44 protein-coding genes are annotated in these 57,671 nt (G+C 47.2%); 29 read left to right on the top strand and 15 right to left on the bottom strand.

Going from position 1 to position 57,671, the window contains the following annotated elements:
- Positions 1-32: 32 nt before the first annotated feature.
- From QUB44_RS05745 to QUB44_RS05730, 4 genes are all read left to right on the top strand, one after another.
- Positions 33-1,676, top strand: a complete 1,644-nt coding sequence (locus QUB44_RS05745) for an HlyD family efflux transporter periplasmic adaptor subunit (protein ID WP_333364229.1) — start codon at positions 33-35, stop codon at positions 1,674-1,676.
- A 172-nt stretch (positions 1,677-1,848) separates the two neighbouring features.
- A complete protein-coding gene (devC, locus tag QUB44_RS05740; RefSeq protein ID WP_333364227.1) occupies positions 1,849-3,009 on the top strand; it encodes an ABC transporter permease DevC in 1,161 nt (386 codons plus the stop codon).
- 86 nt (positions 3,010-3,095) lie between these two features.
- Complete coding sequence (locus tag QUB44_RS05735; protein WP_333163227.1) at positions 3,096-3,500, top strand: four helix bundle protein; 405 nt, start codon at positions 3,096-3,098, stop codon at positions 3,498-3,500.
- A gap of 89 nt (positions 3,501-3,589) precedes the next feature.
- Positions 3,590-4,312 (top strand): DevA family ABC transporter ATP-binding protein, encoded by a 723-nt coding sequence (locus tag QUB44_RS05730; protein ID WP_333364224.1) that lies wholly within the window; start codon positions 3,590-3,592, stop codon positions 4,310-4,312.
- A 17-nt stretch (positions 4,313-4,329) separates the two neighbouring features.
- Here the strand turns inward: QUB44_RS05730 and QUB44_RS05725 are convergent, their stop codons facing one another.
- A complete protein-coding gene (locus QUB44_RS05725) occupies positions 4,330-5,241 on the bottom strand; it encodes a hypothetical protein (protein WP_333163223.1) in 912 nt (303 codons plus the stop codon).
- A 539-nt stretch (positions 5,242-5,780) separates the two neighbouring features.
- Between QUB44_RS05725 and QUB44_RS05720 the strand changes: the two genes are divergently transcribed.
- Positions 5,781-7,841 (top strand): DNA polymerase III subunit gamma/tau, encoded by a 2,061-nt coding sequence (locus QUB44_RS05720; protein ID WP_333364221.1) that lies wholly within the window; start codon positions 5,781-5,783, stop codon positions 7,839-7,841.
- A gap of 138 nt (positions 7,842-7,979) precedes the next feature.
- Here the strand turns inward: QUB44_RS05720 and clpX are convergent, their stop codons facing one another.
- From clpX to tig, 3 genes are all read right to left on the bottom strand, one after another.
- Positions 7,980-9,323 (bottom strand): ATP-dependent protease ATP-binding subunit ClpX, encoded by a 1,344-nt coding sequence (gene clpX, locus QUB44_RS05715; RefSeq protein WP_333103398.1) that lies wholly within the window; start codon positions 9,321-9,323, stop codon positions 7,980-7,982.
- Between the two features lie 9 nt (positions 9,324-9,332).
- Positions 9,333-10,022: an ATP-dependent Clp endopeptidase proteolytic subunit ClpP gene (gene clpP / locus QUB44_RS05710; RefSeq protein WP_333041644.1), complete on the bottom strand. Its 690-nt coding sequence runs from the start codon at positions 10,020-10,022 to the stop codon at positions 9,333-9,335.
- Between the two features lie 348 nt (positions 10,023-10,370).
- Positions 10,371-11,786: a trigger factor gene (gene tig / locus QUB44_RS05705; protein WP_333364218.1), complete on the bottom strand. Its 1,416-nt coding sequence runs from the start codon at positions 11,784-11,786 to the stop codon at positions 10,371-10,373.
- A gap of 254 nt (positions 11,787-12,040) precedes the next feature.
- Between tig and QUB44_RS05700 the strand changes: the two genes are divergently transcribed.
- The 4 genes from QUB44_RS05700 to QUB44_RS05685 all read left to right on the top strand — a co-directional run bounded on the left by QUB44_RS05700 (position 12,041) and on the right by QUB44_RS05685 (position 16,677).
- The gene (locus tag QUB44_RS05700) at positions 12,041-12,253 is read left to right on the top strand and encodes a hypothetical protein (protein WP_333364216.1); all 213 of its coding nucleotides are present in this window, start codon (positions 12,041-12,043) and stop codon (positions 12,251-12,253) included.
- A gap of 96 nt (positions 12,254-12,349) precedes the next feature.
- Complete coding sequence (locus QUB44_RS05695; protein WP_333364213.1) at positions 12,350-13,393, top strand: aspartate-semialdehyde dehydrogenase; 1,044 nt, start codon at positions 12,350-12,352, stop codon at positions 13,391-13,393.
- A gap of 112 nt (positions 13,394-13,505) precedes the next feature.
- Entirely contained in the window at positions 13,506-14,429 is a 924-nt protein-coding gene (gene dapA, locus QUB44_RS05690) for a 4-hydroxy-tetrahydrodipicolinate synthase (RefSeq protein ID WP_333364211.1), read from the top strand.
- 370 nt (positions 14,430-14,799) lie between these two features.
- On the top strand, positions 14,800-16,677 hold the full coding sequence (locus QUB44_RS05685; RefSeq protein ID WP_333364208.1) for a ribonuclease J: 1,878 nt from the start codon (positions 14,800-14,802) through the stop codon (positions 16,675-16,677).
- 309 nt (positions 16,678-16,986) lie between these two features.
- On the opposite strand, the gene QUB44_RS05680 is transcribed toward QUB44_RS05685, so the two are convergent.
- The 3 genes from QUB44_RS05680 to QUB44_RS05670 all read right to left on the bottom strand — a co-directional run bounded on the left by QUB44_RS05680 (position 16,987) and on the right by QUB44_RS05670 (position 19,393).
- Positions 16,987-17,262 carry a MoaD/ThiS family protein gene (locus QUB44_RS05680; protein WP_194061074.1) on the bottom strand — a complete coding sequence of 92 codons (276 nt, stop codon included), beginning with the start codon at positions 17,260-17,262 and terminating at the stop codon, positions 16,987-16,989.
- 192 nt (positions 17,263-17,454) lie between these two features.
- Positions 17,455-18,753: a threonine synthase gene (gene thrC, locus QUB44_RS05675; protein ID WP_333364205.1), complete on the bottom strand. Its 1,299-nt coding sequence runs from the start codon at positions 18,751-18,753 to the stop codon at positions 17,455-17,457.
- A 379-nt stretch (positions 18,754-19,132) separates the two neighbouring features.
- A complete protein-coding gene (locus QUB44_RS05670) occupies positions 19,133-19,393 on the bottom strand; it encodes a MoaD/ThiS family protein (RefSeq protein ID WP_333364202.1) in 261 nt (86 codons plus the stop codon).
- 493 nt (positions 19,394-19,886) lie between these two features.
- Here QUB44_RS05670 and QUB44_RS05665 point away from each other — a divergent pair, with 493 nt between their 5' ends.
- Positions 19,887-20,174: a hypothetical protein gene (locus QUB44_RS05665; protein ID WP_333163203.1), complete on the top strand. Its 288-nt coding sequence runs from the start codon at positions 19,887-19,889 to the stop codon at positions 20,172-20,174.
- A 424-nt stretch (positions 20,175-20,598) separates the two neighbouring features.
- Here QUB44_RS05665 and QUB44_RS05660 read toward each other — a convergent pair whose 3' ends face one another.
- The 3 genes from QUB44_RS05660 to QUB44_RS05650 all read right to left on the bottom strand — a co-directional run bounded on the left by QUB44_RS05660 (position 20,599) and on the right by QUB44_RS05650 (position 22,834).
- Positions 20,599-20,724 carry a hypothetical protein gene (locus QUB44_RS05660; RefSeq protein WP_333163201.1) on the bottom strand — a complete coding sequence of 42 codons (126 nt, stop codon included), beginning with the start codon at positions 20,722-20,724 and terminating at the stop codon, positions 20,599-20,601.
- Positions 20,714-22,090, bottom strand: coding sequence for a cytochrome P450 (locus tag QUB44_RS05655; protein WP_333163199.1), 1,377 nt, complete (start codon positions 22,088-22,090; stop codon positions 20,714-20,716). Before QUB44_RS05655 ends, QUB44_RS05660 begins: the two co-directional genes overlap by 11 nt.
- Before the next feature lie 138 nt (positions 22,091-22,228).
- Positions 22,229-22,834, bottom strand: coding sequence for a hypothetical protein (locus tag QUB44_RS05650; RefSeq protein ID WP_333364199.1), 606 nt, complete (start codon positions 22,832-22,834; stop codon positions 22,229-22,231).
- A gap of 681 nt (positions 22,835-23,515) precedes the next feature.
- Here QUB44_RS05650 and QUB44_RS05645 point away from each other — a divergent pair.
- The 7 genes from QUB44_RS05645 to QUB44_RS05615 all read left to right on the top strand — a co-directional run bounded on the left by QUB44_RS05645 (position 23,516) and on the right by QUB44_RS05615 (position 29,978).
- Positions 23,516-24,124 carry a COP23 domain-containing protein gene (locus QUB44_RS05645; protein WP_333364196.1) on the top strand — a complete coding sequence of 203 codons (609 nt, stop codon included), beginning with the start codon at positions 23,516-23,518 and terminating at the stop codon, positions 24,122-24,124.
- A gap of 118 nt (positions 24,125-24,242) precedes the next feature.
- Positions 24,243-24,539 carry a hypothetical protein gene (locus QUB44_RS05640; protein ID WP_333364193.1) on the top strand — a complete coding sequence of 99 codons (297 nt, stop codon included), beginning with the start codon at positions 24,243-24,245 and terminating at the stop codon, positions 24,537-24,539.
- An 82-nt stretch (positions 24,540-24,621) separates the two neighbouring features.
- Positions 24,622-24,900, top strand: a complete 279-nt coding sequence (locus QUB44_RS05635) for a hypothetical protein (protein WP_333364191.1) — start codon at positions 24,622-24,624, stop codon at positions 24,898-24,900.
- On the top strand, positions 24,897-26,120 hold the full coding sequence (locus QUB44_RS05630) for a COP23 domain-containing protein (protein ID WP_333364187.1): 1,224 nt from the start codon (positions 24,897-24,899) through the stop codon (positions 26,118-26,120). Before QUB44_RS05635 ends, QUB44_RS05630 begins: the two co-directional genes overlap by 4 nt.
- Before the next feature lie 221 nt (positions 26,121-26,341).
- On the top strand, positions 26,342-28,582 hold the full coding sequence (locus QUB44_RS05625; protein ID WP_333364185.1) for a phosphoketolase: 2,241 nt from the start codon (positions 26,342-26,344) through the stop codon (positions 28,580-28,582).
- Between the two features lie 79 nt (positions 28,583-28,661).
- The gene (locus QUB44_RS05620; RefSeq protein WP_333364182.1) at positions 28,662-29,261 is read left to right on the top strand and encodes a Uma2 family endonuclease; all 600 of its coding nucleotides are present in this window, start codon (positions 28,662-28,664) and stop codon (positions 29,259-29,261) included.
- A 117-nt stretch (positions 29,262-29,378) separates the two neighbouring features.
- Positions 29,379-29,978 (top strand): Uma2 family endonuclease, encoded by a 600-nt coding sequence (locus QUB44_RS05615; protein WP_333364179.1) that lies wholly within the window; start codon positions 29,379-29,381, stop codon positions 29,976-29,978.
- A gap of 544 nt (positions 29,979-30,522) precedes the next feature.
- Here QUB44_RS05615 and QUB44_RS05610 read toward each other — a convergent pair.
- Positions 30,523-31,341 carry a class I SAM-dependent methyltransferase gene (locus QUB44_RS05610; protein ID WP_333364176.1) on the bottom strand — a complete coding sequence of 273 codons (819 nt, stop codon included), beginning with the start codon at positions 31,339-31,341 and terminating at the stop codon, positions 30,523-30,525.
- A 313-nt stretch (positions 31,342-31,654) separates the two neighbouring features.
- On the opposite strand from QUB44_RS05610, the gene QUB44_RS05605 reads away from it, so the two are divergent.
- From QUB44_RS05605 to QUB44_RS05575, 7 genes are all read left to right on the top strand, one after another.
- Positions 31,655-32,326 carry a response regulator transcription factor gene (locus QUB44_RS05605; protein WP_333364173.1) on the top strand — a complete coding sequence of 224 codons (672 nt, stop codon included), beginning with the start codon at positions 31,655-31,657 and terminating at the stop codon, positions 32,324-32,326.
- Between the two features lie 95 nt (positions 32,327-32,421).
- Positions 32,422-34,404: a CHASE2 domain-containing protein gene (locus QUB44_RS05600; protein ID WP_333364171.1), complete on the top strand. Its 1,983-nt coding sequence runs from the start codon at positions 32,422-32,424 to the stop codon at positions 34,402-34,404.
- Between the two features lie 258 nt (positions 34,405-34,662).
- Positions 34,663-35,505, top strand: coding sequence for a DUF928 domain-containing protein (locus tag QUB44_RS05595; RefSeq protein WP_333364168.1), 843 nt, complete (start codon positions 34,663-34,665; stop codon positions 35,503-35,505).
- A 35-nt stretch (positions 35,506-35,540) separates the two neighbouring features.
- Positions 35,541-38,597 (top strand): tetratricopeptide repeat protein, encoded by a 3,057-nt coding sequence (locus QUB44_RS05590; protein ID WP_333364166.1) that lies wholly within the window; start codon positions 35,541-35,543, stop codon positions 38,595-38,597.
- A 619-nt stretch (positions 38,598-39,216) separates the two neighbouring features.
- Positions 39,217-39,747: a hypothetical protein gene (locus QUB44_RS05585; protein WP_333364163.1), complete on the top strand. Its 531-nt coding sequence runs from the start codon at positions 39,217-39,219 to the stop codon at positions 39,745-39,747.
- A gap of 293 nt (positions 39,748-40,040) precedes the next feature.
- Positions 40,041-41,762, top strand: coding sequence for a S8 family serine peptidase (locus tag QUB44_RS05580; RefSeq protein WP_333364160.1), 1,722 nt, complete (start codon positions 40,041-40,043; stop codon positions 41,760-41,762).
- A gap of 318 nt (positions 41,763-42,080) precedes the next feature.
- Complete coding sequence (locus QUB44_RS05575) at positions 42,081-45,140, top strand: CHAT domain-containing tetratricopeptide repeat protein (RefSeq protein WP_333364156.1); 3,060 nt, start codon at positions 42,081-42,083, stop codon at positions 45,138-45,140.
- Between the two features lie 49 nt (positions 45,141-45,189).
- Here the strand turns inward: QUB44_RS05575 and QUB44_RS05570 are convergent, their stop codons facing one another.
- Both QUB44_RS05570 and QUB44_RS05565 read right to left on the bottom strand, forming a co-directional pair.
- Entirely contained in the window at positions 45,190-47,148 is a 1,959-nt protein-coding gene (locus QUB44_RS05570; RefSeq protein ID WP_333364153.1) for a cation:proton antiporter domain-containing protein, read from the bottom strand.
- 682 nt (positions 47,149-47,830) lie between these two features.
- Positions 47,831-49,111 carry a GH25 family lysozyme gene (locus tag QUB44_RS05565; protein WP_333364150.1) on the bottom strand — a complete coding sequence of 427 codons (1,281 nt, stop codon included), beginning with the start codon at positions 49,109-49,111 and terminating at the stop codon, positions 47,831-47,833.
- A gap of 113 nt (positions 49,112-49,224) precedes the next feature.
- On the opposite strand from QUB44_RS05565, the gene QUB44_RS05560 reads away from it, so the two are divergent.
- The 3 genes from QUB44_RS05560 to QUB44_RS05550 all read left to right on the top strand — a co-directional run bounded on the left by QUB44_RS05560 (position 49,225) and on the right by QUB44_RS05550 (position 52,200).
- The gene (locus QUB44_RS05560; protein WP_333364147.1) at positions 49,225-49,719 is read left to right on the top strand and encodes a DUF427 domain-containing protein; all 495 of its coding nucleotides are present in this window, start codon (positions 49,225-49,227) and stop codon (positions 49,717-49,719) included.
- Between the two features lie 399 nt (positions 49,720-50,118).
- Entirely contained in the window at positions 50,119-51,183 is a 1,065-nt protein-coding gene (locus QUB44_RS05555; RefSeq protein WP_333364144.1) for a diguanylate cyclase domain-containing protein, read from the top strand.
- Positions 51,184-51,264: 81 nt separating this feature from the next.
- The gene (locus QUB44_RS05550) at positions 51,265-52,200 is read left to right on the top strand and encodes a hypothetical protein (protein ID WP_333364141.1); all 936 of its coding nucleotides are present in this window, start codon (positions 51,265-51,267) and stop codon (positions 52,198-52,200) included.
- A gap of 118 nt (positions 52,201-52,318) precedes the next feature.
- Here QUB44_RS05550 and QUB44_RS05545 read toward each other — a convergent pair whose 3' ends face one another.
- Entirely contained in the window at positions 52,319-52,558 is a 240-nt protein-coding gene (locus QUB44_RS05545; protein ID WP_333364137.1) for a helix-turn-helix transcriptional regulator, read from the bottom strand.
- 260 nt (positions 52,559-52,818) lie between these two features.
- On the bottom strand, positions 52,819-53,835 hold the full coding sequence (locus tag QUB44_RS05540; RefSeq protein ID WP_333364134.1) for a methyltransferase domain-containing protein: 1,017 nt from the start codon (positions 53,833-53,835) through the stop codon (positions 52,819-52,821).
- A 585-nt stretch (positions 53,836-54,420) separates the two neighbouring features.
- On the opposite strand from QUB44_RS05540, the gene trxB reads away from it, so the two are divergent.
- Positions 54,421-55,791 carry a thioredoxin-disulfide reductase gene (gene trxB, locus QUB44_RS05535; protein ID WP_333364131.1) on the top strand — a complete coding sequence of 457 codons (1,371 nt, stop codon included), beginning with the start codon at positions 54,421-54,423 and terminating at the stop codon, positions 55,789-55,791.
- A 405-nt stretch (positions 55,792-56,196) separates the two neighbouring features.
- Positions 56,197-57,081: an ABC transporter permease gene (locus tag QUB44_RS05530; protein ID WP_333165176.1), complete on the top strand. Its 885-nt coding sequence runs from the start codon at positions 56,197-56,199 to the stop codon at positions 57,079-57,081.
- Positions 57,082-57,671 lie beyond the last annotated feature (590 nt).

Genomic DNA, 57,671 nt, shown 5'->3' with positions numbered 1-57,671 from the left:
ACTTAATTAGGAAATCACCTACTTTATAAGTAATGGGAAAGGAATCACGGGTCAAGGATAAATCATTTTTAAAACCCCCAGGGCGAGGAGTCATCGGTTTAGCGATCGCGGCCACTCTCATTACCACAGGAGTCGGTTTTTGGCAAGTATCTCAAATTAGAAAAGCCGAAGAGTTAAAGGCGGCGGCTGCAACGGCTGCTGCAACTCCCGCCTCCACCCGCACCAGCGTCACAGCTTTGGGTAGGTTGACTCCGCAGGGGGAAGTTATCAAATTGTCGGCCCCTTCGGCGTCGGAGGGAGCAAGAATTGAACTGTTGCAGGTGGAAGAGGGCGATCGAGTCAGTCAAGGACAAATCATAGCAGTTCTCGATACGCGCGATCGGCTCCAAGCAATCCTCCAACAAGCCGACAAAGAAGTCAAAGTCAAACAAGCAGAATTAGCGAAAATTCAAGCAGGCGCAAAAACAGGCGTTGTCGGCGCCGGGAAAGCAGAAGTTGCCAAGTTTGAAGCACAAGTGCAAAGAGAAACCGAAGGCGAAGCAGCCAATGTCGCCCGCTTGGAAGCTCAACTCCGAAGAGAAACCGAAGCCGAACAAGCTAACGTCGCCAAATTCGAGGCCGCGCTGCAAAGAGAAACCGAAGCCGAACAAGCTAATCTTGCTAAATTTGAGGCACAACTCCAAAGAGAAACAGAGGTGCAGCAATCCAAATTGGCTAGGTTAGAAGCTCAATTGCGCGGCGAAATTGCCTCTCAAAACGCTACAGTCGATCGGCTAAAAGCCGAATTAACCAACGCCGAAGCCGAGGAACAACGCAATAAAGAGCTCTCAGAAACAGGCGCAATTTCTGCTTCCGCCTACGACACCAAACGCTTAGCAGTAGAGACGGCTCGCCAGAGAGTCAGAGAAGCTCAAGCTATATTAGAAAAAACTGTGCAAACACTGCAAGAGCAAATAGTCGAAACGAAAGCAACAATCAAACAAACAGTAGAAACTGGCAAGCAGGAAATCAATCAATCGCGAGCCAATCTAAAACGCAAGTTAGAAACAGGCAGGCAGGAAATTAACCAAGCTAGAGCTACCTTAAATCAAAAGATAGAAACCGGTAGAGAACAAATCAATCAAGCCGAAGCAATACTCAAACAAAAAGCAGAAACCGGCCAAGAACAAATCAATCAAGCCAAAGCAAATCTCGACCAAATTGCCGAAGTCCGTCCCGAAGACGTGCAAGCAGCCCAAGCCGCCGTAGAAAGTGCGATCGCCACCAAACAAAAAGCTCAAGTAGACTTAAACTTAAGCTACGTCAAAGCACCCGTATCCGGCGACATCCTCAAAGTTCACAGCCGACAAGGAGAACGTGTCAACACCCAAGACGGCATCGTAGAACTAGGCGGAACCGACCAAATGTACGCCGTAGCAGAAGTTTACGAAACCGACATCGCCAAAGTGCGAAACGGCCAGCGCGCAACAGTCACCAGCCCGGTTTTTGCAGGCACTTTGGAAGGCACTGTCACTCGCATCGGCAAACAAATCGGCAAAAAAGATGTCCTCAATACAGACCCCGCCGCCGACACCGACGCGAGAGTTATCGAAGTAAGAATTCGCCTCAATCCCGAGTCGAGCAAAAAAGTTGCAGCCCTCACAAACTTGCAGGTTGAAGTAAAAATAGACATCTAAATTTTACCTTGACAGAACTTACGCATGGGGACTCAAGCAACCGGGTTTTTAACCGAGATTAAGGGTTTGAATCAAATATAAGGGTAAAAAAACCGCTTCCTCAACACCCGTACTTAAATCCTAAAATTATTCAATCCAAAACCCAAAATCTCAAATCTAAAATCGGAGGATTATGGCCAAAATACCACTAGCTTGGGCACAGTTAACCCGCGAAAAAATGCGCTTAGCCGTCGCACTAGCCGGCATTGGATTTGCCGACTTGCTAATGTTTATGCAGTTCGGATTTAGAGACGCGCTCTTTGAAAGCTCCATCACCTTTCACTCTAAGTTAAAAGGGGATATTTTTATCACCAGCACCCAGTCTACGGCTTTAATAGCCATGAAAAGTTTTCCCCAGCGTCGCTTGTATCAAGCCTTGAGCTTTAACGGCGTTAAATCAATTAGTCCCGTATATTTAGGCTTTGGATTGTGGAAAAACCCCGACCCCAACCAGCGTAATACCCGCCAATTGATGGTAATCGGTTTTGACCCCACTCATCCCATCTTTGATATGCCTGAAATCCAAAATAATTTGGACAAAATCAAAATTTCGGATGTGGTTTTATTTGACCAAGCTTCCCGCCCGGAGTTTGGACCGGTAGCAGAATATTTCAAACAGGGAAAAGTTGTTGAAACTGAAGTTGACAATCGCCGCGTTAGGGTAGATGGTTTATTTACTATAGGGGCCTCTTTCGGTGCCGACGGAAATCTTGTCACCAGCGATTTGAACTTTATGCGGATTTTTTCGACGCGGAGAACAAGAGGTTTAATCGATATAGGTATTGTTCACTTGCAGCCGGGAACAGATGTTAAGGCTGTTGTTGATAAAATGAGGGCAACTTTGCCTAATGATGTGAGAATTTCTTCTAAAGAAGAGTTTGTAGATATTGAAAAAAAATATTGGCAGGAAAGTACCTCAATCGGATTTGTTTTCACTCTCGGCGCGGCAATGGGATTTATCGTTGGGATAGTGATTGTTTATCAAATTCTTTATACTGATGTTACCGATCATTTACCCGAATACGCTACGCTAAAGGCGATGGGATATAAGGATATTTACTTTTTGGGTGTGGTGTTTCAAGAGGCTTTGATTTTGGCAATTCTTGGTTATTTGCCGGGGTTTGGAGTTTCTTTGGTGCTGTACAATTTAGGGAGAAGTGCTACGAGTTTGCCGATGTATATGACTTTGGCGAAAGCTATGACTGTTTTTATTATGACAGTTGTCATGTGTTCTGTGTCGGGGGCGATCGCAGTTAGGAAGTTGCAGGCTGCTGACCCGGCGGATATTTTTTAGAAGGGGAATTGGTAATTGGTAATTGGTAATTGGTAATGGGGAATTGGGAATTGGGGATTGGTAATTGGTAATAGAGGGGTGTAGATATGAGTAGACCGGATTTTGAGGATTTGGATGTTTACAAGTTGGCAGAAAAGCTAGCAAATGAGGTTTGGTTTATCGTCAAAGAATGGGACTTTTTTACAAAAGATACTATGGGCAAGCAACTTGTACGCGCCGCCGATAGTGTTTGCGCTAATATTGCAGAAGGACGGGGCAGGTATAATTATCAAGATAATCGGCGTTTTGTTAAGATTGCCAGAGGTTCTTTGTATGAAACAATCACCTTTTTGAGACTGGCATATGCCAGACAGTTGCTGGTAGATGAACAGGTAAGAAGATTTCAACCAATAATTGATGAATTGTCGCCGAAGCTCAATACTTATCTACACTCAATAGGTGGTAAGAAAGAGAAAATGATTGATGAAATATCTGATATCGATCGCAAATAAAAAAATCTCCTCCTTACCAATGCCCAAAGCCTAATTCCCAATTCCCCATGCCCAATTCCCCATGCCCAATTGCCAACTACAAATTACCTATGAACACTTTACCCGTTGTCTCAATTAAAAATCTCAATCATTCCTTCGGCGAAGGACAACTTCGCAAACAGACATTATTTGATATCAACCTAGACATTTATCCGGGCGAAATCGTGCTGATGACTGGGCCTTCGGGGTCTGGTAAAACAACATTGTTAACCTTGATTGGAGCTTTGCGATCGATCCAAGAAGGTAGTCTTAAAATTCTCGACCAAGAATTGCGGGGAACGGGGAAAAATAAATTAGTTAAAGTCCGCCGCGACATCGGCTATATTTTCCAAGCTCACAATTTGCTCAAATGCTTGACAGCTAGGCAAAATGTGCAAATGTCTTTAGAATTGCACAGTCATCTTTCTCCCCAAGAAACTAATGATAAAATAGAGGAAATGCTGCAAGCTGTAGGCTTGGGAGAAAGAATAGATTATTACCCCGACAGTCTTTCTGGCGGCCAGAAACAAAGAGTTGCGATCGCCCGCGCATTAGTCAGCCAGCCGAAATTAGTATTAGCAGACGAACCCACAGCAGCACTAGACAGTAAATCAGGTCGAGATGTAGTAGAAATTATGCGAGGTTTGGCCAAAGAACAGCACTGTACTATTTTGCTTGTCACCCACGACAACCGCATTTTAGATATAGCCGATCGCATTATTCACATGGAAGACGGCTACCTCGCACAAGATACATCAACAGCGGCTGCCACAGGCGTTCTTTCGGAAAAATAATATTAATCCACCTCAACTTATTTCCGAGAACCGGGACGCTTTCCTCCTACCTTGGCAGGACTTTTGGTTGCACCTTTGGCTGGAGTTTTAGAACTACTTTTGCCACTTTTTTGACCCTTAGCTCCTACTAATTGGCTATCATTGGCATTTGTAGGTCTGCCGGCAGGCGTTCTCGTAGTCCTAAAGGTAACATTCACCCCTTCATTCGACTGTTCTAGCACCAACATCGGCGTCGGCTTGGCTTTTTGATCCCACTCAATATGAACGATGCGACCTTGAATTGTCGGCTGCCAACTGTCGTGGTCGTCTGAAGGACTCAGATAAGTTTCCAAACAGTCAATAATTTGATTAATTGTCGCCGATGTTGCCTGAGTCGGCAGTTTCATCAGCTTAATTTGAATCCGAAACAGCACTCGTTTTTCTATTTTTACCGCCGGATCGCCAGTTTCGTATTCGATATCAAACATCGAATCTACTTGCCTACCGCTGCCGGCATTCCCGTTTTTATCTCCCACTGCACCCTGAGTCGGACGCAGGGCAATACTAATTTTCTCTTTGACTTTTACCTTAATCTGGTTCACAATGGCAAAGTGAAAGACTTCTTCCGCCATTCGCATTCTCAGGTAGTCTAAATTAAAGTCTCGCGAGTGGATAAGGTCGGGATTCTTTTCCATCTTTGACATGGTTTCGAGAGCCATTTTGTATTTTTTCTGGAGTTCTCGATTTCTAAACTCCTCAAATTTGAGCTTTTTGCTCAAATCGTCGAGTTTTAACTTGGTAAAGACCGCTAAACCGATAAGCAATAACAACAGTAATCCCGCCCCTCCTATTAAGAGTTGGTCTGAGGACGGATCTCCGGGTTTAGCCTTTTTAGGTTTGGGAGAGGCTACTGCCAACCTTGGTTCTACAAGGATTATTTGGGTTGACATGGGCTTTTAAAGGGTAAAATTTGACGCTATATTTATACAGGACTCCAGAGTAGAGCTGTTAGTGCAACTGGATCAACCAACATTGACATCATTCCACCATCATCTTGGTACAACTGGATTTCTGCAACTGGAGCACGCACCCTCTAATTAATACTTTATCTTTAACTGCAAGCAGGTTTCCGAAATATCGGAAAATCGCGCGCTGGTACTGGTCAATAGAAATGGTGAATTGTCTGTAATATATTATACCTATACAGCTAAAAAAAATGTTTGTTCGGGGGGCTCCTCTTCGAGAAAAATAAAAAGAAATACACATAAATTAATAGTAACTATGGAAGCGAGCTGCGGAAAACATCAAGCAGAACAGCCGATCGCCCGGACGATCGAGGGGCGGACGTTGGGAGAGTGATATATTCCTACTGTGCGCTCGCGGACGCCTTGCAAGCCCACCGGGCGGCTTGCTGTGAAAGTCGAGCTGTGGTGCGATCGAACAACGTCTCCTTAGCTAAGATTACAGCTAATACCACCAATATTCGATCGTGACCTACGAACCCCTGCACCACAAATATCGCCCTCAGACATTTGCCGAATTAGTCGGTCAAGAGGCGATCGCCCAAACCCTCACCAGCGCCATCCTACAAGAGCGCATAGCACCAGCATATCTATTCACCGGCCCCAGAGGCACCGGTAAAACCTCCAGTGCCAGAATTTTCGCCAAATCCCTCAACTGTATTTCTACGGTTGCCCCCACCCCAACACCCTGCGGCAAATGCAACGTTTGCCAAGAAATTGCCCGAGGTTCGACACTAGATGTCATCGAAATTGACGCCGCCAGCAACACAGGAGTAGATAACATTCGGGATTTAATCGAACGATCTCAATTTTCTCCCGTACAATGCCGCTATAAAGTATATGTAATCGACGAAGTTCATATGCTCAGTACCCAGGCATTTAATGCCTTATTAAAAACCTTAGAAGAACCGCCAGATCGCGTTGTATTCGTCCTCGCCACAACCGACCCACAAAGAGTATTACCAACTATTATTTCTCGGTGCCAAAAGTTTGACTTTCGTCGCATACCCCTCGATGCAATGATTGCTCACTTGCACAAAATTGCCAAATTAGAAAATATCAATATTGCGAGTGATGCAGTACAAATGGTCGCTCAAATCGCCCAAGGAGGTCTGCGGGATGCCGAAAGTTTGCTCGACCAACTAAGTTTATTTCAGGGTGAAGTAACAGTAGAAAAAGTTTGGGATTTAGTCGGCGCCGTCCCCGAAAATGATTTAATGGATTTGCTGCAAGCTATTGATACAGATAACGCTACAGCACTAATAGACATGACCCGCCACCTCATGGATCGCGGCCGGGAACCGCTAATCGTGCTGCAAAGTCTCGCGAGCTTTTACCGAGATTTGCTAATAGCCAAATCGGCCCCGAAACGCTCAGATTTAGTAGCGTTAACATCGGCAACTTGGGAAAAACTGGGGGATTTTGCTCGCAATTGGGATGCGGAGTTGATTTTGGCAGGTCAGAAACATTTGCAAACCCACGAAGTGCAAATTAAAAATACCACTCAGCCACGTTTGTGGCTGGAAGTAACGCTATTGGGATTATTGCCCTCAGCAATTAGAACTCACCAGCAACCAACAAGCGAACCAGCGAAAAATGTTGCTCAAGCACCACAAAATCACCCCCCCCAACCCCCCCTTGCTAAGGGGGGGAGCCAGACATCTAATATTGAACAATCTTCAGTTCCAAATTCGCAAAATCCTCCATCTCAGTCGCAGCCTGTGGCTAATCGAACAGAAAGCACACCTCCTGCACCGATTCCCGCACCTGTACCAACTGCTGAAACGAATCAAACAAATTATTCACCGACTAATTCAGCCGATGAAATCGATTTAAATCGAGTGTGGGAACAGGTACTTGACCGCGTGCGACCGCATGGAACTCAATCGCTGCTTCGCCAACATGGACAGCTAGTAATTTTTAGCAATAATACTGCTCATGTTAAGATTAGTTCGCAGCCGTTGCTCAATATGGTTAAAGACAAAGTAGCTAATATTGAAGAAGCTTTTTTGCAAATTTTTAGCCGTCGAGTAACAGTAAAAGTGGGCTTGACAAATCCCGCTGAAACTAATAGTTCCCGCGCCAAGGATTTGCCCACTTCTAACGGACGTGTTGGTGAAAATTCCAGGAATTCTCATCCTGCGGATGATGCAGGCCCACAGGTGCAGAAGTCGGCGGGTTCTGAGATTACAGATGATTTTTTGGGGAATGGTGGAGAAGAACAAAAACACCCGCCAGCGCCTGAAAATACCGCCGTTAATGTGCCGGCAATTTCCGAAGCGCGATCGCCCACAAACGGTTCTACAGAATCTCAAAATGACTTTAACGCTCAGGCTATAGCGGTGCGTGATGACGCTCAATATGTCGCGAATACGGCTAGGCAATTAGCTGATATGTTTGACGGGCAAGTAGTCGATTTGTCGGATGACTTGGAGATTTGGGAGTCGGAAACTTTTAGATTGGAATCGGAACCGGATTTTCCAGAGTTATCTTCTGAGTTAGGTGAAGATGATTTTATAGATTGGTAAGTAGATCACTAAAAAAAACCGAGGAACCCGGTTTTTGTAGTAGGGGCGCTGCTAAGAGTCGCCGCCCTTCCAGGTTTCTTAATACCCTAAAAGTTTTAGGTTGAATTAGAGTAACCTAGTGATTGTGAATATCTACTTTTAAGCTGACTCTGGCTTGGGCAGCGAAGACGGAAGTACCAATAACTCGGCAGTCGATCGCTTCTCGACCATTTCCTTAGTAATCGTACACCGGGCGACATCCTTGCGCGACGGCAACTCGTACATCACATCCAACATCAATTCTTCGACAATTCCCCGCAGCGCCCGCGCTCCAGTTTTGCGACGGTATGCTTCCTGGGCGATCGCCCGAATCGCCTCCGGCTTAAAGTCCAACTGCACATTATCCATCTTCAGCAGCTTTTGATACTGCTTAACCAAAGCATTGCGCGGCTCAGTCAAAATCGCCATCAGCGTTTCCTCATCCAACGGTTCCAACACCGCCGCCACCGGTACCCGCCCGATAAACTCCGGAATCATCCCAAACTTCACCAAATCATCCGGTTCCAGTTGCTTGAGTACATCAGCAGCCCGCTTTTCCTTCGGCTGAGCTTCTCCGGGCTGAATAAAACCCATTGACTTTTTACCCGTTCTCTGCTCTATCACTTTCTCTAGACCGACAAAAGCGCCGCCGCAAATAAACATGATATTGCTGGTATCAATTTGGATGCAGTCTTGATAGGGATGCTTGCGGCCGCCTTGGGGAGGTACATTGGCGATCGTCCCCTCAAGCATTTTCAACAGCGCCTGCTGCACCCCTTCACCCGACACATCCCGCGTAATCGAAGGATTTTCGCTCTTGCGGGCAATTTTGTCAATTTCATCAATATAAATAATGCCACGCTGCGCCTCTTCCACATCCATATCTGCCACTTGCAGCAGCCGCAGCAAAATATTTTCCACATCTTCCCCGACATAGCCCGCTTCCGTCAGCGTCGTCGCGTCAGCCACCGCAAAGGGTACGTCTAGCATATCCGCCAAAGTCTGAGCCAGCAGAGTTTTTCCGCAACCAGTCGGCCCGATTAACAAAATATTCGATTTTTGCAGTTCTACTTCTTCCGGCGGGTGCTTGCCGCTATTTTTGGCATGGATAAAGCTCAGGCGCTTGTAGTGGTTGTAAACTGCCACCGAGAGCACCTTTTTCGCCTCATCTTGCCCGATCGCATTTTCGTCGAGATAATTTTTAATTTCCCTCGGCTTGGGAATTTGGCTCAGCGACATACTTTTGCCCGAAGTAGCGCGGCGCTTTTGCGTTGTTTCCTGCTTCGGTGCCACCGCCGCTGCGGGTACTGCACTCGAATCAAACAACTCCTCATCTAAAATTTCATTGCACAAGTCTACGCATTCGTCGCAGATATACACCCCGGGCCCTGCGATCAACTTGCGTACTTGCTCTTGAGACTTGCCACAAAACGAACATTTTAGATGGGAGTCGTACTTAGACATAACAGCCTCTTAATTCAGTGCAGTGACATTCTCTCCCGCCGTCGGAAGGTTTTCCTTAGCGATAACTCGATCGACCAAACCGTAATTTTTGGCTTCCTCGGCTGACATAAAAAAGTCGCGCTCTGTATCAGCCTCTAATTTGTCGATCGGTTGGCCTGTGTGGTGCGCTAGCAGTTGATTCAGCTTACGCTTATGATAAAGGATTTCTTTGGCTTGAATCTCAATATCAACTGCTTGACCTTGAGCGCCTCCAAGCGGCTGGTGAATCATAATTCGGGAACTCGGAAGAGACATCCGCTTACCGTGGGCTCCTGCTGTCAGCAGAAATGCGCCCATACTCGCTGCCAAACCGTAACAAATCGTCACCACATCCGGGCGGATTTGCTGCATTGTGTCATAAATTGCCATGCCGGCCGTCACCGAGCCGCCGGGGGAATTAATGTACATTTGGACATCTTTTTCTGGGTCTTCGGCATCCAGATACAATAGCTGAGCCACTATCGAGTCAGCAACTTCGTCGGTTACGGGAGTTCCTAAAAACACAATTCGCTCCCGCAGCAAGCGCGAGTAAATGTCAAAGGCCCGCTCGCCCATCCCCGACTGTTCTAGTACCATCGGCACTACATTGCTGGGGCTGGAACTGACATCAAAATCGTTATAGCTTGTAATTAGGTAATTGGAAGATTGAGATACAACCATAAGACACCAGTCAAGGATTCTAGACAATTTGCTGCTGCTGATGAAAGCTTTAAATTAAGCCGCCAGCTTTTAACTATTATGCCTCTTCTGAACAGATATCGGGGGAATGGGGAGTTTTGAGTTCTGAAATTGCTTTCTGCGCTGGGCGCAACGCTGGAGTGACTCGCAAGGCTCGCGGGGTGAATGAGTTAAAACACCTACTTGTAAATCATCGCTGCTTCTAGTGGACACTCCGAGCTTTTAGTAAGGATCAGGCGCACCCGGAGCTTGTAGTTAAGGATCAGGTGCGCCGTTAAAATCACGGTTGATTTCATGTCCCCAATTAGGACATTTGAACACATTTAAGTTCTATTCTTCGCCTACGACTTCCACTTCAACGCTCGTGGCTGCTTCTGCTGAATCTTGAGCGTCCGATTCTTCTGATTCTTCTGCTGCGGGAGTCAGAGAGCCTTCAGGTACGAGTTCGATTGTCCCTTTTTCTTCCAACCATTTCAGGGTTTTTTGTTTGAGCAAGTCTTCCCTTACAAATTCCTGCAACCTTTGGGGATCAAAATCTCCTTTGGGAAACTGCTTTCTAACTTTTGCTACTTCTGCTGCTACTTCTGCGTCTTCCACAGATAAGGATTCCAGCTTGGATACTTCTGCCAGAGCTAGAGTCTGCTTGAGCCGATCGACTGCTTCCGGGCGCGAGCGTTCCCGCATCGGGCCCATATTTTCTTCCGTAAACAGTTGGTTAATATCTATGCCGTAATTTTTCAATTGGACGGCTTGTTGATTCAGCAAATAATCGATTTCGCGATCGATCATTGTTTCGGGAATTTCCACTTCTATTAGCTGCGCGAGTGCTGCTGATATAGCTTTTTCCTTATTAGCTGATGTCTGGTTTTCTTTGTCTGCTTTAAACCGAGTTTCGAGCGATTCGCGCAGTTCTGCTAAAGTTTCAAATTCGCTGACTTCTTGGGCGAAGTCGTCATCCAGCTCCGGCAATTCTTTTTCCTTAAGTTCTTTGAGGGTAATCGTAAAGACTGCCGGTTTTCCCGCTAGTTCTTCACTGCTATACTCATCTGGGAACTGCACAGAAACTTCTCTAGTTTCTCCGGGATTCATCCCGATCATGCCTTCGATAAAGCCCGGTACAAACTGATTTTCTGACAATTCTACTTGAAAGTCTTCTGCTTGACCGCCGGGAATTTCTGCGGGAGTTTCGCCTTCAGGTGCTTCCGCAAATCTACCGGAGAAATCAACCAAAGCCGTGTCTCCCAACTGAGCCGGCCGGCCTTCTACGGGGATTAAAGTAGCCTTGTCCGATCGATATTTTTCCAATACCTCATCTACCTGAGCCTCATCATACTTAGCTTCTTCTGCTTGAAGCTGCAAACCTGTGTACTGACCCATTTTCACTTCGGGTTGTACATCAACTTTCGCCGAAAAAATCAGAGGCTGTTCTGGATCGAACTTCTCTAGTAATTCTTCAAACTCGGTGCGAAGTTCAAAACTGCCAATTGCGGCAATTTTTTCTTGTTCGAGGGCTTTTTGCAGGGAATCATTAATCAAATTTTCCAAAGCCGTCGCCTTCAAACGAGTCTGGCCTAGGCGCTGTAGCAAAACTTGACGGGGAACTTTGCCTTTGCGGAACCCAGGAATATTTACCTCGCGAGCAAATTGTTTAATTACTTGCTCGTAAGCTTGTTTTGACTTTTCTGACGGTACTTCGATTTCCAGACTAATTTGGCTAGCTGGAAGTTTTTCCTGGGTTACTTTCATCGGCTTTTTTGATATTTAACAATAGTGTAATAAAATACATACAAATCTGACTTTGCCTGCATTTTAATTTTGTACGCTTTGACTCGTAACGGCACAACTACAACACCTTTACCGGATGAGACTGTAAGTCATTGCCGGCTACTTTTTTGGCTCTTGCCAAATAGTTTTGGTTTGAGGATACTAGCTTTTGCTGCTAGGAATGTGGAGGTTAAGTCCACTAATTGCCGATGCACCATAGCACATATCGCCCTGTAATGTCAATCTTGCCGGCCTCTGCGGCCAGTCAAAGTCAATGGATGCGCCTGCGAAAATGCAGATATATCGCAAAACTTAACCGGATGCGGATTGGGCGTGGGCGATCTGCAAAAGATGCTAAACTGGCATTGGGTACGATCGCACGGATCAATCAGGAAGTTCGATCGCCCGTTTCGGTTAACTGCACCATTGCCATCCTCTCATGCTCCTGATGTCGCATAACATTAATTAAGTTTGATATTGAGAATTGCAGTTATTTAAATTTTTGATTTCGATCTTTTAGACTTTAATTTGTGGAGGAAACTAATTTGTCTCAATCCTATCGAGTTGCCATTTTAGGAGCCACCGGCGCAGTCGGGGCCGAGTTGCTAGAACTATTGCACAGCCGGAGTTTTCCGATTTCTAACTTGAAGCTGCTGGCTTCGGAACGTTCAGCAGGCACAACTTTGCCTTTTGGCGGCGAGATGCTCCCGGTCGAAGCAGTGTCGTCGCGATCGTTTGATAATGTAGATCTGGTGCTCGCCTCTGCCGGCGGCTCTACTTCTAAATTATGGGCTCCGCAAGCGGTAGCAGCCGGAGCAGTAGTAATTGACAATTCTAGCGCTTTCCGCATGGATGCGACCGTACCGCTAGTGGTTCCCGAAGTCAATCCCCAAGCAGCAGCAGCTCACCGAGGTATAATTGCTAATCCCAACTGCACGACTATTTTGATGGCAGTTGCCGTTTGGCCACTTCACAAAGTTAGGCCGATACAGCGCATAGTTGTAGCGACTTACCAGTCTGCCAGCGGCGCGGGGGCGAGGGCAATGGAGGAAATGAAAGCTCAAGCAAGAGCAATTTTGCAGGGGGAAACGCCCCAAACCGATATATTTCCCTACCCCTTAGCATTTAATTTGTTTCCGCACAACACCCCGATTAATGATTTGGGGTATTGTGAAGAAGAGATGAAAATGGTAAACGAAACTCGGAAGATATTTGGTACGGACGAGATTAAAATTACGGCAACTTGTGTGCGGGTTCCCGTACTCCGCGCTCATTCGGAAGCGATTAATCTAGAGTTTGCAGAGCCTTTTAGCGCGATCGAGGCCAGGGAAATCTTAAAGCAGGCAAGCGGGGTTAAGCTGGTAGAAGACTGGCAAGCTAATTATTTCCCGATGCCTGTCGAGGCCAGCGGTAAGGATGACGTGTTAGTCGGCAGGATTCGCCAAGATATTTCTCACCCCTGCGGGTTGGAAATGTGGCTGTCTGGCGATCAAATCCGCAAAGGGGCGGCTTTAAATGCGGTGCAGATAGCTGAGTTGCTGGTCCAAAAAAATTTGTTGCGAACCCAAGTGGCGGCGGCTTCTAAATAGGATAGGGGGAACCCTGGCAATTTGGAAATTGAAATTGGGGATTTTAGATAAACCTTTCATCTGAAATCAAAAATTTAAAATCAAAAATCAACAGTCTAAAATCGGAGAAAGTGTGGTAAAGTTTGGACGGGTTCTGACTGCAATGATTACGCCGTTTAAGGAAGACGGCAGCGTTAACTATGCGGTAGCAGAACAATTGGCAGTTCATTTAGCCGATCGCGGTACAGATAGCTTGGTAGTGTGCGGCACTACTGGCGAGTCTCCCACTATGACCTGGGATGAAGAGTACGAATTATTTCAGGTGGTACAAAAGGCGGTGGCCGGTAAGGCGTTGGTAATCGCAGGAGCCGGATCGAATTCTACTTCAGAAGCAGTCGCAGCTACCCAAAAAGCAGCTAAACTCGGATTAGATGGCTGTTTGCAGGTGGTTCCTTATTACAACAAGCCCCCGCAAGAAGGTTTGTACAATCATTTTCGGGCGATCGCGCAATCTGCTCCAGAATTGCCTATAATGTTATATAACATCCCCGGTCGCACTGGTCAGAATATGTTGCCGGAGACGGTGGCTCGATTGGCCCAAATCCCCAATATTGTGGCCGTAAAAGAAGCAAGTGGCAACTTGGATCAAGCAAGTCAAATTCGGTGCTTGACATCCCCTGAATTTGCCATCTATTCTGGAGATGATTCCCTAACTTTGCCAATGTTGGCGGTAGGAGGATCTGGTGTAGTTAGCGTAGCCAGCCATCTGGTAGGAGAGCAACTGCAACAGATGATCGAAGCTTTCGAGGCCGGTCAAGTTCAAGTCGCTACCCAGATTCACTTGCAACTTTTTGACCTATTTAAAGCTCTTTTTATCACCACAAATCCCATTCTCGTCAAGACAGCTCTCAAACTTCAAGGCTGGGATGTAGGCTCCACCCGTCCGCCCCTGTGCGATCCGCCCGTTGAGGTAACTCAAAAGTTAAAGGACGTACTGAGTCAGCTAGCAGCAGTATCAGCTAGCAAGACGAGCGAAAACGAGTTTTCAGACAACTGAATATTGGTTGTGATAAGTCATTAGTTGTTAGTCATTAGTCATTAGTAATTAACTGTTAGTAATTAGCTAACAGTCAAAAAATAAAGACTGAGGATTAAAGACTGAAGGCAAAAGACAACTGACTGTAGGGGATAGTAAAACCCCGTAGGGGAGTTTTCCACAAATATCTTGGAAAAAATCGCCCCCATCAACGAACAACAGATAAAAGCCTCCCAAAAAGCTTGTCTTGAACAGGCAGGATGCCTGTTCCACAGGGATTATTGGAGAGGTCTAGACAGTAGGCGACAGACGACAGACAACAGTCAACAGTCAACAGTCAACAGTCAACAGTTAACAGACCAATAACAAAAATAACTAACAAAGGATACGCATGATCAACAAAAATACAACTGCATCTGCTCTAAAAGTTATTCCCCTCGGCGGGCTGCACGAAATCGGTAAAAACACTTGTGTGTTCGAGTACGGCGACGAAATCATTCTTTTAGATGCCGGTTTAGCGTTCCCAACAGATGGAATGCACGGGGTAAATATTGTCCTTCCCGACATGACTTACCTGCGGGAAAACAGCCACAAAATTAAAGGTATGATCGTGACTCACGGTCACGAAGACCACATAGGCGGTATTCCTTACCACCTCAAACAATTTGAAATTCCGGTCATCTACGGTCCCCGTTTGGCGATGGCTTTGCTAGCCGGGAAACTCGAAGAAGCGGGAGTGTCTCACCGCACTGAATTGAGAACGGTTCGACCCAGGGATACTGTCAGAATTGGCAAGAATTTCTTAGTCGAATACATCCGCAACACTCACTCGATGGCCGACAGTTTTACAGTGGCAATTCACACTCCCGTGGGAATTGTGATCCACACCGGAGACTTTAAAATTGACCACACTCCTGTAGACGGCGAGCATTTTGATTTGCAAAAGCTAGCGGAGTACGGCGAGAAAGGCGTGCTGTGCTTGATCAGCGATTCTACTAACTCGGAAGTTCCCGGTTTTACCGCTTCGGAAAGTTCTGTTGCGCCGAATTTAGACAGAATTATCGCTCAAGCACCGGGAAGAGTGCTGCTGACGACTTTTGCTTCCTCGGTACACCGATTGCAAATTGTTTTGGACTTGGCTAAGAAAAACAATCGGTATGTCGGAGTGGTTGGCCGGTCGATGCTTAACGTCATCGCTCACTGCCGCAATCTCGGCTACATCAAATGCGAAGATAGTATTTTCAAACCGCTGAAAGAAATCCGCAATTTGGCTGAAGACAAGGTACTGATTTTAACTACAGGTTCCCAAGGCGAACCGATGGCGGCGATGACTCGCATTGCTAACGGCGAACATCACGAACTGAAAATCAGAAAGGGCGATACTGTCATTTTCTCAGCTAATCCGATTCCGGGAAATACGATCGCAGTGGTAAACACGATCGATAAACTGATGATGCTGGGAGCACACGTGGTTTACGGCCGCGACAAAGGCATTCACGTTTCCGGTCACGGTTGTCAAGAAGACCAAAAGTTAATGATTAACATGACTCGTCCCAAGTTCTTCTTGCCGGTTCACGGAGAACACCGGATGCTGATCCAGCACTCCAAAACGGCTCAAAGCATGGGCATTCCCGCTAGCAATATGGTGGTTATTGATAACGGCGATGTCGTAGAATTAACTGAAAATTCGATGCGAGTTGCTGGCCAAGTGCCTTCAGGAATTGAATTGGTAGATGCTTCTCGATCGGGCGTGGTCAAAGCTAGCGTCCTCAAGGAACGTCAGCAGTTAGCCGGAGATGGGGTTGTAACTGTAGCGGCGGCTTTGAATTGGGAAGGCAAATTAGTTGCCAAACCAGAAGTTCACTTGAAAGGTGTAGTGACATCAGCCGAGCGCGCGGAGGTGATAAAATTAATCACTCAAACTATAGAAACAGTTTTGAGCGATCGTTGGTCAGAATTTGTCAAACCCGCCACTGCTGACTCACAAGTTGATGTTGACTGGGTAGGAGTTCAAACGCAAATAGAAAAGGCAATTCAGCGAGTGATGCGCCGGGAACTTCAAAGCAATCCGCTGTTGGTATTCCTGATGCAAATTCCAGAAGAAGCAGTGCGATCGGAAAAAGCAGCAGTATCTCCAGGTTCCCTGGAAGCACCTAAGCTATTATCATCGCAATCATCACAATCATCGCCATCGCCATCATCGCCATCTCCTGCCAATCAGGTGACGGGCCGGCGCCGTCCCCGGACTGCTGCAAGGGCAGCTTCCTAGTGCGATAATTCTCTGACGCGCTGTGAACCAAGAAAGGAGTTTTAGGTTTTGTAGTTGCGCTTGGGTACCCAAGCGCAGCTACAAACCTACATTTGATCTTATGTCCGGTCGATTACCCCTAATACGGTAGGGGCGGGTTCACGAAAAATATCTGCCAATAATTGACAATCTCAAAAACCCGCCCTTTTAATCGCGGTCACTCGATCGGACATGATATGATTTCATAAAACGCAAATGAACGCAGATAGATTTAAATAACTATCTGCGTTCATTTGCGTTCGTCTGCCTCAATCTGCGGTTAAAAATTAATCAGCCACCAGCAACAGCAGGAACAATGCTGACTTCATCGCCATCTTGGAGGGCAGTTTTTGAGCCATCCAAAAAGCGGATATCTTCGCTATTGACGTAGAAATTCAAAAACCTGCGGGGTTCTCCCTTTTCATCGCACAAGCTTTTTTTGATACCGGGACAATTTGATTCGAGGGATTCAATCAACTCAGAAATATTGCCGCCGCCGCATTCAATAGTGGCTTGATTGTTGGTAAATTTTTGCAGGGGAGTGGGAATTAAAACTTTGACGGTCATTTTTTTAGTCCTTAGTCCTTAGTCAGTAGTCAGTAGTCCTTAGTCAGTAGTCCTTAGTCAGTAGTCCTTAGTCAGTAGCTTAATAACTAATAACTAATGACTAATGACTGATGACTATTAATCAGTAGTCCTCAGTCAGTAGTCAACAGCTTAATAACTAATGACTAATAACTGATGACTAATGACTATTTATTAAACCGAAACTTGTTGCCATTCTAAGCGTTCGAGCGTGCGGGCGCGTTCTAGGGCACGCTCGAAAGCTTCTAGTTTCGGTTCGAGGGTGATGGGTTCGCCGATGTAGCCTTGAACTGCTTCCTGCGTTTTCAAACCGTTGCCAGTGATGTAAGCGACGGTGGTTTCATCGGGATTGATTTTACCTGCTTCTACGAGTTTCTTCAAGACTGCGATTGTCGTGCCACCTGCAGTTTCTGTGAATATGCCTTCAGTTTCTGCTAGCAGTTTCATGCCTTCGATGATTTCGGTGTCGCTGACGGATTCAATGTTGCCGTTGGTTTTGCGAGCGATTTCCAAGGCGTACATACCGTCGGCTGGATTGCCGATCGCGATCGACTTAGCAATTGTATTCGGTTTCACCGGTTTCACGAAATCACGGTTTTCGCGGAATGCTTGGGCGATGGGGGAACAGCCGTCAGCTTGGGCGCCGCTGAATCTGACTTTCTTTTCATCCACTAAACCGACTTCGGTGAATTCTTGAAAGCCTTTGTAAATTTTTGTGAACAAAGAGCCGGAGGCGAGGGGAGCGACGATGTGATCCGGCAATTGCCAGCCTAGCTGTTCGGCAACTTCGTAGCCGAGGGTTTTTGAGCCTTCGGAATAGTAGGGACGCAAGTTGATATTGACAAATCCCCAGCCATGTGTATTGGCGACTTCGCAACAGAGGCGGTTAACTTGGTCGTAGTTGCCGTGAACTGCCATGACAGTTGGATTGTAAATCAGAGTGCCGAGGACTTTGCCTGCTTCTAAGTCGGAGGGGATGAACACTACGCAGTCGAGTCCGGCGTGGGCGGCGATCGCAGCCGTAGAGTTAGCTAAATTGCCGGTGCTGGCACAGGATACCGTTGTGAAACCCAATTCTCTCGCTCTACTGAGGGCGACTGACACCACTCTGTCTTTAAAGCTGAGAGTGGGCATATTGACGGCATCGTTTTTAATATAAAGATTTTTTAGACCGAGGCGGCGCGCCAAGCGGTGGGATTTTAATAGAGGAGTCATCCCAGTGCCGACATCGATGACGTTATCTGTAGCGACTGGTAAAAATGCGCGGTAGCGCCAGATCGAGTTGGGGCCGGCTGCGATGGTTTGGCGAGTGACGCTGCGGCGGATGGCGTCGTAGTCGTACTTGACTTCAAGCGGGCCAAAACAGCAATCGCAGACGTGCTTGGCTTGGAGTTCGTACTCTTCGCCACATTCTTTACACTTAAGGGCTGTGAAGGTTGCTGCTGTGGATTGGGTTCTGGTCGCCTGGGTCATAGCTCAACTCTCTAGTTTTGCGATGTTTGTTAATTCTTTTCGCAGAATACCACGCTCAAATTAGTGCGTCAACCATACCCGATTCTTTTAGTCGGGATTAATTTTCCAGTTACTTTTCAGTTAAACAGTGGTGTATTTAACTTTGATATTTGGGCGGGCGGGACGCCCAACCCCTACTCCCCACAAGGATTTGACTTGTTTTCAGGATCGGGCTCTTAATCCAGATTGTCAGGCCCACACGCGAGCCCGATCGAGCTCAAGGATGATTTGCCGACGGAATTGTTACAAAACTTAATAAATCTTTTTTGGGCTAACAATTGGGCAGTCGTGCGATCGAACACAACTACAAAACCTCGAATTTTTGATTGACCAACTTAGCCTACCCGCCGCTGACGGGAGGGATGAGGACAACTTCGTCGCCGTCTTGGAGGATGGTGTCGGGGGAGACGAATTCCAGGTTGAGGCCGAAGCGGGTGCGATCGCGCCATTGTTCTAATTGAGGATATTGGGCGATCGAGCTTTCGAGCACTTGAGACACTGGAGTTCCGGGAGGAAGTTCTAATGTAAGTTCAGAAACGCCGTAGGCTTCACCGAAGGCGGCGAACAGTTTAACGGTGATGGTAATCGAAGAGTTAGACACGGCGGTTGAGTGCGATCGACGGTTTGGCAATTATCAACTACACCATACAATTAATTAGGAATTAGGCACGCCGAGGCTTAGAATTGAAAGCGGCAATCTCTAGTTAAGTTTTACCCCATCGGGTAAAGATGATAGTTGATTGCAGCAAAAAGTCTTAACAATATTGTATGCCGATCGCTCTCACCAACCAGGCGTTAGAAGCAGTTGGCATCCACTTAGATGCAGCTAGCTAAGGTCTAGTTGGCTGCTGTTGAGGCTAATGCGAGAATAATTTTTGAGGATGCGGTATAGATACTTTACGGTAATTGTGGGAGAGTACAAAAAGCTCGCACTACATTTAGCAAGCAACAACGCATACAAGGCCCTGCCAACCCGCTTCCCTGACAAAAAATCAGGTTATAAAGTGTGGCTTGGGATAGTCAAACCTTTGCCATGCTTAGCAAGCTAGCCGTTCTATCTAAGAAGAATACTGAAGTTAACGCGATAGAAATATATGGCAAGTAACGATTTTAAAGTGCTTCAGATTATTGAAGCTAAAGGCTGGTATGCCTTTGGGAGTACCAAGCAAAGCCAGCACGTTGAGAGATGGGTAAGACCTGTCGTGTGTTGGGTTTTAATAGAAGACAAAAAAAAGCGACGGGTTGTGACAGCTACCGCTAGCTATCAGATCCAGATTGACGACAAAGAAGTCGAGTTTTTTGCCCACGAAAGCGAAATTCAAGATCTGGAGAGTCTCCCGAAGTCTGTCTCGGTATCGGAATTTCTGAAAACAGAAGATTGAGAGAAGGGCAAAAGGAGCTGATTTAACAAGTTATTAATTATTCCTTAGTGATTCCTTAAACTTGCTGTCGGATTCTATTTCACTCAGAGGCAGAAGCTCTAGATTGGGGAGAGGGGCAGATGGGGACAGGGGGAGAATTTATATTTTTGCCTTGCCTTCTGCATCTTGTACCCCATGCCTGAAGTAGCCAAAAAAATAAAGAGGCCGGAAGATTGCTGGCAATGCCAACACGCTTCCGACCTTGCTGAATAACAGGGTATGCATATGTTTTTAAAGTATGGCAGGGAGGCTTTTGAGATATCAAGAGGACTATTGCAATCACCCACTTTTGCTTTCAGGCTGTGTTTGCAAGGCTCCTATTATTTTAGACTGAGAATTTGAAAATTGAGAGGGGGGAGGCTTACAGGTTAAGGATTCTAGCTATTTATCTGTAGCGGATGCTACAAAAAATGGTGGCATTGGCGGACGATCGCACATTCTCGCTAAATTGTTTGCACTCAAAGCTGAAAGTTCGATCGCCACCTGCAACTGCTGCGACTTTAAACCCCACTCAGAACAGGTTCAGGCATCTGCCGTGGCATCCGCCGCCCCAGCAGGGCCATCCGCACGCCGCCGGCTGGCCCTAAAGTTACCCCGCGGCGTTTAGCCTGTACGGGCTTTTTCTCGGCCAATACTAGGTCGAAATCCCGCAAAATGGTTGCCAACACCAGTTTCATCTCCAACTGCGCCAGCGCCAAGCCGATACAGCGGCGGCTGCCGCCTCCAAACGGCAAATACTCGTAAGGCGAGAATTGCCTCTCCAAAAACCGTTCAGGTTTAAATTGCAGCGGTTCTGGATACAAATCCTCCCGTCTGTGGGTCAAATAAATCGAGCCGACGACAACCGTGCCCGGTTCAAGTTGATATCCCATCAGTTCCACGGGCGTGAGAACTTCTCGCGAAAACGTCAGCATTGCCACGGGGTAAATTCGCAGCGTCTCCTGACAAACTGCACTCAGGTAAGGTAAGCGGAAAATCTCCATCGGGTCGGGATTTTCCCCCAAACTGTCCAATTCTTGCAGCAACTTCTGGCGCACCGAGGGCGAGTTGTGAATCCAGTAAAACGCCCAAGCTAGGGCCGTTGCTGTGGTTTCGTGGCCTGCAAGCAGCAGCGTCATCAACTCGTCGCGCAATTCTTCATTGGTCATGGGTTGCCCGTTTTCGTCGCGGGCGGCCATCATTAAGCTGAGAATGTCGGTGCGGTTGGCGTCTGGTTGCAGCCTGCGTTCTTCAATTTCGGCATATATCAGATCGTCAAGTTTCTGCTTCCGCTGTTTCATGCGTCCCCAAGGACTCCAAGAACCCCAATCTTGCTGCATCCAGCCGAAAAACAGCATACTCGATCGCAACGGAGAACCAGTCATATCCAGGACTGAGGTAAGTAGGGGCTTGATCTCTTCCAACCGCGGCCCGTCATCCAGGCCGAAGACAGCTTGTAAGATTACCCGCAGGGTGACTTCCTGCATGGCGCTGCGGGCCACAAAAGGTCGATCAACCGACCATTTGCTGGCAACATCTTGAGCAATATCGCAAATTAGTTGGCCGTAATTCCGCATCCGTTCCCCGTGAAAAGGTGGCATCAATAATTGGCGCTGGCGTTTGTGCCTTTCTCCTGAGAGAAGAATCATGGATTGTTCTCCCATCAAGGGTTTTAGGAGGCTGTTCAGGCTGCCTGGAGCGTGAAACGCGCTGCTATTGAGCATCTCCTGGACAGCTTGCGGGTGGTGGATCATAACCAATGGTTTCCCCTTGTTCACTCGAGCTGTGAAAATGTCGCCGTATTGTTTGGCACATTTATCCATGAATGTCAGCGGATCGCCGATCCATTGAATTAGCTGCACAAAGGGTGGAGCTTTGGGGCCATTAGGTAGTGTCATAGGAATTACCAGGGTTTGGGTCACAGGACTTAGCAGCATCAACAAATCTCAAAGGGTTTGAAGGTTTGTTCAATCCCTCCCAACCCTTGTTTTTAAGGGGAAAATTGCGTAAGTCCCATCTCCAATAATTTTAATAGCTTATTCTCGAACGGTGCTCAAAATATCCTCTCCAAGCTCTGTAAAACGAACTGTTTTGATTTGCCAAGGAGCATAACTGGTTAAAGTTTGGCGCACGCCCCCGAACAAACCTAACATCTGACAACTGGACAGGTTTTGCAATTTCTGCCGCGAATTTCCGGAGGCTCGCAGATCCACGGTAGCTATTCCGAGGTCGCGATCGATCTTGAGGCGATAACCAGCCAAACCAAGACTATCGAAAATCTGCTGCTTTAACACTTCATTAACTGCCGATGACATTAACTGGTTCTCTGGGCCTGTAACTGTTTCCGGCTTCAGAGTTTGACACAAATTATCTACCTTATAAACCGTAACGGTGGCAGTATTTTCTGAGAGGGCAGCACTGCCTAAAACTGAGGTAACAGAGTTAGAAGGCTGCGTTAATTGACTCGATCGAGCCTCAATTTGATTTCCCGTTAGCTGTAGGTGTTGGAACTGAGGGGCGCTTGCTGAGAGTGGGCTCTGGTTTTCGGTTGAGGTAGCTGCATCTGAGCTAGAACAACTGCTACCGCCCATCAAAATTAACCAAACGCCTAAATATCCTAACTGTTTGCAGATAGGGTTCATAGTTTTTAATACTCTACTAAACGTCAGTGTATGGAGGGTGAATTTTGGTGGTAGAAAGCACTTAATCCCTGATTACACTCACTTAGAAGTATTTCCTGCGGTACGGAGATGAAAACAAGTTAAGAGTTCTTGTTAATACCTTGATTTTAGTGTTAAATCAAGTATAAGGGGTTGTACCCCTCATGGGCGTAACCCAGCAGTATACCTGTCTTAGCAGATCAAGCTTGCGACCCAGCTCGTAAGTGATATCAAATACCTTGCCAGTGGTGTGATGTACCGTTGCAACTCGATTCCTTCCAAGGTCTGAGGTGAAAAGCCTCTTTCCGGTTGGTAAAAGCCTGAGTTTGATTAGTAGTAATCAGGACAGAATTCCGACTTGCGCGCGCATTTTAAGCTCGGCTTCGGAGCGCTTTTTTAACAGCGCCGAAATCGCGGTTAGAGGGAACGTGCAAGTCGCGAACAATATCAAAACTTACGCATCAAGAGCAAAAAAACCGGGTTTTTTAACCAGGCATAAGGGCTGCAACGAAGTGTTTTCGTAAAAAAAACTGGTTTCTGGTTAAGTCGCGAATCACATAATTCCTCAGTCAGCGGATCTTTAACGAACAGGCGTGTCAAGGGTGTTATCGCAGCATTCGGTGATTTTTGTGCCGAATCTCATAAAAACACAGTGAAAAAATCATGAAACAGCAATTATTGACAAAAGTTTTTGTGGCAACAGCGATCGCCCTCAGCGGCCTGACGGTTGCTTCTCAACCGAGTTACGGTCGGCGAGCATCGGGGGAAAGTGGATTTTGGTGCAGTACCTCGACCGGTGCGCCGGTGACGGTGTACCAAAACGCTCAAGGTGCTGTAGAGCCTTGGATTGAGTGGACTTCCGATTATTTCTCCGGTTCTGGCTATGATCCGGCAACTCGGTGTCAATTAGTGAGTCAACGCCTCGAAATCTATCGCCGCCAACGAATGCTTAAGTACATTACTGCGGGCCAAATGAACGGCCAGAACGTCATCTGCACGGCGAATCAAGTTAATGGGCGGTGTCAAAATTTGATTTATACCCTCAGACCCGGCCAAGACCCGATCGGCTCTTTGTATAATTTGTTGGCTTGGCGGCAAGGATATGTCGGGATGCCGTCTTTTGATGAAACCAGTAAAATTCCTTACATTGATGTCAGCGAAAAGCTAGGGGAAAACACTGCCGATAGCGCCCAACAGCCTCCTTTTCCCCACCGTTCGGACAGCCTTAAAGATTGGCAAATTTTCCATCCCATCACCAATTCCAAGGATTGAGGTGGCAAATTTGGCGCGTCAAACAGCGGTACGCATCCCGACGGGAATGTCTCCTGGTTCTGGGACGATCGTCCGCCAGCAGGGCCAAACCTATACATTGCTGACTAACTAGCAGGTTGTGGCGATCGGACTTGTCACCGGCGACGGCCTCCTGCACCCACTGCTAGGAGTTCCGAGGCGGCTCGGCGATACCGATCTGGCGATCGTTCTGTTTCGCAGCGCGATCGAGTATAAAATAGCACCATTAAGCCTTGAGGCAGGATCGGTGTCTGAGCCAGTGTTGGCAGTCGGCTTTCCTGCGGGTGCTGAGTTTGGGGGTTTGGTGGTGACCGAAAGCATCAAGGATACCCGCCACGTGATTCATCCGTCCAGAAATAAAAAACCTGTATCCGATGAAACTTGCCCCCCGAATTGATCCGTGGGGTCAATGCTTCAATTGTTTAATCTAAAATCTAAAATCTAAAATCGCGCAATCGATTGACGCTGGCTTCGTTTCGGTGCTGCTACCCAAATCTTTGCCTCAAGGTTATAGCTTGGGCTATACAAATGAGGTTAAAATCGGTATGAGTCGCGACCCGATTTTTAATGCCAAAGGTTTCTTCGTGGGGATTAACTGTAGGGGCAAGTATCGAGATCCAAATTTTGGCGTCTATGCTTTTGAAGATGGAAGTGAACCAACAGCGGAATTATTGGAGAAAATGGTTACATCCAGTTGGGAAATTCCGATTAGTATATATTTGCAGTTCGCCTCGTTTCATCTAGGGAGTTATCGATGAATGTGTGGAGTTTGCGGTTTGACGCGCTGACAATCATCTTGACAGGTGCATTAACAGTGACGGCGCTTGTCAGCCAACAATATGCTGCCTGTGCCAAAACAGCCCAAGAAATTGCCCAGCTAGCGACATTGACAACTGTGGAAGTCAACAATACGCTGGGGTTTTTTGCTAGCGGATCGGGAGTAATTATTGCCAAACAGGGTAATATTTACACTGTTTTGACAGCTAATCATGTGGTGGCAAGCCTCGCTCAAAAATACAGCATTCGCACTCATTTAGAGAAGGATTATGCTGCGATTAGAATACAGCGCCTACCGAAAAATGACCGGGATATAGACTTGGCTTTGATACAGTTTCAGAGCCGAGAACAGTATCCAGTAGCACCAATAGGCGAGTCAGAACGTGCTGTTGTCGGTTCTGCTATTTACGTTTCTGGCTATCCGCTGCCAATTTCGGGATTTGAACGAAAACTTGAGTTTACTGCTGGTATCATCTCTTCTCGCTTGGGCAGCGCCTCATCAGGGTATCGTCTGCGCTACCAAGCTGTAACCAGGCGCGGGATGAGCGGCGGGCCTGTATTTGATGCTGATGGCAGGGTGGTAGGAATTCACGGCCAGGGGGATACTGTTGGCACAATTAGGAGTCAGTGGAACGGTCAGATTGAGGAGATTAAAACGGGGTTGAATGCAGCAATCCCGATCGATGCTTTTAGGGAGTTGCTTTCACAAAACAAGCGTAACGGCTTTGATATTCTCAGCAATCTTTCTATCAGCAGCGCTTTCGGTCAAAACCAGCCGAGTCTGGGTTATGGAGGATTTGTGTGCGATACCTCGACGGGCGAACCGGTGACTGTGTATCAAAATCCGCAAGGGTTCAGGGAGCCTTGGATTCGCTGGAATTCTAATTTCTTTTCTAGTTCGGGCTACGATCCTCTAACTCGCTGCCAACAAGTGACTCAGCGCCTTGAGAATTATAACCGAAATAAACAGCTAAATTATGTGACTGTGGGTATTGTAAATAACCAGAAAGCGATTTGCACGAGTAGCCGCGTTAATGGGCCTTGCGAAGGCTTGATCTACACGCTGCGCCGCGATCAAGATCCGACTCCTGCACTGAGCAGTTTTTTTGTTTGGCTGGGGAATCAAAAGGCTGTGCCTTCTCTTTCTGAAAGCGGTACTGTGCTGTATATCGATGTCCGGGAACGGCTGGAACAATTTTAGATTTGGGCTTTGAGATTTTAGAGGGATTAGTAATAGGTAAACACAGAACCCCGACTTGTTAAAAAAGTCGGGGTTCTCAAACAACTACTTATTAGCTGACAAAGTGAGATATTTTACTTATTTATCACTGACATAATAGAACTCATGATTTTTTGGAACGCGGAAGCTATAAAATTACTCTTACATTCGTAAATCGAATTCAAATTTTTTAGGTATCAAGCATGACAGCAACTACCCCGCAGGCAACGTCAACAACGCCCGCTTTTTGCGAAGGCATTCAATATTTTTCGGAAACACTCCCTGGTTTTGAGACTTACGGGAAAGCACCTGCGATCGCCGAGGGGAGCAAGTCGATCGCCGATCCTGCCGATCCCGTCGCCGTCTTTCAAACGATGCTGGGAGCAGACGCTCTGCGTTACCTGACACTGCAAGTCACCGCCAGCAAGGCATCGGGACATCCGGGGGGTTTTGCTAGCCAAGCTGAGGCTTACGCAGCGCTCGTAATGCTCGGACACAAGAACATTGTCACCGAAGTCGGCCATCACGCCCCCGGCTTTTACAGTGCCATGTTTCTCGATCGATCTTTGGAAGATATGGGAATTTTCAACGTGCAGCAAGTGCGCGATAAATTCCGAGAAAAAGACGGTTTGTTAGGACATCTTTCCGGTTTCATTCCCGGCCTTTTAGCACCGGCAGGCCCCCTCGGACAAGGGCAGCATTTCGCAATGGCTGGAGCGCTTTTGCACCGCGAAAAACTGTTTGCTTTCACAATGGGTGACGGCGGCATGGGCGAACCCTATCCGATGAGCAGCATGGCGCATTTCCACACTGCTTATCCCAGCGTTACTAACTTTTTGCCTGTGTTGGTTTGGAACGGATATTCTCAGGAACATCACAGCATGGTTTCGACTAAAACTAATGCTGAAATGATTGCTTATTGGCAAGGCAACGGTTTTGAAGAAGTTATCTTAGTTGATGCTAAGGAATTTGACGATAAAAATCAACCCGAAGATTATGTTGACAGCACTGCTTTTTCGCTCGAACAGCGGATGGCATTTACCAAAGCTGTGTTACAAGGAGTTGACAAAGCGGCAAAATCTGCTCTCGGCGGCAAATTAACTGTGTTTATTATCAAACAGTTGAAAGGTGCCGGCGTCCACGCGCGCGGAGCAAAATCTCACAACCTTTATCCGAAAGATACGCTGGATGCTCCGCACATTATCAGTGCTTTAAAAGAGCGCGCTTTGACTGCTGCTGCTTGGCAGTTGGTGCGGACAAATTGCGAGCGTGCGGGCGGCGGGCCGGCGGCAAAAACAGTTGTTACTGAGTTTACATTGCCGCTGGCAGATTTAGGCGAATTGCCTTTGGAAGAATTTGCAGTTGGGGGAGAAGCGAAGATTTCGACCACAGCAATGGGCGTTTTGGTAGGGAAAGTTGGCGAGCGCGATCGTACTTTTATTGTCACTAATGCTGATGGCAATGAAGCATCGGCAATTGCCAATATCAACCAAGCTCTCAAGATTATTCACCCGACGACAGATGACCTGTACAATCAATCGCCAAACGGTCAAGTTTACGAACCGTTGAGCGAAGATGCTTGCGCTGGTTTAGCTGTAGGTTTATCGCTATTTGGAGCGCGGAGTTTGTGGTGTTCCTACGAATCTTTTGCCATCAACGGTTTACCAATTTGGCAAACTGTCACCCAAGCAATGGCAGAATTGCGCCGTCCAACTCCGGCAACTGTCACCTTATTTACAGCGGGTGCATTGGAACAGGGCCGCAACGGTTGGACGCACCAGCGGCCGGAAATTGAGGCTTATTTTGCGGCGATGATGCGGAACGGAAATGTGTTTCCTTTGTTTCCACCCGATGCTAACAGTATTCAAGCTTGTTACGAGTGGGCTTTGACTGCTAAAAATAAGGGAGTTGTGATTACTGCAAGCAAGTCGCCGCTGCCAATTCGCACTACTTTTGAACAGACTCGCCAAGGTTTGCAAGACGGCGCAATAGTGCTGCACGAAGTCGATTCCCCCCAAGCTGCCCACAATCAAGGAGGGAGCAAGAAAGTTGTGTTTGCAGTTGTCGGCGACATGACGTTAATGCCAGTGTTTGAAGCCGCGGCATTTTTGGAAACAGAAGGGATTGGAGTGCGGATTGTTTCTGTTGTGAATCCCCGGCGTTTGTACCGTGAAGGCGATGTTGCTTGGGATACTTGTTCGGAAGCTGACGGCGGCTTTTTGAGCGATGAGAAATTTGCCGAAATGTTTGGCGGAGATGCCTTGATTGGCGTGACAGGCGGTGCTTCTGGGATGTTGGAACCTGTGATGCTCCGCAGCAATTGCAAGCGGGATACTTTCGCTTGGAAGCGGGGGGAAACTACTGCTAGTGCTGGTCAATTAATGGCGTTTAACGGGTTGACTGCTGAGGCGTTGACTAAAAGGGCGATCGAGCTAGTTCATTAAGTTAGAATGTGAGAGAATGCCCCTGCCTGGTTTGTACTGGGTAGGGGCTAGTAATATTTAAAATAGGATGGTGATACCTGTGACTGCACAACTTTTAGAAGAAATAGGTACGCTTGCGGAACAGCGATTGGTTCTCCCCGGTTATTATACTTGGGAGCAATTTGAGGATCTCGAATCTTTGATGGCAGACTCTCCGGGTTTGCGGATAACTTATCTTGATGGGTGGATCGAGTTTATGACAGTGGGCGAAGTACATGAAAGCTTTAAAAAAGCGATCGCTATATTACTGGAAGCATACTTTTTTGAACTCGGAATAGAATTCTTTCCTGTAGGGAGTGCAACTCGCAGAGACCGAGCAAGAGATGTATCATTTGAACCAGACGAGTCTTATTATATAGGTTCAAGAAAAGAGCATCCCGATTTAGCCGTGGAAGTAACGATTACTAGCGGTAGCACAAATAAACTAGCTAAATATCTGCGACTTCGTATTGCTGAAGTTTGGTTTTGGGAAAATAATCGGCTGGCTGTCTATCGGCTGCGCGAGGATGATTACGAGCAAGTTTCAAGAAGTGACTTGCTGCCGGAATTGGATTTAGAATTGTTGGTACGTTGCGTTTTAATGCCTTCAAGGATTGAGGCTAGGACAGAGTTTCTTAATGGGGTTCGGGAAGTGGCTTGAATGCTGAGGAGTTGGTAAAAAGTGCGATCGACCTGATTGGTTAAGTTATAATGCGAGAATCTCCCAGTTTTTAGCCGGGAGAATTTCTACTTTTTCCTAACTTCCAACTATACAATCATGACAGCAAAAGTTTTAGAAGAAATAGTTACGCTTGCGGAACAGCGATTGGTTCTCCCTGGTTATTATACTTGGGAGCAATTTGAGGCGCTGGAATCTTTAATGGCAGATTCTTCTGGTTTGCGGATAACTTATCTTGATGGGTGGATCGAGTTTATGACACTGGGCGAAGCACATGAGACAATCAGTTGTATTCTTAATTTTTTGCTACAACTCTACTTTTGTGAAATGGGAATTGAATATATTCCTGTAGGAAGTGCAACTCGCAGAGACCGGGCAAGAGATGTATCATTTGAACCAGACGAGTCTTATTATATAGGTTCAATAAAAGAGCATCCCGATTTAGCCGTGGAGGTAACGATTACTAGCGGGAGTACAATTAAACTAGCTAAATATCTGCGACTTCGCATTCCTGAAGTCTGGTTTTGGGAAAATAATCGGCTTTCTGTTTATGGGCTGCGCGAGGATAATTATGAGCAAATTTCAAGAAGTGACTTGCTGCCGGAATTGGATTTAGAATTGTTGGTACGTTGTGTTTTAATGCCTTCAAGGATTGAGGCTAGGACAGAGTTTCTTAATGGGGTTCGGGAAGTGGGTTGAATGCTGAGGAGTTGGTAAAAAGTGCGATCGTCTACGAGGGCTTCGCTAACGACTTGATTGGTTAAGCTAAAATGTGACAGACAACCATGGGCTATCAAAAACAACCTTTGCGCGATCGGCTCCAACGATTGGTTAGATTTGTACGTGTAAAGTTACTAAATTATTCCTATCTCTCTGATCGACCTCTGCGTGAATCAGTGTCCATCCCTTGTCATCTGCGGCCCGAGAAATTCTCTTTTTTTAACCGCAGATGAGGGCAGATAAACACAGATTAACGCAGATGAATTATCTCAATTCCGGTTGCACCGTCCGTGATTGTTGACTGTTGACTCGATTTTAGCAGGACGATGCTAGCGGATTTGATATGATACGATTCTAGAGCTATACGTGCAGCTTTAACCTAATGCTGAGGGGATAATTTATTCTGCAGTTTTTCCTGTCTTAATCTTAGATAAATTTGCTTTGTTAGCTGGGAGTTTAGCGACAGTGCTAGAGGTTTTGCTGCGGCGGAACATCAATATTTTGTGAAAATTTTGTCTTAATTTTATTGATTCTTTTCTCCGCAAGCCATCAACCAAAAACTCATCATCGATCGATCGCCCGCAGCGACAAACTCATCCCGCGAAACCAGATAGCTGGCTATTTCTGACTCGGAAATCAACCCTTGTTTGACCAGTTGTAAAATGGGCCCGGAGTCAAGCAGAGGTTCAAACGCTTCAATTCCGATGATATCGCTATGGCTGACAACCGCTTCTAAATCAACGCTACCAAACCCAGCTTCTTGGAGAATGCGGCACAGATTTCGCCCGATCGATAAATCGCCGCCCCGCGACGCCATTACCTGCTTGAATTTCTCCCGGACAATCTCGACTGACCAAGGTGGATTTGTCAGCCAAAACAGATCCGCATCGCTATCGATAATCACCAGTTTGCCGCCCGGTTTCAAGATGCGAAATATCTCTCTAGCTGCTGCGACGGGTTCTGGGAGGTGAACGAACAGCAAACGGGCGATCGCAAAATCGAAAGTATTAGCCGCCAAACCAGTATCCGCAACCGATGCTTGGATGCGATCTACTCGATCGCCCCCTTTGTCCTGCAAATATGCTACTGCTTTTTCGTGCAGTACCGGGTCAATTTCTACCGCTGTTACCGAACTGTTTGGCAGCAATTGTAACAGTTTTTCGGTAAAAAATCCCGGCCCGCTTCCAGCTTCCAAAACATTCATGCCGTCAGCTAAACCGAACCACTTTAAAGTGCGCGCTTCCTTTTCCCAACTGAGGAGAACTTGAGCTTTTAACCGCTGAATTTCTGCGTCAAGTTCCAGATTGTACGTGCTGGCTTGATACGAACCTTCGGCTGCCATAAAATCATCTTTCTTCTTGCTTGGACACCTCAATTATAATAGAACTGCACTTTAGCGCAATTCTCGTTGCGGACATCCACAACCCCAGTTTGCGGACAGATGCAGGACGGGAGCCAGGTAATTCCTCTATTGTAAGAAGATGACCGAGACGATTTTAGATTTGGGATTTGGGATTTTGAATGAGAATTTCAGCGGTTTAAAGCCCCTAGTTTCAACTAGGCCACAAATCGAAAATCGAAAATCGTAAATCCCAAATCTAAAATGGGTTGACGGATTACCTAAACTGACGATGTTGTGTGGCAACGAATTAACTATGCCCCAGACTTTACCTCAACCGGAGAAACGAACATTTTTAGTTGTGGATGACCATGCGATGGTGTTAGGTGGCACGCTTAACATTCTGAAGCAAGAATATCCAGAGGCAGACATTCTGACGGCTCCGACTGCTCAGGCAGCCCTTCAGCAAATAGCGCAGACGACCCCGGATTTGGTGATTGTGGATCTGGTGATGCCAGAGACGATCGGCGAAATAGCGCAAGCAAATTCAGGGCTTCAACTCCTCAAAACGTTGATGGAGCAGTATCCGAGCCTGAATATTGTGGTGCAGAGTGCCCATGTTCGGACTTTAGTTTGGCTGAAACCGTCGATCGACAATCACATGGGCGGCTTCACAGTTGTCGATAAGAGCCAGCCGATGAAAGACTTGCTAGCAATGGTTGATTGGGCGCTGCATGAGCGGATTTATACACCCAGAGAGATCCGCAATGGGCTGCAACTCAAACCCGCCTGGATGCAGGTGTTGCAATTTGCTTTTCACGAGAGCTTGCAGGATACTGCGATCGCCAAACGGATGAATGTTTCTGAACGCACTGTGCAGTGTTACTGGACTAAGATTCGAGATGTGCTAGAGGTGTATAAGGATGGTGATAAGAATCTGCGGATTCAAACGGAAGTGCGAGCTAGGGAAGAAGGATTGATTGATTAGTGATATCAAGTCTGGTTAATTACTTATAAATCCTGTACGGCCATCGGGCATCGGGCATCGGGCATCGGGCATCGGCTAAACAGTCGTACAAAAGTATGATAACTATTCAACCGGACATTATTATGAAGCGCGATCGAAAACAAGCAGTGAAAGCGGGCGTCACGACTTGGGGACGAGGAGCACTTCCAGGGTTGATGGTGATTGTCGCTGTGATGATGGCTAGATTGAGCGGTGCGCTTCAGTTTTGGGAGTTGGTTGCGTTCGATCGATTTCTGCGCTTGCGTCCTCCTGAGCCAATGGATGAACGGATTGTAATTGTCGGCATCACTGAGGAGGATATTCAACGCGCTAGAACTTATCCGATTCCCGATCGCGATATAGCCCATTTACTCAAACGGTTGCAAACGTATCAACCGATCGCGATCGGGCTGGATATTGTCCGCGATATTCCGGTTGAACCGGGTAATGCTGAACTGGCATCGGTGTTTCGCAGCAGCAAGAATGTGATCGGAGTGGAGATTGCTTTGCCCGATCGCAGTGGCTTTACCGTCGCACCTCCGCCCGCACTACCACCCGAACAGGTTGGCTTTGCAGATTTCGTACTCGATGCGGATGGCTACCAGCGCCGCAGTTTATTGGGCACTAACAACGATCGACAGGAATACCGTTTTTCCTTCGCGATCCGGCTGGCAGAACTCTATTTAGCAACCCGAGGAATTAAGCTAGGTAATGGAATTCGCGATCGGGAGGCGATGCGCTTTGGCAGCATTGAATTTACCAGAGTGCAGTCAAACTCTGGCGGATATGTGGGGGCGGATGCAGGCGGGAACCAAATTTTACTGAATGTTCGCAGCGGGACAATGCCATTTCGCGTGCTTTCCCTGGAGCAAATCAAGGCAGGACAAGTAGATGCGAACTGGATTCGAGGCAAAATTGTGCTGATTGGGATGATGTCTTTTAGCGCGAAGGATTTGGCAAGTTCGGGTGCGATCGCAGGTATCAATCCCGGACGGATTTACGGAGTCGAAATGCAAGCCCACGAAACCAGCCAGATGATTAGCGCGGTACTCGATCGGCGACCGTTGCTTCAGGTTTGGGGGGAGAGCTGGGAAACGCTCTGGATTGCGGTCTGGGGACTCTTGGGGATGAGTTTGGGACGATTTCTGCGATCGCCCTGGAAAATTTTGATCGGGCTCTTAGTCGCCAGCATTAGCCCGATCGCGCTCTGTTACTGGTTCATTCTTTTGGGATGGTGGGTGCCGATCGTACCTGTATTGCTCGTACTCGTGTTGAATGGGGCTGGGTTGACGGCAGCGTTATTTTATCGCCACGAACAGGAACTCCGACTGCGGTTGGAGGAACGTCAATTTGCGATCGAGCAGACCTTTAATGCAATTCATAGCGGCCCGTTACAAACATTGGTTGGGATTTTGAGAACTGCTCAAGAACAAGCCACACCGCCGTTATTTCTACCGGAGTTGCAACGATTGAATCAAGAATTGCGGGCAGTTTACGGCTCTGTGCAACGAGACGCGATCGCAGATGAACCGCATCTCCGCATGGGAAGTGCGATCGAATTGGCCCTGCAGGCTCCATTGCATGAATTGCTCTACAAGGTCTATTCCAACACGCTCGAACAAGAACTGCCTTACCTCAAAACGATCAAGTTCAAAATTGTGCAGTTCGATCCCTTGAACACCTCGCATCTGCGGTTGGAACACAAGCGAGCACTCTGCCGCTTTCTGGAAGAAGCGCTCTGCAATGTGGGGAAACACGCGATCGAAGCTACTCGCTTGACCGTAATTTGCACTCAAGAAGGCGATCGGCAGGTGATTCGGGTGGCGGATAATGGTAGGGGGAAACCGTCTCAGTCAGAAACGCTTAGCTTGGCCCAAATCGATCGAGACAAGGAAACAACCGAAGATTCAAACCCTAAAATCCAACCTTCAGGATTAGGAACCCAGCTTGCAAAGAACTTAGCCAAACAGTTAGGTGGAGCATTTCGGCGCTACCCGAATCAACCGAAGGGGACAGTGTGCGAGTTAACCTGGCCAGCAAAACGGCGGTGGTTCTGGTGATCGGTGTGGCTCACGCTTGTTATATCAACCGTCAAGACGGTTAGGGTTCGATCGCCCCTAGCCAAGGGCGGGCACGGGGCACCGCCCCTACTAAGGGAGGGACAAGAACTTGGTCAAAGTCTCCCTCCGGCGGGGGATTTAGGGCGATCGATACTCGGCTAGCAGCAAGAGATACATAGGGTTTCAGGCTTAAGTTGTCACCAATAGTCCTGGACTATTCCCGATGCCCGATGCCCGATGCCCGATGCCCGATGCCCGATGCCCAATATCTTTGCACCTTCCCGCAAACAACGCTTGCGGGTAGTCCTCTATTGTGTTTGTGTATTGTTGATTACTGTAGAAATAGTTACACAGGGGATTGCGATGATGACTCACGAGTTGAAGCGTCGAACCGTTTACTCTGCGGGCATTGCGAGTTTAATGCTGAGTGTTTCGTTCTGGATCGCTCCTGTAGCGCTGGCACAATACACTCCTCCTGAAAACCCTTCTAAACCGAAAGAAACGGGGACGAATACCACTCGCGGGGGCAGTTGCGAAGCTAATTCATCGGCGAGATTGACTGCCTTAGTGCCGTTTAGCCATGTGGGAGAGACGATTTCTGGGCATCCGACTTTTACCTGGTTTGTACCCGATCGCACTCCTCGTCCGCTGCAATTCCGGCTGTTTACTCGATCGGGACAACTGCTTTACAGAACCGAGATGCAGAGTCAGCCAGGGATTATGTCGGTTGCTTTGCCTTCAAATCTGCCCCAACTGTCGATCGGGCAATCCTATCAGTGGCAAGTGGTGTTGGTGTGCGATCCGAATGTTCCTTCGAGGAATGTCGTGGCGACGGCAGAAATCCAAGTCGTTGGGCCTGCGGCGTCGTTGCAGACTCAACTTGCAGCGGCGCAAACTCCCCAACAGCGGATCGACCTGTATGCGGAGTCTGGGCTGTGGTATGACGCGATCGCCGAAGCGCGGAAAGCCTCTGAGACTTCTCAAAGCCAAGCGGCTGTGCTGGAATTGCTAGATGCTCTTGCTAGTTCGGAAGCCGAACCTTTGAAAGACTGGAGCGATCGATTGCGGCAAATTAGGGCGATCGAACAACAGCGACAATGACGGCGCTAACCCTCGCAATCCAAAGACTAAATCCTATGAAATCTTTCTCGCTAAAACTGCTTAAATCCAGCGATCGTAAAGTGCGATCGGGCTTTCTTTTTCCCCTCGCCTTTTGCCTTTTGTCTGTTGGCTTTTACATTCCTCCCCATTTTTCACTCCCGGTTGTTGCTCAAACTACGGATGCTCGTCAAGCAGAGGGCGATCGGCTCTTGCAGCAGGGGCTTCAACACTATGAGACCGGCCAATTCCCAGCAGCGCTGAATTCCTGGCAGCAGGCACTGCAAATTTATCGCGCCCTCAAAAACCGCCAAAGGGAGGGTGGGGCACTAGGCGTTTTGGGAGGTACTTACCACTCTCTGGGCAACTATGCCAAAGCCATTGAGTATGGGCAGCAGTGGTTAGCCATCGCCCGCGAAATTAAAGACCGCCCAAGTGAAGGTTTCGCAATGGGCAATTTGGGAGGTGCTTACATCTCTCTGGGCAACTATGCCAAAGCCATTGAGTATTCACAGCAGAGTTTAGCCATCGCCCGCGAAATTAAAAACCGCCAAATGGAGGGTGTGGCACTGGGCTATTTGGGAGGTGCTTACATCTCTCTGGGCAACTATGCCAAAGCCATTGAGTATGCACAGCAGAGTTTAGCCATCGCCCGCGAAATTAAAGACCGCCAAATGGAGGGTCAGCAACTAGGCAATTTGGGACCCGCTTACATCTTTCTGGGCAACTATGCCAAAGCAATTGAGTATGCACAGCAGAGTTTAGCCATCGCCCGCGAAATTAAAGACCGCTACGGGGAAGGGAATGCACTGGGCAATTTGGGAACCGCTTACCAATCTCTGGGCAACTATGCCAAAGCCATTGAGTATTTACAGCAGAGTTTAGCCATCGCCCGCGAAAGAAAAGACCGCAAAGGGGAGGGTTCGGCACTAGGCAATTTGGGAGTCGCTTACGGCGCTCTGGGCGACTATGCCAAAGCCATTGAGTATGCACAGCTCAGTTTAGCCATCGCCCGCGAAATTAAAGACCGCCAAATAAAGGGTGCAGCACTGAGCAATTTGGGAGTCGCTTACGGCGCTCTGGGCGACTATGCCAAAGCCATTGAGTATGCACAGCAGAGTTTAGCCATCGCCCGCGAAATTAAAGACCGCCAAAGTGAGGGTCAGCAACTGGGTAATTTGGGAAACGCTTACGACTCTCTGGGCAACTATGCCAAAGCCATTGAGTATGCACAGCAGAGTTTAGCCATCGCCCGCGAAATTAAAAACCGCCAAGGGGAGGGTCAGCAACTGGGTAATTTGGGAAGTGCTTACCTCTCTCTGGGCAACTATGCCAAAGGGATCGAGTATACACAGCAGAGTTTAGCCATCGCCCGCGAAATTAAAGACCCCCAAATGGAGGGTAAGGTACTGGGCAATTTGGGAGCCGGTTACAGCGATCTGGGCGACTATGCCAAAGCCATTGAGTATGCACAGCAGAGTTTAGCCATCGCCCGCGAAATTAAATACCACCAAATGGAGGGTCAGCAACTTGTTAATTTGGGAGGTACCTACCTCTATTTGGGCAACTATGCCAAAGCCATTGAGTATACACAGCAGAGTTTAGCCATCGCACGGGAAATAAAAGACCGTGACGGGGAGGGTCTGGCGCTCAACAACCTGGGAGCGGCGTTCTTAAAGGCTGGCAACCCAACAGAATCTGAAAAAATGCTCGTCAATGCGATTCAAGTTTGGGAATCAATGCGTCAAATGCTCGGCTCCAACGACGCGAATAAAGTCTCCATCTTTGAAGGACAAGCTCGCACTTATCGGATGTTACAACGAGTCCGGGTGGCTCAAAATAACCCGATCGCAGCGTTAGAAATTGCCGAGCGGGGACGTGCCCGTGCCTTTATCGATCTGCTGGCAGAGCGCTTATCGTCAGGTTCTACCAATCCGGTTATTAACACTTCTCCCAACGGCGAGCAAATCCGACAAATCGCCAAAGCACAGAATGCCACTTTGGTTCAGTATTCGATCGTCTACGACGCCTTCCCGATTCAGGGAAAAAGCGAACCGCGTGAATCCGCGCTCTACATCTGGGTAATTCAACCTACGGGTGAAATTACCTTCCGCCAAGTTGACCTCCAACCCCTTTGGCAAAAACACAACGCCTCTCTAGCCAGCTTGATCGTTGGCAATCAAGAATTCCTCGCTGTCCGCAGTCGCAGCAGTTTTGGCTCCACCCAACCCCAACCCAACTTACCTACACTACATCAACTGCTGATCGATCCCATTGCCAGCCTCTTACCCAAAGATCCCAATGCCCGCGTCATCTTCATTCCTCAAGGTTCCCTGTTCCAAGTGCCTTTCCCCGCCCTCCAAGATGCCAGCGGCACTTACTTAGTCCAAAAACACACGATTCTCACCGCCCCCTCGATTCAAGTGTTGGATTTGACTCGACAGCAACGGCAGAAGTTAGTACAGAAGCCAGCCAACAGTAGTAATGCTCTAGTCTTGGGCAATCCCACCATGCCGAGTGTGTCTCTCTTTCCGGGAGAACCTAAGCAGCAATTGTCTCCTCTACCTGGGGCTGAAGCTGAAGCGATCGCGATCGCGCCTCTGCTCAATACCCAAGCCATCACAGGCGCTCAAGGCACAAAAGCTGCGATCGTCCAAAAAATGCCCCAAGCATCTATTATTCACCTGGCAACGCATGGATTGCTGGATGATGTGCGCGGATTGGGAAGTGCGATCGCCCTTGCTCCTTCTGGTAGCGATGACGGCTTATTGACCGCAGAAGAGATTTTCGATATGAAACTGCAAGCAAGCTTAGTCGTTTTGAGTGCCTGCAACACTGGAGAAGGCAGGATTACCGGGGATGGAGTAATTGGTTTGTCACGCGCTTTGATTTCGGCAGGAGTGCCGAGTGTAATTGTTTCTTTATGGGCAGTGCCCGATGCGCCGACATCGGAATTGATGCAGTCGTTTTATCAAAACTTGCAAAATAATCCCGACAAAGCGCAGGCATTGCGGCAGGCAATGTTAACTACGATGAAAACTCATCCCCAGCCGCGAAATTGGGCGGCATTTACTTTGATTGGGGAGGCAGAGTAAGTTTTTATTAATAATGGATTGGATATCGATATTTTTATCGCGATCGGGGACTGCTGTTTAACTATTAAATCCAGATACCCCCTAGCCCCCCTTAAGAAGGGGGGGACAAGAAGTTGTCAAAGTTCCCCAACCTAAGAAGGGGGAACAAGAACATTCAAAGTCAACCCCTACTCCCCTTCTTAAGGGGGATTTAGGGGGATCTAGATTCGCCTAAAAGCGACATTATGGGTGTCCAGAAACCGGGTTTTTTACGAAATATTTGGTTATGACTCGCAGATTCGGTAAAAAACCCGGTTTCTTTGGTCGGAGTGCGTAAATCTTGTCTGCAAGAGAACTAATGAGTTATATTCTTCAGTCCTCTTTTAGAGGACTTGCACTATGAGACAGGGAATTAATTCCCTGGCGGACTGTGGAATGTATCTTTGTTCGCGATCGCGTCTCAATCTCAAAACTGATGGAAGTGAACCATCTACTCTACATATTCACATACTTTGCACTTTCCCGCAATCTATTTTGCACCTCATACTTAATCAAGTCTGTGGGTAGAACGAATGATTTTCCCATCTGGGTTGCTTAAGATTTAAGTCAACTGTCAACTGTCAACTTACTGCGTAACTTTATGAATGCAGAATCAGCTACAAACATTCTAGATAACCTGGTACAGGAAAAGAGAGGCGAACCATTGAACGGCTTACAGCGAGCAATTATTCAAGGAGTGTTAGATGGTTTGACATACCAAGAAATCAAGAATAATTATGCGATCGCGCGGAACTATGAAATATGCTACTTAGCGCGATACGTTGCTTATCATTTGTGGAAATTGCTGACAGAGGTATTGAAAGATGCAGGAATTATCGACCCGGACGAAAGAGTCCGCAACAAAAATTTGTGGGAGTCCGCGATCAGAGTGGCACAGCAAAGCGTGCAGTCGGAATCTGTACAAAAAAGTCAACCCCCCGTACCGCCAGATCCGATGCTGGACAGCAAACTGCGAATGTGTTACCGAATTACCGAACATTTGGTAAGTACCGAGTTTAGCGATACTTATCTTGCGGAAGATGAAGATATGCCCGATCGCTTACCGGAACTGTTAGCTCGCTTTCAGGAAGATCAATATTTCTATTTGATAGTTGAATTCATTTATATCTGAAAGAGGACTAATGAGTTATCTTCTTCAGTCCTCTTTGAGAGGACTTGCGCTATGAGACAGGGAATTAATTCCCTGGCGGACTGTGGAATGCATCTTTGTTCGCGATCGCGCTTCAATCTCAAAACTGATGGCAGTGAACCATCTACGCTACATATTCACATAACTTGCACTTTCCCGCAATCTAGTTTGCACCTAATACTTAATTAAGTCTGTGGGTAGAACGAATGATTTTTCCATTGGGGCTGCTTAAGATTTAATTAAAGAATGAATCAAAATATCGGGGTTTTTAAATTATGTTAGACATCACAACCAATCCTAACGATCGCCTTTATTTCAATCAACAGCCAAAGGATCTCGCCCCATCAACATTTCCGGCTAACAGCGACTTGCTCAAGCCAGCGATCGATCCATTGAATATTCCTGGTTATAGTGCTGAATCTAGCTTGACTAATCCCACAGCATCCAGCTTCGACCAACAGGCACAGATAGCAGATTTTATTGTAGCTAATGCAGGCGCTGGCTTCAGTTTCCCTGCGAGCGATCGAGTTACTGGCGATGTCGCCGATGATCAACTCAAACCGCAGTCAGAATCGGCGATCGCAAACGCAGATCCGCTAACAGGAATGATTTCTGCTTCCCAGTTGAATTTCGCCGATCCAGGTAACTCTATTTCGACAGCTCGTAATATTTTTGGCGTTCAGAATGGTAGCATCAGCTTAACTGATTTTGTGGGTCTAGGCGATCGGGACGATTTCTATCGATTCGATATCAACACTAAAAGCAATTTTAACCTGCGTCTAGACGGTTTGAGAGCGGATGCTGACGTAAGGTTAATTCAAGATAGAAACCGCAACGGTGTTTTTGATTTTGGGGAAACTATTGACTACTCTCTTGAGAGTGGCACCGTCCCCGATGTCATTAATGTATCCAATCTGGCTCCAGGAACATACTATGTCCAAGTTTATAGCTTCTTAGGCAGCTCTACTAATTACAACCTTAATCTTTCTGCAACCTCTATTCCTGAACTAAATATTCCCACACCTAGCGGCCCTTTTAATAGTAATTACGGCTACGGTTTGGTGAATGCAAATGCAGCAGTTTCCAGCACCTTGAACAGTTCAATTCCTTTCCCTGCTCTTCCCGATTTGGGCGGGACTAATTGGGCGCTAGATGTCATAAATGCACCGGAAGTTTGGAATCAGAACATTACAGGAAATGGGATTGTTGTAGCTGTCGTAGATACTGGTGTTGACTACACCCATCCTGACTTGGATGACAATATTTGGCGGAACTCTGGTGAAATTGCTGGAAATGGCATTGATGACGATCGCAACGGATATATTGATGATATTCGGGGTTGGGATTTTGTGGCTAGCGACAACAACCCAATGGATATGAGTTTCAACGGTCACGGGACTCACATAGCAGGTGCGATCGCGGCGGAACGAAATGATTTTGGCATCACAGGAGTTGCGCCCAATGCTAAGATTATGCCTGTCAGAGTATTGCCCGCCTTTGGTTCCGGCGAGTGGAATAATGTTGCTGCTGGAATCCGCTATGCTGCAGATAATGGAGCAAATGTAATTAACCTTAGTATTCTGGGAGATGAGTTGATCCCTTCCAACTTAGTAAATAACGCAATTCAGTATGCAAATAACAAAGGCTCTGTTGTGTTTATGGCAGCCGGAAATTCGGGTGACATCCAACCAGTTTATCCAGCTCGTAATGCCGATAGCTTGGGAATTGCAGTGGGCAGCATTGATGTAAGAGGCCGCATGGCTGATAACTCTAACCGGGCGGGTTTCAGACCTTTAGATTACTTAGTTGCTCCGGGAGTAGAGATAGTTTCTACCACTCCTGATGAGGATTATGAAGTCAGAAGTGGCACATCTATGGCAACGCCACAGGTAGCGGGTGTAGCGGCTTTAGTTTTGAATGCCAATCCGACTTTAACTCCAGCTCAAGTTGAGTACATTTTGACGACAACAGCTAATCGAAATGGGTTGACAGGATAGCATTGCAAATTTCCACTTAAGTCCTGCTGACATTCATCGAGCATTAGAGGAGACGGCTCTGGATATGGACGATCTAAACACACCAGGTTTTGATGTTGGATTTGACTATGCCAGTGGATAATGGTTTGATTCAAACCGATCGCCCGATCGCTAAAATTGTCGTCTAATTCAGATTAGAGTTCCCATCCCTGCGGCGAGATTGGGGAGACAGAGTAAGCTTCTATGAAAGTCGATCGCCTGTGGCAGATTGAGGCGATCGCACGACGAGGGCAGAAAGAGCGATCGGGCTAATTCTCTAAATTCCAACTCTAGAATCCTATGCTGTATTCCCCATTTAAGCGACTCAAATCAACCCACTCTAGGCTCACTCATGTTTTCCTAGCTTCCATTTCCCTGTTCCTGCTTGCCACTATCCCCCTATTAACTACTCCTGACTCTCTCTTCCCAGCGATCGCTCAAACTACGGATGCTCGTGAAGCAGAGGGCGATCGGCTCTTGCAGCAGGGCACCCAACAATATCAGACTGGGCAATTCCAAGCAGCGCTGAATTCCTGGCAACAGGCACTGCAAATTTATCGCGCCCTCAAAAACCGCCTTGGGGAAGGAAATGCACTAGGCCTTTTGGGAGGTGCTTACGCCTCTGTGGGCAACTATGCCAAAGCCATTGAGTATACACAGCAACACTTAGCCATCGCCCGCGAAATTAAAGACCGCCAAAGTGAAGGTAGGGCACTGGGCAATTTGGGAGGTGCTTACGCCTCTGTGGGCAACTCGGCCAAAGGGATTGAGTATACACAGCAACAGTTAGCCATCGCCCGTGAAATTAAAGACCGTCAGAGCGAGAGTGCGGCACTGGTCAATTTGGGAGGTGCTTACCTCTCTCTGGGCAACTATGCCAAAGCCATTGAATATACACAGCAACAGTTAGCCATCGCTCGTGAAATTAAAGACCGTCAGAACGAGGGTGTAGCACTAGGCAATTTGGGAGTCGCTTACCTCAATCTGGGCAACTATGCCAAAGCCATTGAGTATACACAGCAGAGTTTAGCCATCGCTCGTGAAATTAAACACCGCCAAAGTGAAGGTAGGGCACTGGGCAATTTGGGAGGCACTTACGCCTCTGTGGGCAACTATGCCAAAGCCATTGAGTATATACAGCAGAGTTTAGCCATTGCCCGTGAAATTAAACACCGCCAAGGGGAAGGGAATGCACTGCTCAATTTGGGAAATGCTTACCACTCTGTGGGCCACTATGCCAAAGCCATTGAATACGGGCGACAGAGTTTATTCATCGCCCGTGGAATTAAAGACCGCCGAAGTGAAGGTAGAACACTGAACAATTTGGGAATCGCTTACCTGGATCTGGGCAACTATACCCAAGCCATTGAGTATTCACAGCAAAGTTTAGCCATCGCCCGTGAAATTAAAGACCGCGAAGGGGAAGCGAGTGCACTGGGCAATTTGGGAAGTGCTTACGGCTCTGTGGGCAACTATGGCAAAGGGATTGAGTATTCACAGCAGAGTTTAGTCATCACCCGTGAAATTAAAGACCGCCGAAGTGAAGGTAGAACACTGAACAATTTGGGAGCCGCTTACAACTCTCTGGGCAACTATGGCAAAGGGATTGAATATGGGCAGCAAAGTTTAGCCATCGCCCGTGAAATTAAAGACCGCCAAGGGGAAGGGAATGCACTGGGCAATTTGGGAGGCACTTACGCCTCTGTGGGGAACTATGCCAAAGCCATTGAGTATACACAGCAGAGTTTAGCCATCGCCCGTGAAATTAAAGACCGCCTTCGAGAAGGGGATGCACTGGGCATTTTGGGAGGCGCTTACCTCTCTGTGGGGAACTATGCCAAAGCCATTGAGTATACACAGCAGAGTTTAGCCACCGCCCGCGAAATTAAAGACCGCCTTGGAGAAGGTATGGCGCTCAACAACCTCGGAGCAGCATTCTTAAAGGCTGGCAACCCAACAGAAGCTGAAAAAATGCTCGTCAATGGGATTCAAGTTTGGGAATCGATGCGTCAAATGCTCGGCTCCAACGACGCGAATAAAGTCTCCATCTTTGAAAGACAAGCTCGCACTTATGGGACTTTACAACAAGTCCGGGTAGCTCAGAATAACCCCAATGCCGCTTTAGAAATTGCCGAACGGGGACGTGCTCGTGCCTTTGTCGATCTCCTGACAGAGCGTTTATCAACTGGTGATGCCAATCCGGTCATCGCCTCTGCTCCCAACCAGGATCAAATCCGACAAATCGCCAAAGCACAGAACGCCACTTTGGTGCAGTATTCCATCATTTATGACAGCTTCGAGATTCAGGGCAAACAAGTAGGGCGAGAATCTGCGATTTACATTTGGGTGATTCAACCCACGGGCGAAATCGCCTTCCGCGAGGTAGACCTCAAACCCCTCTGGCAAAAACACAACGCCTCCCTAGCCAACTTAATTATTGGCAATCAAGAATTCCTAGCTGTTCGCAGTCGCAGCAGTCTTGGCTCCACCCAACCCCAACCCGACTTACCGACACTGCATCAACTGCTGATCGATCCCATTGCCAGCTTCCTCCCCAAAGACCCCAATGCCCATGTCATATTCATTCCCCAAAAATCGCTTTTCCAGGTGCCTTTTCCCGCCCTGCAAGATGCCAACGGCACTTACTTAATCGAAAAACACACGATTCTCACAGCCCCCTCGATTCAAGTATTGGATTTGACTCGACAACAACGACAGAAGCTAGCACAGAAGCCAGCTAACAGCGGCCCGGCTCTAGTATTGGGCAATCCCACGATGCCGAGTGTGTCTCTCTCTCTGGGAGAACCGAAACAGCAATTGTCTCCTCTACCAGGGGCTGAAGCTGAAGCGATCGCGATCGCCCCTCTGCTCAATACTCAAGCGATCTTAGGCGCTCAAGGGACAAAAGCTGCGATCGTCCAAAAAATGCCCCAAGCATCGATTATTCACCTGGCAACGCATGGATTGCTGGATGATGTAAACGGATTGGGAAGTGCGATCGCCCTGGCTCCTTCTGGCAAAGATGACGGCTTATTGACCGCAGAAGAGATTTTTGACATGAAACTGCAAGCAAACTTAGTCGTTTTGAGTGCCTGCAACACTGGATTCGGCAGAATTACCGGGGATGGGGTAATTGGCTTGTCACGCGCTTTGATTTCGGCAGGCGTTCCCAGCGTGATTGTTTCTTTATGGGCGGTTCCCGATGCGCCGACATCGGAATTGATGCAGTCGTTTTATCAAAATTTGCAAAATAATCCCGACAAAGCACAGGCATTGCGGCAGGCAATGTTAACCACGATGAAAACTCATCCCCAGCCGCGAAATTGGGCGGCATTTACTTTGATTGGGGAGGCAGAGTAAGGACGATCGCCACAAGCAGATTACAGAGTACGATCGGGAATACTAACCCTTACCGCGAAACTGGCGGCTGCAAAATTTCATCCTCCGGGACTATTTTTGCTGACTCCAAAACCTCCTCTAAAACCGGAGCAGGAATTGGCACTTTCTCAACTACCTGATGCTTTTCCAAAGTCAAGCGAGACTGCGACGAACCAGACAATCTTTTCAATAATTGGGGTTTGCGATCGTACAGCAAATAAATAATTCGATCGCCTGCTTGCCAAATCTGGGTCGCCGACACTACTTGCAAGTATCCCTGCCTTTCCACCAGCAACGGCGCCAACTCCCCGACTTTAACCAAAGCTTGTAAGTGAGCAATCTGAAACTGCAATCCCTCTGTTTTTAACTCAGTTTCCCCCAATTTCACTTCGCCATCGCTTAAATATTCGTTCCAATCCTTCAGCGACAAATCGGAGACGAAGGCTTGATTGATTTTAGTCGGATTTGCAGGCGTATTTGCTTGCGGATCTTTGGGGAATATTGCCAAAACCCTCGGCGGTGCAAACTCCTCGGCTGCTCGCTGAGCTAACACTAAGTTTACCTCGCCGTTGTTAGTCATTGCCAAAAAAGTTCCCATCGATTCCAGTCCGGCTTCTTCTAACACGCTGTGGTCCAGAGCACTGCTCAAAAACACCCGCAAACCCTCTCGTTCTGCTTGTGCACAAGCTTCCGGGTTCGTGTCAATAATTGCCACCGATTCTCCGCGTTCTTGAAACAAGCGAGCAATTAATCTGCTCAAAGGATTTGACCCGACAATTGCAGCACCGGTTGCCGATTTTGAGGTGACGCCCAAAAGTTGAGCCATCCGTCCGGCCGTTAGTCCCTGGACGAAAACTGTCATAATAATTGTTAGGAAGACTAAGGCTTTAATCGAGTCGCCGCCGTTGATTCCCCGCTGGGTGAGCAAAATTGCAAATAAAGATGCGATCGACGCTGATACAATTCCCCTCGGCGCTACCCAGCAAACAAATAATTTCTGCCGCCAATTCAGTCCGCTGTTCCAAGTACACACCCAAACGTTGATCGGCCGCACTACCCACATTAAAGCTAAAACTGTAAACAAACTTCCCCAACCGAGGGCGACCACACTAGCGAGGGATAAATCAGCCGCCAGCAGCACGAACAGCATGGAAATAGCCAGGACTGTCAGTTGACCTTTAAACCTCCTCAGCAGCCTTTCTTCCGGCACAGCAGCGGCTCTGAGGACGATGCCGGAGAGGACTGTTGCCATCAGTCCCGATTCACTGCGGATTTCTTCTGCTAAGCCGAAAAATCCCCATAAACTGGCTAACACTACTAAGTTTTTGAGGTCTTCGGAGAGAAATTGCGATCGCTTGAGAAGGAATCCCAGCAGCCAACCTCCCACAACTCCGACGAGTGCGCCAACGAAGAGTCGCACGATTAAATCTCGGAACAAAACGAGCAAATCAGCATTGCCGTTTAAAATAATATTCAGCACCAATACTGCCAGAATTGCCCCGACTGGATCGATTAAAACGCCTTCTGCTTCTAGCAAGGCGGCAACTTTTTTGTCAACAGATACTTGTTTGAGCAAAGGGCCGATTACTGTCGGGCCTGTGACGACTACTAGAGAAGCATACAGAAATGCGATCGGCCAGGGAAATTCCCCCAACCAGTGTGCGGCCATTCCGCCACCTATTAGGGTAATTAAAGTGCCTACGGTAACTAAATTGCGGATGCTGCCGGAAAGTTTGCCCAAATCTCGCAATTCCAAATTCAAGCCGCCTTCAAACAGAATTAAAGCTACGCAAAGGGATACCATAACTTCCAAACCGCTGCCCAGCAGATTCGGGTGCAGCACTCCCAAGCAGTCTGGGCCGGCTAAAATGCCAAACAACAGCAAAAAGACGATCGCCGGAACTTTCAGATAGGCGGCGAGAACTTGAGCGCTGATGCCACAGATGACGGTCATGACAATCAACAGTGTGGTATTAAAGGGGATTTCCATAGATATAGTTGTTACAGGCTGCCCGCTTAGTTTTAAATGTTCGATCGCGGGTAATTGGAGTGCAGGCGCTATTTTCGGCGCAGCTTACAAACTCGGCACGGCCCTGGATTTTTCCCAATAAGATTAAAAAACCTTGATAGTCGCTATAACTTTATCAGATAATTCTCTTGGCGTCAAAGATGGGAGTAAGCTGTAGCTAAGCCAGAGATTGTCTGTTATGTTCGAGAGTCCGATGGGGATGCGGGCAAAGAGGGAGAGGATTTGACGAATTTCGATGGGGAGTCAATTGATTTTAGATTTTAGATTTTAGATTTTAGATTTTAGATTTGAAGCCTTGACCCCACGGATAAATTCGGGGGGCAAGTTTCATCGGATACAGGTTTTTTATTTCTGGGTCCTGAGTCTGCTTTCGGAATGAATCCGGGGGCTTGTATCCTGGATGCTTTCGGTCAATCTCCAATTAAAAAGCTCACATCTCAAATCGATCGCCCCCAGACTCATCTTTAGAGTAGAGTTTCCATCTAAAAAAACTCTAAAATCCCAAGATTTATTTGTAGAGTCAATCTAAAATCTATAATCTAATCGATCGCTCCCACACTCATCTTTAGAGTAGAGTTCCCCTCTAAAATTTTACATCACAAGATTCATCTGTAGAGTCAATCTAAAATCTCAAATCTATAATCTATAATCGACTGGCATTCTGCCACCTGCGAAAAAAATCCGAGAGAATGGCCGGCGAAATTCGCCCTTCCAGCCAATCTAAAGCCTGGTTTTGCTGGGGTGCGGCCCGATAAAATTTGCACGCATCTATCAGCCGAATCGGAGAATTATTGACAATAGATTGAGCTCGCCATTTTTGTGCAAACTCGGTAATAATAGCCGGAGAAATTTGTTTTTGCAGCCAATCTAAAGCTTGGTCTTGTTGTGCTAAACCGCGATAAAATTTTCCCACATCTATCAATCGCAAATTACTGTCTTGAGGTAAGGTAGTTGCCCGCCATTTTTGAGCAAATTCCCCTAAAACAGAGGTAGAAACTTGACTTTGCAGCCAAATTAAGGCCGTATCTTGGCTAGCCTTAGCTTGATAAGACGAGAATACCTGAGTCAGCCGCACGTCTGAGATGGGAGTGGCAGTCGGAGCAGGAGTCGGCTGCGGGACGGGTGTCGGCGCTGGAGGAGGGACAATTACTTTGGGAGATTTTCGCATCAAAGCGGCCCAGGTTTTGAGGCTGGCAATACCGTCTGCCTTGAGACCTTGAGATTTCTGAAACGAGATGAGCGCCGCTGTAGTGGTAGCTCCAAATTTACCGTCCATCGCGCCTTGATAGAAACCTTTAATTCTTAATTCCTTCTGGATGTCTGCAACTTTATAACTTAGGGCGCCTTCTCGGACGCTTTCAAAAATATTGGTGTCTACATTGCCCGATACGCCGGAGACGCTGCCGCTGTCGCTGTACTGCCAAAAAGTCCAAGTTTTCCAGCCCCCGGGAACCCAAGGTTCCTCAGCACTGGTATAGTGAGCAATCCACAGTGGGTAATCTGCAAACCGTTTTGTCCCCAGGTTGTCCCAGAAACCGGGGTAGGTGTAGATAATCGGCCGCATCAAGGTGGCTTTTTCGACTGCTTCTAACCAAATAGCGGCTCGATCGCACAATTGATCCACACTCAAACCGCCTGTAGTTTCGATATCCAAGACTGGTGGCAAATCGCCGGCTTCGAGTTTTACAGTTTTCAAGAACAAATCTATTTGCCCTTGAACGCTGCTTGCAGGTTGAAAAAAGTGGTAAGCACCGCGTTGAATCCCCGCCGCTTTCATCGCCGCCCAATTGCGGGCGAAAGTTTGGGCAACGAACGTTGCACCCTCGGTCGATTTGACAAAACTGAAGGTAATACCATCCCGGGCAACTGCTGGCCAATTGACATTGGGCTGGTAGTCGGAAACATCTATACCGCGAATACTCATATGACGAAGATTTGAGGAAAGCTGGTTTGCTCTGAAGCAGCGACTCGATTAAGGGTACATTAAATTGTAATGCTAAGTCGCTAATTGTTTTTTTTGCAGGGGAAATTGTGCAAATGAATTTCGATCGAATAGAGCCCGGCCCTGGTGAAGAGTCTGTTTGGGATTACCCGCGTCCCCCTCGGCTTGAGGAATCGACCAAACACGTACAGATAATTTTTAATGGAGTGACGATCGCCGACACGCGCCGTCCTCAGCGGGTATTGGAGACCAGCCACCCTCCTGCCTACTATATCTGCCCCGATGACATCAAAATGGAATATTTGCACAAAACTTTACGCGGCTCTTGGTGCGAGTGGAAGGGACAAGCCGGTTATTACACTGTGACGGTAGAGTCGAAAGAAGTAGTAAATGCGGCTTGGTTTTATCCCAATCCCAATCAGGTTTTTGCAGCTATTAAAGATTATGTGGCTTTTTATCCGAGCAAGATGGATGCCTGTTATGTGGACGGGGAATTAGTGCAATCTCAACCTGGGGATTTTTACGGCGGCTGGATTACCAAAGATATTGTCGGCCCGTTTAAGGGAGGGCCAGGAACGTGGGGGTGGTGAGGGAAGGTTGAGTTTTGAGTTTTGAGTTGAGAACAGCGACAGAAACCTCGTTTTTTTTTACGCAAAACCTCATTACAGCTTCGACTCGGTTTAAATAAAAACCAGATTTCTTGAGTTTGTGAGCGCCGTGAATGAGTTAAGGAATGGCTCTGAAATCTTTTTCTTACGACGCAAAAAGCCCACAGTAAAAAAATGAATAATAATTCAACAGCTCTCTAATTGAGTGAGGATGAATCAATGTAATGCAATGCAGGCAAGGCAGAAGCTAACGCAGCAGCTTATCCCTTGAAATAAACAGTGTAGTCAAGAATACAGTGACTGCTCATAAATAAATGTTAGTATAAGTTAATATCTGACACTAGCTTTGTTGCTTCTTTATTATTTATTCGGATCTGCGCTGTGTCTGTTGAATTTATTGAACCGTCTAACTCGCCCAAAAACTCACCCAAAAATTTATCTTTAGAGTCTACTCTTAAGGATCTAGCTGTATTCAATTTTCAGGTTGAATCCTCATATCTCGCCAAAGAAGTAGCCCGGTTTTTTCAATCTCACCCGCTGCTTCCGGGAGTGATATTAACCGTAAATGGGGAATTTTTAGGGATGATATCGCGTCGGCGATTTATGGAACGCATGAGCCGCCCTTACGGAGTAGATATATTTGCTTGCAGACCGATTATAGCCTTGTATCAAATAGCTCAAACCGATATTTTGACTTTACCAGGATTAACCTTAATTGTCTTGGCAGCTCAGCGAGTCATGCAGCGACCGCCTGAACTAATTTACGAGCCAATTGTTGTACAGTTAGAACCTCAAGTTTACCGATTGTTAGACGTGCATCAAGTGTGGGTAGCTTTATCTCAAATTCACCAACAAGCTACTTGGTTTATAAGCGAACTTTATTACAACTTATCGCTTACGCAATCCCAGCTAGAAGCAGCTAATTCTCAATTAAGAGCAGCTAATAGCGAACTGTATCGCCTTGCCAACTTAGATGGCTTAACTCAGGTTGCCAACCGTCACTGTTTTAACGAATACTTAGAGAAAAAATGGCAAGAATTGGGAGAAGCAGCAGAAATATCTTTAATTTTATGTGATGTTGACTTTTTTAAGAAATACAACGATACTTACGGACATCAGGCAGGAGATGCTTGCTTGCAGCAGGTAGCCCAAGCTATTTTAGCCGCGGTAAATTACTCAACAGGCGAAGTTTCGGACGAGACTCTGGTAGCCCGTTACGGAGGCGAAGAATTTGCAGTAATTTTGCCTCGGACTTCGCCTGAAATAGCTGTCTGGATTGCAGAGAAAATTCGAGTGTGGATCAAAGAACTAGAAATCGAACACATTAATTCGGAGGTGTGTTCTCGCGTGACGCTGAGTTTGGGGGTAGCGAGTACGTTTCCTCGATCGCCCGCAGCACAAAAAAAACTTGATTGCAGCGGCAGACCGCGCGCTTTATCATGCTAAAGACCGAGGGCGCGATCGAGTAATTTTAGATGCTATAAAATTAGATAAGTAGAAGAGGTTGAGTTGAGGAAATTTTGGCTTATGGAATTGCAGGAATGGCAAAAATTGAGCGAAGAACAAAAATATCGCTACTCAGAGGAATTAGCAACACATCTGCCACAGTCAGTAATTTTTAAAGGTTTGCGATTTTACTCTGATGGCGGCCCCGAACTCTCTATTGCCATTTTTGAGTATGGAGGATCTTTATTTTCTCTGATGCCAGGGGCTGAAGTCCAAATCGGATACGAAGCCGACAACTTTCGCCCGACAGACGAGCAAATAGAATTATTTCAAGATACTGCTGAGGAGTACGGGTTCGTTCTAGACATCTACTCTTACGTACAAAGCGTCACTACACCTTCTCGAAAGGTGGCAATTGCCCCGATGCTTGTAGAAATTCAACCAACAAAAATCGGTCTAGAGGCAATTAATTCGGAGGAACTTAAAATCCAGAATTTATTACAAGATTTTCCCGACAGTCCGAGTGTTAATTGTGGCGATAGATACGGATTCGATCGCGGTAAGGATGGTTCGGTTGCGGCTTGGCAAATTATTAGCAAGACGCAGGAAGACATAGCGACTGAATTGGCGGCTGAAGGACTCCGTTTGCTAACTTTCGACGAATGGGAGTATGCCTGCGGTGCAAGAAGCACAACTTTATTTCGCTGGGGAGACTTCAGTCCTAGCGATTTCTACCCAACTAACAATCTAGGCGACTGGAAACTCCACTTGCAGCCCAACCTTTTCGGACTCAACATCGCCCAAAATCCTTACGATTGCGAGATAATTAGCGACAAACATACAGTCCGAGGCGGAGATTGCGGATTCTCGATTTGCGGTGGAATGGGCTCTTTTCTTGGTTGGTTACCGCTAGCAACTGCCTACTGGCAACCCGATGTACTTGAGTGGTTGGATGAAGAGTGGTTGGATCAAGGTATTAGTGGCAATTTCATGCGCCGCGTAATTCCATTGCCCTAAGCCTAAAGTAGCCCTTTAAGTTGTTGGCGGAGCGAACAAGCAAACCTGATGTTCGACATCGATCGCCCTTTTAAATTTTACAGTCTTGGCGCTCGCATCCCCAAAGTAATCGTTTCCATTACAGATTATCTGGCAAATCGCCGATCGACCTGCCGATGCTAGCGAGCAATTTCTCCAAAGCTTTCATCTGCTTGACGGTAAACGTGGGTACGTTCTTCCCCAACTCCCAACGACTGATTGTTTGCGACGAAACGCCAAGCTCTCGCGCCAAATCTTCCTGACTCATCTCCAGTTCTTCCCTGAGCTTCTTCAAATGTGACTCTTCATTTTCTGGTCGCGGAATGGGCTTTTTCGGCATAACCTCGATCGCACATTTTTTATATAAGATGCTTAAGCATCTTGACTAAACAATAAATTGATTAGACAATTTCAGAAAGGAGCATGAATCGATTATGCCTTACAAACAGCGTCTCAATTCCTAGGTTATTGTTCGCCTGCTTCCCAATTGACAATAGAAGCGTCCTGGGCCGATTTCGCAGTTGGTCGGATTTAGACAAGTATTTAGCTTGAAGGTGTGCAATACTGCGTATAAAATTTTATCGGGCGATCGTCCCGTGCTTACAAAGACTCGCACCAAGCACGTTCTGCCGTCCAGTGTCTGTCCGAAGATTCATAAATCCTCAACCCATCCAACCCGGCATTTTGCATCATCTCCTCAACTTCATCCAGCGTAAATGCTGCTTGCAACGAATCGCTGAATAACTGTTTTTGATGCGCGTTGCAATCTCCCGCATACAGCTTGACTAAATTATCCCTGATTTCCGCTGTTTCTGGCCGCAGCAAATCCCGCAAAAAAATTGCTCCCTGTGGCTTCAACACCCGCTTGACTTCCTGCAAAAACGACAGCGGATCGGGCAAATGGTGGATAATGCTGTTGGAAATCACCATGTCAAAATAACTGTCTGGATACGGCATGGCTTTAGCATCGATCAGTTCGAGAGTAATTTGCGATCGCACGCCCGCCTTTTCCACATTTTGGGCCCCGACTTTCAGCATATTTGCCGACAAATCAATGCAAGTCAATTTCCATGCTGGCCGGAGTTGACAAAGGGCGATCGGAATTCTCGCCGTACCCGTCCCCGCATCCAAAACGTTTCCAAAAACCGGCCCCAACGCCGCAGCACTCTGAGCAAAAGCAGCATTAACCTCAGCAAAATCCATCGAATCGTATTCGATCGCCTCTTCCAAGGAATCCATCACTTCCGGTTCCAAAACTCGCTGCATAAAATTTATCTCGTTATCTGGCATTTCCATATAGGGGTTCAGTTTCGCCTGCAAAATCTCGACTAACTCCGGTTCCATATATTGGTAATTGTCCGGGATTTGCAGGCAAATAACTTTCTTGCCTTCGAGACTTTCGGGAAATTTGCTGCGAAGTCGATCGCCATGCTTCTTCTCCATCACAAATATCCAATCTGCCCAACCGACAAGACCCTCAGTTACTCTAATTCTTGCACCTTTTTCCGTTCCCGCCGATCGCACGCTGTAGCCACTAACTTTCTGGCATATTTTCTCGGCAGTCAAACTTCTCCACTTATTCTGACTGCACACAAACAATATCTTGGTTTTCTCCATCTAAACACAATTACAAAATTCTATGTTTATCGTGGCACGGGCGTCCCGCCTGTGCTTCCGAAGCGGTTAAAAATTTCCTTCTAATTTTCCCCCGCTCGCCCCTTGCTTACCACAAATACTGTATTTTGTCAAATTTGGCAAAATCTCCGTTACAATTCTTAAACCATAAAATGCTGATTTTGCATAAATAATTGTACTTATTACATTTGAAGAGTTTGCTAATTTTATGAATTAAGTAGGTTTCAGCGTCAAAAAGTCAAATTAGTCATAAGACGCCTGGATTGTGAAAATCCTACCACAAGCCTCAAAGCAAGTAAATAGGTAAAATAATTGAGAATGATGTCAATAATTTGAGTCGTCTTTAGACTTTCTTAAGATTTGAGGGGTCAAAATAGATCGAACATTTAAAACTAAATAGACTTTTAGATTGTTTTTGCTTATTAAAGTAGCTGGAATTGCCCCGAAGACCGATCAACCCTCAACAATAGATACAGATGCTCGATCACACAATGGCATCAAACCAAACTCGATCGAACTCTGCTAGAATTAGTAAAACGAAGTCGTTATGAGTTTAAGTAAATAGCTATGACCGAACAAACCGTAGAAAACCTAGTAATTATCGGCTCAGGCCCTGCAGGCTACACCGCAGCAATCTACGCAGGTCGGGCAAACCTGAAACCCGTAGTGTTTGAAGGCTACCAAGCGGGAGGCGTCCCCGGCGGTCAACTGATGACCACCACAGAAGTCGAAAACTTTCCCGGCTTTCCCGAAGGCATCACCGGGCCGGAACTCATGGATCGAATGAAAGCTCAAGCAGTGCGCTGGGGTGCAGAATTATACACAGAAGATGTAACTTACGTAGATTTGAGCGAGCGTCCGTTTACAGTGCGATCGGAAGATAGAGAAATCAAAACCCACACGATAGTAATCGCTACAGGCGCGACGGCGAAAAGGCTGGGGCTGCCTAGCGAACACATATTTTGGAGTCACGGCATTTCGGCCTGTGCGATTTGCGACGGCGCTACCCCAATTTTTAAAGGAGTAGACTTAGCTGTCATCGGCGCGGGCGACACAGCAGCGGAAGAATCTATTTATTTGACAAAATACGGCTCTCACGTACATATGCTGGTGCGGCGCGATCAAATGCGCGCCAGCAAAGCCATGCAAGACCGAGTGCTGAGCAATCCCAAAATTACCGTGCACTGGAACACTGAAGCAGTGGATATTTTGGGTGAAGCGGGCGGCAAAATGGACGGGGTGAGAATTAGAAATATCGAGACAGGCTCCGAGAGCGATTTGCTGGTGAAAGGATTGTTTTATGCGATCGGTCACACTCCCAACACTCAACTTTTCCAAGGTCAGCTAGAACTCGACGAAGTAGGCTATATCGCCACCAAACACGGTTCGGTAGAAACCAGCGTCGAGGGAGTTTACGCCGTCGGCGACGTGCAAGACCACGAGTTTCGCCAAGCAATCACTGCGGCCGGCAGCGGTTGTATGGGTGCGATGCTGGCAGAACGTTGGCTGTCAGTCAAGGGTTTAACGCAGGAATTCCATCAAACCGAGGAATCCGAGCAACCCACAGCAGCGCCGGAAGCTCAAAAAGTTCGCAAAACCAGCGAGAACTTTGATATCAACGACACGCGCCACGAAGGAGGTTATGCTTTGCGGAAGTTGTTCCACGATAGCGATCGACTGATTGTGGTCAAATATGCCTCTCCGAGTTGTGGGCCTTGCCACAGCCTCAAGCCGATTTTGAGCAAAGTAGTAGATGAGTTCGACGGCAAAATCCACTACGTGGAAATTGACATTGAAGAAGATCCAGAAATTGCTGAAAATGCTGGCGTGATTGGTACGCCGACGATTCAGTATTTCAAAGACAAAGATTTGGTAGCTGATCTCAAAGGAGTTAAGCCAAAAAGCCAGTACCGCGAGTTAATTGCCAGTAATTTGTAGGAATTTGATCGATTTTAGATTTGAGGTTGGCCAAGAGAAATTTCACCTAAACTCAACTTGCGTCCCACCTGCCAAAAACCCGGTTTATCTCCTGCGCGCAAGTCCCGTGCAGGGGATAAACCGATTTTTTTTAGCCGCATCCCCCGAAAAAACCCGGTTTGTTGCGAGTGTTTGGCGAATGAGAAAGAGGATTTTTGACCAGGAATTTTTTGAGGGTATCCGCCACGTGATTTATTCGTGGAATCAATCCCAAATCGAAAATCGAAAATCCTCAAGAAAGAGCATTTATCCGTGGGGTCGCCTCTAAAATCTAAAATCTAAAATCTAAAATCGATTGACTGTTCCGGGTTTTTTCGCCTGAGTGCTACTAAAATCTAAAAGTCTTATATTTGGTCGATCGTCATTATGGCTCAAAGCCGCCTCCGACTGCCGCGATTTCTCAACAGTGCCTCACCGTCAAGCCTGTCAATGAAAATGATGTGGGCAGGTTTGACAATAACTGTCGTGTTTATATTGGTAGCCACCTTGTCTCCAGCTATGCAAGCTTGGGGATGGCTGCAAAATCCTACCGAGGCTTTGAGTAACCCTATCCACGAACCGCCGTCGGCGAATTATTGGTTTGGTACTAGCCGCAGTGGCTACGATGTATTTTCCCGCACGCTGTTTGCTTCTCGGGCTGCTTGGCAAGTGGTAATTTTAGCCACTGCTTTGAGTTTGTTTATCGGTGTCCCGCTAGGTTTGGTTAGCGGTTATTTGGGCGGTAAGCTCGATCGAGTGTTGTTATTTTTAATGGATACAATTTATACTTTGCCGGGGCTGCTACTTTCTTTGACGCTAGCGTTTGTAGTGGGAAAAGGAGTTTTTAATGCTGCGATCGCCCTGAGCATTTCCTACATCCCTCAATACTACCGCGTCGTCAGGAATCACACCGTCAGCGTCAAAACCGAATTATTTGTCGAAGCTGCGCGAGCAATGGGTGCTGACACTTGGACAGTGCTTTCGCGCTACCTGTTTCTGAATGTGATTCAAAGCGTACCGGTGCTGTTTGCGCTCAACGCGGCCGATGCAATTTTAACATTAGGAGGTTTAGGATTTCTCGGATTAGGACTTCCCGAAGCAACTCCCGAATGGGGACACGACTTGCGTTTAGCTTTAGATGCACTACCTACTGGCATTTGGTGGACGGCTTTGTTTCCCGGTTTGGCGATGACTTTAATGGTGGTGGGACTATCTTTGGTAGGGGAAGGATTAAACGAGTTTGTTAACCCTCGCCTGCGGAATCAGCAGTAATTTGTCTCGCGGTTACATTAAGTTCGCAGTCAGGACTTTAGTGCTTATTCACAAATATAAAAAAAACTGAAGTCCTGACTGCAAACAGGCGCTATAAAGAGATCGTAATATCGGCCAGATTAATTACTAAATCTTTCTCTCAAGAAGGTGCATTCTTTCTAGTAAACCTTCGTTGGGTTGTCTATATAGACACGGAGCGTAAATTTTTCTTGATAGCTTCATCCCCTAACGCTCAAGCCACATAATTTAAACCCCAGTAGAGGATAAAGCGCGGCTCTGTGCTTTCTGATGACACGCTGTAAATAATAACAAAATTTTGAGGATCGCACTAGCCTCCTATCGGTTCAAATCTTTAAGCGCATCCTGCAGCTTATGCCTTCTCTAACCATAGCAAGCACATCGCTAACTGGGTAAATTTTTCTTCTATGGCGGAGCTATCATTGGCAGACAGTTGCATCAACGTCCGCTTACGATTTTTTTGCGTCTGCTTGAAATTATCAAGACAATTGGGGAATCCTATCTAAAATTAATTAAAGGGCTTTATAGAATCTTCACGCTGCCATGAGATATTTAAAGGAATCGTGAAGTTA

The organism is Microcoleus sp. AT3-D2, assembly GCF_036705715.1.
GTDB lineage: Bacteria > Cyanobacteriota > Cyanobacteriia > Cyanobacteriales > Microcoleaceae > Microcoleus.
Note: the sequence above shows the minus strand (reverse complement) of the source record. Positions and strands in the feature narration are given on the sequence as shown.

Excerpts from the sequence above, each read along its gene's own strand:
- QUB44_RS05725 (WP_333163223.1), bottom strand. The coding sequence starts at position 5,241 with ATGTCAACCCAAATAATCCTTGTAGAACCAAGGTTGGCAGTAGCCTCT.
- QUB44_RS05665 (WP_333163203.1), top strand. The coding sequence starts at position 19,887 with ATGGCAAGTAACGATTTTAAAGTGCTTCAGATTATTGAAGCTAAAGGC.
- QUB44_RS05600 (WP_333364171.1), top strand. The coding sequence starts at position 32,422 with ATGATAACTATTCAACCGGACATTATTATGAAGCGCGATCGAAAACAA.
- QUB44_RS05540 (WP_333364134.1), bottom strand. The coding sequence starts at position 53,835 with ATGGAGAAAACCAAGATATTGTTTGTGTGCAGTCAGAATAAGTGGAGA.
- QUB44_RS05580 (WP_333364160.1), top strand. The coding sequence starts at position 40,041 with ATGTTAGACATCACAACCAATCCTAACGATCGCCTTTATTTCAATCAA.
- QUB44_RS05645 (WP_333364196.1), top strand. The coding sequence starts at position 23,516 with ATGAAACAGCAATTATTGACAAAAGTTTTTGTGGCAACAGCGATCGCC.
- trxB (WP_333364131.1), top strand. The coding sequence starts at position 54,421 with ATGACCGAACAAACCGTAGAAAACCTAGTAATTATCGGCTCAGGCCCT.
- QUB44_RS05685 (WP_333364208.1), top strand. The coding sequence starts at position 14,800 with ATGATCAACAAAAATACAACTGCATCTGCTCTAAAAGTTATTCCCCTC.
- thrC (WP_333364205.1), bottom strand. The coding sequence starts at position 18,753 with ATGACCCAGGCGACCAGAACCCAATCCACAGCAGCAACCTTCACAGCC.
- QUB44_RS05610 (WP_333364176.1), bottom strand. The coding sequence starts at position 31,341 with ATGGCAGCCGAAGGTTCGTATCAAGCCAGCACGTACAATCTGGAACTT.
- QUB44_RS05560 (WP_333364147.1), top strand. The coding sequence starts at position 49,225 with ATGAATTTCGATCGAATAGAGCCCGGCCCTGGTGAAGAGTCTGTTTGG.
- devC (WP_333364227.1), top strand. The coding sequence starts at position 1,849 with ATGGCCAAAATACCACTAGCTTGGGCACAGTTAACCCGCGAAAAAATG.
- QUB44_RS05730 (WP_333364224.1), top strand. The coding sequence starts at position 3,590 with ATGAACACTTTACCCGTTGTCTCAATTAAAAATCTCAATCATTCCTTC.
- tig (WP_333364218.1), bottom strand. The coding sequence starts at position 11,786 with ATGAAAGTAACCCAGGAAAAACTTCCAGCTAGCCAAATTAGTCTGGAA.
- QUB44_RS05680 (WP_194061074.1), bottom strand. The coding sequence starts at position 17,262 with ATGACCGTCAAAGTTTTAATTCCCACTCCCCTGCAAAAATTTACCAAC.
- QUB44_RS05595 (WP_333364168.1), top strand. The coding sequence starts at position 34,663 with ATGCCCAATATCTTTGCACCTTCCCGCAAACAACGCTTGCGGGTAGTC.
- QUB44_RS05545 (WP_333364137.1), bottom strand. The coding sequence starts at position 52,558 with ATGCCGAAAAAGCCCATTCCGCGACCAGAAAATGAAGAGTCACATTTG.
- QUB44_RS05650 (WP_333364199.1), bottom strand. The coding sequence starts at position 22,834 with ATGAACCCTATCTGCAAACAGTTAGGATATTTAGGCGTTTGGTTAATT.
- QUB44_RS05745 (WP_333364229.1), top strand. The coding sequence starts at position 33 with ATGGGAAAGGAATCACGGGTCAAGGATAAATCATTTTTAAAACCCCCA.
- QUB44_RS05625 (WP_333364185.1), top strand. The coding sequence starts at position 26,342 with ATGACAGCAACTACCCCGCAGGCAACGTCAACAACGCCCGCTTTTTGC.
- QUB44_RS05735 (WP_333163227.1), top strand. The coding sequence starts at position 3,096 with ATGAGTAGACCGGATTTTGAGGATTTGGATGTTTACAAGTTGGCAGAA.
- clpX (WP_333103398.1), bottom strand. The coding sequence starts at position 9,323 with ATGTCTAAGTACGACTCCCATCTAAAATGTTCGTTTTGTGGCAAGTCT.
- QUB44_RS05530 (WP_333165176.1), top strand. The coding sequence starts at position 56,197 with ATGGCTCAAAGCCGCCTCCGACTGCCGCGATTTCTCAACAGTGCCTCA.
- QUB44_RS05655 (WP_333163199.1), bottom strand. The coding sequence starts at position 22,090 with ATGACACTACCTAATGGCCCCAAAGCTCCACCCTTTGTGCAGCTAATT.
- QUB44_RS05630 (WP_333364187.1), top strand. The coding sequence starts at position 24,897 with ATGAATGTGTGGAGTTTGCGGTTTGACGCGCTGACAATCATCTTGACA.
- QUB44_RS05575 (WP_333364156.1), top strand. The coding sequence starts at position 42,081 with ATGCTGTATTCCCCATTTAAGCGACTCAAATCAACCCACTCTAGGCTC.
- QUB44_RS05590 (WP_333364166.1), top strand. The coding sequence starts at position 35,541 with ATGAAATCTTTCTCGCTAAAACTGCTTAAATCCAGCGATCGTAAAGTG.
- QUB44_RS05605 (WP_333364173.1), top strand. The coding sequence starts at position 31,655 with ATGCCCCAGACTTTACCTCAACCGGAGAAACGAACATTTTTAGTTGTG.
- QUB44_RS05615 (WP_333364179.1), top strand. The coding sequence starts at position 29,379 with ATGACAGCAAAAGTTTTAGAAGAAATAGTTACGCTTGCGGAACAGCGA.
- QUB44_RS05700 (WP_333364216.1), top strand. The coding sequence starts at position 12,041 with ATGTCAATCTTGCCGGCCTCTGCGGCCAGTCAAAGTCAATGGATGCGC.
- QUB44_RS05565 (WP_333364150.1), bottom strand. The coding sequence starts at position 49,111 with ATGAGTATTCGCGGTATAGATGTTTCCGACTACCAGCCCAATGTCAAT.
- QUB44_RS05550 (WP_333364141.1), top strand. The coding sequence starts at position 51,265 with ATGGAATTGCAGGAATGGCAAAAATTGAGCGAAGAACAAAAATATCGC.
- QUB44_RS05570 (WP_333364153.1), bottom strand. The coding sequence starts at position 47,148 with ATGGAAATCCCCTTTAATACCACACTGTTGATTGTCATGACCGTCATC.
- QUB44_RS05585 (WP_333364163.1), top strand. The coding sequence starts at position 39,217 with ATGAATGCAGAATCAGCTACAAACATTCTAGATAACCTGGTACAGGAA.
- clpP (WP_333041644.1), bottom strand. The coding sequence starts at position 10,022 with ATGGTTGTATCTCAATCTTCCAATTACCTAATTACAAGCTATAACGAT.